Raw genomic sequence first — 57,671 nt, forward strand, 5'->3', positions numbered from 1 at the left:
GGCCGAACGCCTGCACATGACTCAGTCCGCCACCAGTGGTGTTCTAGGTCGCTTGCGGACATTCTTCGAGGACGAATTACTGGTGCAAGTCGGCCGCAAGATGCAGCCTACCCCCTATGCCTTGGAACTCGCCAAACCGGTGCGCGAAGTACTCTTGACCATTCGTTCGTCCATCACCACGAAACAGGTGTTCGATCCGGTCTCAAGTAAACGGCACTTCAAGCTGATGGCGTCCGACTATCTGATCACTGTGCTGTTCTCACAGGTGATTCAGAAGATTCACGAACAGGCACCTCACATCACATTCGACATGATCGCGCCCAACGATGGCGACTTACTGGTACGTGGTGAAATCGATCTAATGATCGTCCCGGAACGCTATGTAATCGAAGGACACCCCTCGCATCTGCTGTTCGAGGAAGAGCACGTCTGCGTAGTCTGGGCGGGCAACACATTGGTGGGTGAGCAGTTGTCGCTTGAACAATACATGGAGTTGGGGCACATCTCAGTAGGCTTCGGTCGCAACCGCAGCTCGAGTATCGAAGAATGGTTCATGAACCAGTACGGTTTCAATCGTCGCCTGGAAGTGATCACTCACGACTTCAATACCGTTGCACAATTGGTGGTCGGCACCCAGCGCATCGCCACCATGCACCGTAGGCTGGCATATCTCTATGCTAAATACCTGCCACTACGCATTTTGCCCACGCCCGTGAAAATTCCGGCCATGCGTGAATTCATGCTCTGGCACCGCAGCATGGACGGAGATCCCATGCATCGATGGCTACGTGAACGCATTCACGAATTCATCAAGACGGTCGATCACGCGGCTCCAGGCATCGCAGAACGCGATACCTCGCATCCGAAGTAACGATTAGCCTACTCGGCGCGTGGGTCCTTAAGGTGACTCGGCACTACGCCTACAAGTTGGGCGTGTCAGACGAACTTAAAGGACAATAAGAATGTTCCGTTACTTCCCTACCAATTACGTCTGGGACCTTTCCGTCAACCTGGCCATCGAGATGGGCGCACGCATCGGTGAAATCGAAGAGATGTGCAAGCCGCTGGCCGAAGCTGCCAAACATCCGGATGCCGCCGGTACTGCGGCTTTTCGCGAGACGTGGGCAAAAATGGCCAACAAGCTGTGCAGCATGGCCGAGGAAGATGAAGCCGCTGGGCGCATGTTCTCAGCTGGCGAGAAATACAACCGGGCCTCGACGTACTACCTCACCTGCGAGCGCCTTCAGGCTCATGGAGCTCCTGGTCGCGAAGCGCTTTATCAGCGCGTTTTACAAACCTTCGCGCGCAGCATCGAGTTGTCCAAGGAGAACTGCGAGCGGGTAGAAATACCCTACGAGGGAGTCCATCTATCCGGCCTGCTGGTACGCGCCGAAGGTGTCACGGGGCCGGCTCCGCTGTTGGTGCAAGTCAACGGACTGGATTCGACCAAGGAAATGAAATATCGCGTCGGCCTGCCCGCCTGGCTGGCCAAGCGTGGCGTGTCTTCGTTGATCATCGATCAGCCGGGTACCGGGGAGGCGCTGCGCCTGCACCACCTGACTGCGCGATACGACAGCGAACATTGGGCTAGCCGCGTGGTGGACTGGCTGGAGACCCGCGGCGACGTCGATGCCAAGCGAATCGGCATGGAAGGCGTATCCCTCGGCGGGTACTACTGTCCGCGCGCAGTGGCGTTCGAACCACGCTTCGCCTGCGGCGTCGTATGGGGTGCCAACCACGACTGGCGCGATGTGCAAAAGCGCCGTCTAGAGAAGGAAGGTAACTTCCCGGTACCGCACTACTGGGCTCACGTGCAGTGGGTATGGGGAGCCAAGGACATGGAGGACTTCATGCGCATCGCCGAGAACGTGCACTTGGACGGCGTCCTAGATCGCATCAAGGTTCCATTCCTGGTTACCCACGGCTCGAAAGATTCGCAAATTCCAGTGAAGTGGGCCGAACGCACCTATGAGCAACTGATCAACAGCCCGAAGCGCGAGCTGAAAATTTTCGACGAGCGTACCGGTGGAGTCCAGCACTCAAGCTTCGACAACAGCATCAACGCTGGTCATTTTATAGCCGACTGGGTTGCTGAAACCCTCGGAGGTCGTCTCGCCTGAGCGCAGGATTGCCTATGTTATTCGTAGGCACTTCCTAGCTTCATTATGACGTTTGGAGGTGCCTAGGAAATCAGGGGCGATTCAGTCAGTCACGACTGACTGCAATCGACCCATTGCAGACATTGCTAAACCACCAGAGCGCGTCTTGAAAAAGCAACAAGTGGTGCCAGACAGAAAATGAAGACATCTCTTCACCTCAGTGCTGCAGGGAATACTTCAGGCGTGGTGCGCTGTTCCCATCTTGCAACGGCTTCCGGGAGCATCAGCCTTCCAGGGATGAGGCTCCTGTCGATCAAGCCAATAACTTACAAGCCCCACCCAAACTGCCACCGCGTATAGCGCAAGTACCCTTGGCGAACACCCGTCTGGGCAGATAGGATGTCTGCTCACTCAGATGACTTTGCACTTCAATGCTGCTCAATGACCAAGCCTCGCGGGTGACCTCATGACGCTCAAGTCGTCGTTTGCAAATGTACTGCGGGCAATGCGCGGCATGCGAAATATCACTCAACGGGAATTTGCCGATACCACCAGCCGCACCTACCTGTCCAAATTGGAAGCTGGTCGGTCGAGTATCACCCTCGATAAGCTGGAGCAGCTCAGCGAACGGCTGAACTTGAGCCCACTGGCAATTCTCACGTTGACCTTGAGCGAACATACTGGACAGTCAGCCAATGAGCTCATTGCGACGCTCCGAGATGAAATCAGGGACCTGGAACAAGATGGGTGCATCCCAGGTCTTCGGGCTACGCTGGGCGATGAACCTGTAATCGGTAGAGCACCTCGTGCACTTCGGCGCTCCTCCGCCAAAGCCCCAAGGGCCACGCAGGTAGGCGCGATGCAACCGGAGCTGCCCTTTTCAGACTGAGGCAGCTCGCCCCAGCTAGCGGCCGCCCAGCCGGTGCGACAAAACCGAACCCTCTACATTCCGTTTAGCGCATGCCACCGCCAGCCTAACTGGTCATTGTGAAAACCAGTTACTCAGCTGGATTTCACCATGATGCTTTCCCCCTACCCCTTACTCATCATCTGCTTGGTTGCCGTCACGGCCGCCGCTCAGGACGTGCGCGAACGCTCCGATCTTGGCCTGATGCAGCGGCAGATCGATGCCATCGCGCTGCTGGCTGATAGAGCACGCAGCAGCGCCACCGGCACCACCGGCACTGACCGAGATCGTTATCGCTTCGACTACTCCAGATTAATCGAGGACTTGGAGCGCGTGCGGCACGGCATCAACAACTACCTATCGCCCTCACGCGCGCAGCCGGCCGACCTGGTCGAACTGGCTGGTAATTATCGTGCTTACGCGCCCCACTCGAGCCCGTCCAATGAGCATGACTGACGCCCAACTCAGCGCATTCTCCGCCGTGGCCGGGTTCACCCCGCAGCTCAGCTCGGTGCTGTGGCGCTCTTCGGTATTGGTGCTCGCGTTGCTCTGGTGCACCTGGGCCCTCTGGACCGGCTACCGCGGCTGGGCGGCCGGCAACCTCAATTTTGGCGCTCTCGGCGGCAGCACGCTGCGCCTGGCCCTCGCCCTGATCGTGCTGATGTTTTTCATGCTGTCGTAACCCGGAGACCTTGCCATGAAACTCTTCCACCATTGCCACCGCTCGCTTCAATTGCTGCGGAGCACCTGTTCAAAAGCCCTGTTCGGCGGTCTGGTTTTGCTGAGTTCGACGTTCGCCAGGGCCGACCTGCCGACCATGGAAGCGCCCTCCCGGGGTGAAGGTTCAGGACTGATCGATACCATCAAGAACTACGCCTACGATGGCGGCATCCTGCTCGGCCTGTTGATCGCCACCCTCGCCTTCCTCGGCGTGGCCTGGCATTCGCTCACCGTCTACGCCGACGTGCAGAACCAGCGCAAGACCTGGAAGGACCTCGGCGCCGTAGTCGGCGTCGGCGCGCTGCTGGTGGTGGTGATCCTGTGGTTCCTCACCAAAGCCGCGACGATTCTGTGAGGTCCTCATGTTCGACACCCCTGCCACGCTGCCTGACGGCACGCTGACCTTCCTGCCGGAGCGACTTAACCGTGACCCGGCCGTCCTGCGCGGCCTCACTAACGACGAGATGTGGGTCGCCCTGATCGCCGGTGCCGCGCTGGGCGTGATCCTCGGTGCGCCGCTGGCGGTGGCCACCGCCTCCATCGCGACTTTACCCACCTGCATGTTCTTATGCATGGCGTTGGTGTTGCTCGGCGGCGGCAAGCTGCTGCGCCGGGCCAAGCGTGCCCGCCCCGAAACCTGGTTGTACCGGCGCCTGCAGTGGCACCTGGCGGTGCACTGGGGCATCGGTATCCACCAACTGATCCTCCATTCGGGGCCGTGGACCGTGCGCCGTACGCGCCGGCATAGGAGAGCCAACCCATGAGCCGCTTCCGCAACAAGGTGGATGCGCAGCAGGCGCATATTTTCAGCCTGCGCCTTGCCGTGGCAATCCTGGCGCTGCTGTGCTGCGGGCTGTGGTACGGCTGGCAGGCCGCGCCCTCCGAACTCACCATTCACGTACCACCTGATCTGCGCTCCGGCAGCACGCGCAAATGGTGGGATGTGCCCCCCGAGAACATCTACGCCTTCGCCCTGTACATCTTCGGCCAACTCAACCGCTGGCCCACCGACGGTGAGGTCGACTACCACCGCGCGATCTTTGCCCTGCAGCCCTACCTGACACCAGCCTGCAAGACGTTCTTCGACGGTGATTTCGAATACCGCAAGGCTGCCGGCGAACTGCGTGGCCGGGTGCGAGGGGTGTATGAGGTGCTGGGCCGCGGCTACAGCGACGACCCTGATCTACGTGTGAAGCAGCTGGATAAGCACAGCTGGCTGGTCAAGCTCGACCTCAACGCCGACGAATACTACGCCGCGGAGCCGGTGAAACGCGTGGTGGTGCGCTATCCGCTGCGCGTGGTGCGCCTCGACGTCGACCCTGAACGCAATAAGTGGGGCCTGGCGCTGGACTGCTACGAAGGCACACCGCAGAAGCTGACACTGCCGGGAGGTGCGTGATGATGCGTGTCTTGATCCTAATTCTGGTGATGGCCAGCGGCTGGTGTTCAGCGGTCGGCGCCGTCGAGGTCAAATACTGGGAACGCTTGCCCTTGGCCGTTCCGCTCACGGTGGGCCAGGAGCGGGTCCTGATGCTCGATGAAGACGTTCGCGTTGGACTGCCCAGCGCGATCGCCAGCAAGCTCCGCGTACAGTCCGTCGCGGGTACGGTGTACCTGCGCGCCGCCGAAACGCTCCCTCCTACCCGGCTGCAGCTGCAGTCGGTAAAAACGGGCGACATCATCCTGATCGATATCGAGGCGTTTGAGGGCAGCGAGGCGCTGGAACCGGTCAAGATCGTGGCCCAGGCTCAGTCGCCAGACATGGAAGTCGCGAAGGATGCCGCACCTGCGGCGACGCCGATCCCGGTGGTGCTTACCCGGTATGCTGCGCAGAACCTCTATGCGCCTCTGCGTACCGTGGCGCCATTGCCCGGTGTACGGCGTGTACCGCTGAGCGACTCCATCGCGTTCAGCACCTTGCTGCCGACCGAACGGGTTTCGATCAAGGCGCTTGCAGCGTGGCGGCTGGGCGGCTACTGGGTAACGGCGGTAAAGATCGTGAATCGCGGGCCCGGCAAGGTCGCGCTAGACCCGCGTCACCTGCAGGCCACGCTGTACGCCGCGACGTTTCAGCACGCAGACCTTGGTCTCGCGGGCACGCCTGAAGACACCACCGTGGCCTACCTCGTCACCCGCGGCGGTGACCTGAAGCACGCGCTGCTGTTGCCCCCGCCAAAACCGGAGGCTGCCGATCATGAAAGCTAACAGCCTGCTGAAGTGGTTGGTACCCGGGGTCCTGCTGGGCATCGTGCTGATCATCTTCAAATCTTGGATGGCTGCTCCGGACGGCCAGCCCGCTCATGATCCAGACAAGACCACGCTCAGCGCGGAACAGGCCAAGGCCCTGGGCATCGCGGGCGACACCCCACGCGACACCGTAGCGACGCTGATCGGCCAGGTCAAAGCGATGCGCAGTGAGATGCAGACGCTGAAGAAAGGCAACGATGCGCTGCAGACCGAGAACAACCGGCTGCGCTCGCGCGAAGGCAATATCGACACGCGCATCCAGAGCACCTTGAGAAGCGTCACCCAGCAGGTCACCGAGCAGCGCCAGCAGGCCAATGATGCCCGGCAGAAGGCCGAACAGCAGCAACGCGAAACCCAGGGCCTGCTGTCCAGGCTCAAGGACCAACTCACCAACAAGCCGGCCGCGAAGTCGGATCTCCCCGCAGGCTTTGGCCTTGAGCCGGGCGACGAGCAACAGTTTTCGGCTGCGCAATCGGCGGCCGACGCAGTGCAATGGATCGAACCGTCGAATGCACGCGCCGGCCAAGAGGACACCGGCACAGCCGACGGGCCGCTGTCGTCGTTGACCTCGAGGTTCAAGGATCTGCATGGTCTGGATAACAACGCCATCGACCGCGGCCAGGACCGCTTGCGTGCCGTCGCGAAAGGCGAACGTGACCTGGGGAACGCCCAGGGCCGTACCGAAGGCGCCAGGCCCGTCTACACCATCCCCGAGAACTCGACGTTGATCGGTTCGATAGCGATGACCGCGCTGATTGGCCGAGTACCGGTGGACGGCACGGTGAACGATCCCTATCCGTTCAAGGTGCTGGTGGGGCCCGACAACCTCACCGCAAACGGCATCGACCTGCCGGACGTGGTCGGCGCGGTCATGAGCGGCACCGCTACCGGCGACTGGACGCTGTCCTGCGTGCGCGGCCAGGTCGAATCGATCACCTTTGTCTTCAACGACGGTACTGTCCGCACAGTGCCGCAGCCGCAGAAGGTCGTCAGCCGCAATCGCAGCAGCAACCAGACCTCGGGCACCGAGAAGATCCGTGGTGGCGTGGGCTACATCTCCGACCCTTACGGCATTCCCTGCATTTCCGGCGAGCGCCGCTCCAACGCCCAGCAATACCTGGGCAGCCAGAGCCTGATCACCGCGGCCGGCGCCGGCTTCGCCGCGGCCTTGGGCAGCGAGCAGACCAACACCTCGTTCATCAATTCGTCCAGCGGCAGCCTGGGTTTGACCCAGAACAGTGGCAACAGCGCGCTGAATTCGGTGATCAGCGGTGGCATCGGCGACATCCGTGAGTGGATCAACAAGCTCTACGGCGAAGCCTTCGCCGCGATCTACGTACCGCCCGGGGCCAAAGTGGCCCTGCACCTGGACCACGAAATCAACATCGACTACGAACCCAAAGGCCGGAGAGTGAACCATGAAAGCCCATCCGTCTCGGTATTGGATCTGGATTAGCCTGCTGCTCGGCCTGCACCTGGCCGGCTGCTCCACCGGCAAGGAGGAAATGCTGCCCCACGGAGATCAAACCATGCTGGACATCTGGAACGGCGGTGGCTCCGTCGGTTCCCAGGAGCAGTTGCAGGAAGCGCGTGGCGAACTGCGCCGTCCTGTGCTCGACCCTGAGCGCCTGATAGGCAACCAAAGCGCTTACACGCGAACGGCTGCCAACGAAATCCGCGCCCAGTTCCCGCGCCTGCCCAATCCGGACCTGGTCATGTACGTGTACCCGCACTTGGCCGGTACCCAGCAGGCACCGGTACCTGGCTACTCCACGGTGTTCTCGCTGTACGAGAAGGTCCAGTACGCGCTGCCCGGCGAACGCCTGGACGATCTGTGATGGCCGATGACGCAAGTCGCGACCCGCCACGCTGGAAGCCCTGGCGCGCGGCACAGGGCCGGCGCGCGACGCTTGCCGACGAGGCCGCACAGTATGCGCACAATCCCAGCTTTGCCGATCACTTGCCCTGGGTCGAGTACCTCGATGACGAGCAGTGTTTTCTGCTCGACGACAACCGCTCGGTGGGCGCGGTGTTCGAGCTGCAGCCGATCGGGACCGAGGGCCGTGAGCCCGAGTGGCTGATGGCGGCCCGCGACGCCCTGGAAGATGCGCTGCAGGACAGCTTCGACGAGCTGGACCAGACGCCCTGGGTGGTGCAGTTCTTCTGCCAGGACGACAGTGACTTTGCTCCGTACCTCGAACGCCTGGAGCGCTATATCGCGCCGAGGTCTCGCGGCACACCGTTTACCCAAGCCTTCCTCGCTTCGATGCAGCGTCACCTCGACGCCATCGCTAAACCTGGGGGGCTGTTCGACGACCATGTCGTGTCCCACCTGCCCTGGCGCGGCAGCAATCGGCGGATTCGCCTGGTGGTCTACCGCTGGCTCGGAGACCAGGGGGACGAAGACGGGCAGAGCCCGACTCAGCTGCTGAGCCGCACCTGCGACCGCCTGGTCGCCTCGCTGCAGGCCTGCGGGGTCAGCCCTAGACGATTGACCGGACGCGACTTCTACGCCTGGTTGCTGCCCTGGTTCAACCCGTCCCCTGCTCTCACCGGCGAATCCCCCGCGGCGTTCTATCGACGGGTGCCCTATCCGGAGACGGACGACGGCCAGGAGCTGCCGCTGCCGTTCGACCACGATTTCGCCGAGCGGCTGTTTTTCCAGGAACCGCGCTCCGATAGCGAACAGGGCCTCTGGTACTTCGATCAACAACCTCATACGGTGATGGTGGTCGACAAGCTGCGCAGGCCACCGCATATCGGCCAGCTGACCGGCGAAACGCGAAAGGGCGAAGCCTTGAACGCCTTGTTCGATCAATTACCCGAGCAGGCGGTGATGAGCCTGACCCTAGTGATCACTCCCCAGGATGTGCTCGAGGAGCAGCTCAACCGCCTAGCACGTAAAGCCATCGGCGAGAACCTCGCCTCAACCCAAACCCGCCAAGACGTGGAAGAAGCCCGCGCGTTGATTGGGCGCCAGCACAAGCTGTACCGCGGCACCTTGGCGTTGTACCTGCGCGGTGCGGATGAGCAGCAACTGCGCCAGCGCTCGGTCCAGGCTGCCAACGTGCTGCTCGGCGCCGGCCTGCATCCGGTGCGCGAGGGCGATGAAGTGGCGGCGTGCAACAGCTACCTGCGCTGGTTACCGATGATCTACAACCCGGTCCGAGACACGCGCAACTGGTACACCCGGCTGTTGTTCGCCCAGCATGTTGCCAACCTGTTGCCGCTCTGGGGTCGCAGCATCGGTACCGGCAATCCGGGCATCACCTTCTTCAACCGCGGCGGTGCACCGCTGTCGTTTGACCCATTGTCACGTTTCGACCGTTCGATGAATGGCCACCTGCTGTTGTTCGGGCCGACCGGCGCTGGCAAGTCAGCCACCCTGGTCTCTATCCTGATGCAGGTCATGGCCGTGTACCGGCCGCGGCTGTTCATTGTCGAAGCGGGCAACTCCTTTGGCCTGCAGGGCGACTACTTCGCCACACTCGGTTTGTCCGTCAACAAGGTGCAGCTCAAACCAGGCAGTGATGTCAGCCTGGCGCCGTTCGCCCATGCCCGGCGGCTGATCGAGCACCCGGATCAGGTGGCCAGCCTGTCGACCGAAGACCTGGATGAAACTGCGCCGGACAGTGATGAGCAGCGCGATGTGCTGGGCGAATTGGAGATCACCGCCCGGCTGATGATCACCGGTGGTGAAGCCAAGGAAGAGGCACGCCTGACCCGCGCGGATCGCAGCCTGATCCGCGAGTGCATCCTTGATGCCGCCCAGCACTGTGCAGCGACCGAACAACAGGTGCTGACCCGTCATGTCCGCGATGCCCTGCGCCAGGTCGCCAGCGACGCCCATTTGCCTGACAAACGCCGGGAACGCGCCCAGGAGATGGCCGAGTCCATCGACCTGTTCTGCCAGGGCTTCGAGGGCGCCCTGTTTGACCGGCCCGGCACCCCCTGGCCAGAGAGCGATGTGACGATAGTCGACCTCGCCACCTACGCCCGTGAGGGTTACGAGGCGCAGATGTCGATCAGCTACATCAGCCTGATGAACACGGTGAACAACCTGGCCGAGCGCGACCAGTACCTCGGGCGTCCGATCATCATGGTCACAGACGAAGGCCACATCATCACCAAGAATCCGCTACTCGCCCCCTTTGTAGTCAAGGGAACGAAGATGTGGCGCAAGCTGGGTGCCTGGTTCTGGCTGGCCACGCAGAACCTGGCCGACTTCCCCGACTCGGCGCAGACCATGCTCAACATGATCGAGTGGTGGATCTGCCTGAACATGCCGCCGGCGGAAATCGAGGAAATCGCCCGCTTCAAGAAACTGACGCCGGCGCAAAAGGCGCTGCTGCTCTCCGCGAGCAAAGCCTCAGGCAAATACACCGAGGGCGTGGTTCTGTCGAAGAACCTGGAGACGCTGTTCCGCGCGGTGCCGCCGAGCCTGTACCTCGCACTGGCCATGACCGAGCCCGAGGAAAAAGCCCAACGCTGGCGACTGATGGAGGAGCACCAGCAGTCCGAGCTGGAGGCCGCCCTGCAGGTCGCAGCGGAGATCGATTACCTGCGTGAGATGGTGTGACCGATACCGCCAGGACTGTTCGCAAGCCCTTAGTTCAGCAAAAAATCGGCAAGAGCACATTTGTACTCTTTCGGTAATCTGCCTGACTAGCTCTGCCAGATCAGCCGCCAGACGAAATCGATAAACCCGGGCTCAGTTTGTTTCCCGTCCTCCAGTGCCGGATCCGGGATGCTGAAACTTGGCGCATGGATGCACACCGCTGCCACCTGCCGAGCGTTGCCCATGAACCTGACCGCCTCTACCGCCTGCAGATCACCGAAGCCCAGCAAGACCGGCCGAAGTCGTGCGCTCACTGCGGCGGTTCTGCTCATCGCCGCCGAGCAGTGCCTGGCACTGACCACCCCGACCATCATCGCCTCCGTCACTTCGCTGCAGTGCCTGGAGTACCGGGTCGTCGGGATCTGCTACTGGCTGCTGTGCACGCCGTTCGGCTGCACGGTGCGCACCTCGCCGAAGGTCCGGCACTTCATTCCCGAGCTGGTGGTGTCGAGTTACGCCGATACCGGCGGCAATCCTTGGAGCGAGATGTCGGCACTGTCGACGCCGACGCCAGCATCACAAGGCGGTGGCAACCTGATCACGCCTTCGCCGCAACGCGATAACCTGCCACGGTTCAAGAATGTCGATGGCGTCGGGCACCCTGGCGGAGCTGCACTTACCGCCCTGGCGCACACGTTCGGCTATGCGTGCCCAAGCGGTGCCGTGCCGTTTGCACCCTACTACCTCAGTACCCTCGACCCGCTGGCGTGGCGCCAGGCCATTCCCGAATCCGTCTACCCGCAGGTACTGGTGCCGGGAATGCGCGAGATCGGCAACCAGGCACTCGGCGACATGTGGGGTAGCGTCTACCCACGCCACGGATTTCTGGTGCAGCCCGACGACTTCAAGGCGGCTGCCGTGATGGCTCAGCGTGCCAGTGACTTCATCACCCGCGCTGGCCAGCCGCATGTTTATCGGCCGCTGCAGCCGATGCCCGCTCCCGGCTACTGGCCGCCGCAGCCGGTGATTGAGAACAACGTCAACAACCACCGCTGGCAAATGCTCGCGCCGGTGATCCAAAGCACCTGCGCCATCTTCCCCAGCCCAACGATCCAGAGCGCCGACGGCGCCTATGCCTGGTCGCTGTGGCGACCCTACCGCTGCTGCCAGCGCATGGGCCAGACATTCCTGTTCAGCATCGATTTTGACGGAGGCCAATGATGAAGACCTTCTCGCTCGGTCTGCTGTGCTTCCTCGTCTATGCCGTGGGCCACGCCGCCGAGAACGGCTACCACCTGGGTGACCAGGCACCGGTCCTGGATGACCGGGTGATGTACACCATCGGCGGTGGTTCGGCGGCAGGAGCTCCCTCCTCACTTTACCGACCCAATGGCCTTGGCGTGGGCATGTCATGGCGCGCCAACATGATGTGCGGAAACATGAACCTCTCGAACACCCTGCAGAACCAGCTCAATGGCGCCACGCAGGGTTTCCAGCAGATCATGGGCAACGTCATCCAGAACGCCACACAGGCAGTGATGTCGCTGCCGGCGATGATCATCCAGCGCGCCAACCCCGGGCTGTATGAGCTGCTGAGCAATGGTGTTCTGCAGGGACGGATCGACTTCGACCGATCCAAGCTCACCTGCCAGGCAATGGCGGCGAAGATGGCCGACAAGGTCGACCAGGCCGGCTGGGGCGCGCTGGCGCAGAACCAGGAAATGCAGCACAACCTCGAGCAGTCCGGCGGTGATGCCGTAACGGCGGTGAGGGACACCGAATCCAATAACGGCAACAACGGCGTCAGTTGGGTCGGTGGGCAGAAAGCCGGAGGCAACGGCCAGCAACCCATCCGGGTGACGTCGGACGTCGTCAAAGCCGGCTACAACCTGCTGCACAACCGGGCGGTCGAGGATACCTCGGCCCTTGGTTCGGGTTGCCAGAATGGCGCCATCTGCCAAGCCTGGTCGAGTCCTGAGGAGGCATCCGAGTGGGCGACGCGTGTGCTCGGGGAAACCGAGGTGCAGACCTGCGACGACTGCGAGACGCTGCGAGTAACTGCCGGTACCGGCCTGTCGCCGCTGATCCAGGAGATCTACACGGAAAACCTTGAAGGCTTGCAACGCATGGTATCGGGTGCCAAGCAGCCGACACCAGAGAACCTGGGCAAAGTCTCTAGCCCGTTGCTGCAGGTCTCCCGCAGTGTCATCGAGGGGCTGCGCGACGACCCCGACCAGAACCTGCTGGCCCGGCGCCTGGCCAGCGAAACCGCACTATCGAGCGTGATCTACAAGGCGATGCTGCTGCAGCGCACGCTGTTTGCCGGCAGCCATGAGCCTAACGTGGCCTCAGCACAGCCCGCCACCAGCGCCCTCAATGGCAACGTCGAAACGCTGGAGCGCGAGATCCGCCTGCTGCAAACCGAGCTACAGGTACGCCAGTCGCTGGCCACCAACACCGCCAGCCTGGTCCTCGATCGCCACGCCGGCGGCGCCGATGCCTCGCGCAACATCGATCAGCGTGATCCGGAGCCGGACCGTTTGCGCCGAGCCGAACAGGAGAGGAGCACGCCATGATCTTGATTTCGGTGAAATCCACGCTCGCACGTGTGCTGATGATCCTCGGCGCCATGTTAGGGATGTTGTTGATGGCTTGGATGGCGCTGCACCTGTCCGTGGCCCAGTTGAATTGGCTCGAACCTGCGCGAGGGACAACGCCCTACTTCGTGTGTTGGCGTGCGCTCTTGTACACCCTGATTTTTACCGGGTGGGCCGCAGCGTTGCGCAGGCGGCCCACGCCTGCAGATCAACAACGGCTGAAGCGCCTGGGATTGATCGGCTTCAGCTCGATCATCTTGGTCGAACTGTCTCGCGTGTGAGGTGCAACCATGAACATGAGCACCAACAGCTACCTCGAGTATTACCTTTCGCTGCTGGCCTGGATCATCAATAACGGCATCTGGAACACGCTGGCGGACACCGGGCTGTTCGCCGCTCCGTTCGGCGCGATCATCCTGCAGGAATGGCTGTCGGCCCGCCAACAGGGTGCCGACGAGGGCAACAAGGGGTTGTTGTCGATCCCCCGTGTCGAGAACCGGCTGTGGATGAGCTACGTGGTCATATTGTTTGGCTGCATGCCGTTCTTTCCGCTCAACCTGTCCTCCGTAAGCTTTGACGATGCTGCGAGCCAGCGCTGTGGCGTCTCCATGGCCAAACCTGCGGAAACGGCTTGGGGCACGACCTTCAACACCATCGGCGAGAAGTCAGCGAACGTGCCGGTGTGGTGGTTCCTGGTGCATGCCATGAGCAAGGGCATCACCGCCGCCGCGACCGCATCGATCCCCTGCGCACCTGACATCCGTGCGATGCGCATGGAGATCGACAGCTCACGAATCAACGACCAGGTGCTGCTGCAGGAGGTCGCCGATTTCACCCGGGACTGCTACGGCTTTTCGCGCTCACGGCTGTTTACCAATCGACCCGAACTCGACGAAGCGCAGAGCTATGACGCGTCCTGGATCGGCTCGACCTACCTGCTCAACACACCGGGCTACTACGATACCGATCGCTCGCGAATGCCCAGGGTCGATTGGCCATACGACGAGACGAGAGATACCTCCCTGCCCCAGCTCGACAACGGTGCTGGTTATCCCACCTGCAAGCAGTGGTGGAGCGATGGCACGGTCGGCTTACGTGATCGCCTGGTGGCCAAGGTCGATCCGTCGTTGCTGTCGCAGCTGCGAGGCTGGCTGACCGGGCGCACTTCTACTGAGATTGAAGACGCCACCCTGCGCGAATTGGTAAGCCCACGGCAGCAATCGTTGAGCATGGCACCCGGGCAGGTATTCCAGGACTACGGCAGCAGTGCCCGGGGCGGTTCACTGACGCAAGGGCTTAACAACCTGGCCACCAACACCGGCCTGGCCCTGGGCTCGTTCAGCAATTTCCCGGCGATGAATGCCTTGCGTGCAGCCTTACCGATGGTTCAGGCATTCCTGATCATGGGCACGATCATCAGCTTGCCACTGGTGCTGCTGATCAGCACCTACCAACTCAAGGCGCTCATGACCATCACGTTTGCGCTGTTCACCCTGCACATGCTGACGTTCTGGTGGGAGCTCGCGCGCTGGATCGATTCGAGCATGCTCGAAACCCTGTACAACCAGGTCTCTGCCACAGACCAAGCGTTGTTGTCGTTACCAACAGCAGGACTCATGGATGGGACGGTTACCGCGCAGGTGATCGAATATGTGATGGGCGCGATGTTTGTGCTGTTGCCAATGCTTTTCATCGGAGCTATGAGTTGGGCAGGCTACAACGTAGGGAGCGGCATCCAAACCCTCCTCACCAGAGGGACAGAGGCTGCCCAGACACAAGCCGGAAAAGGTTCATCACACCTCATGACTGGAGTTCAGAAAATGAAGTAGGGGCTCATCTGAGCGAGCCAAATTCGTCATACAGCTCTGGGTACTTGTGCTGATGCTGCGGATGACTGACTTCATGCACCCCGGGTTCATCATCACAAGATTCAGAAATGGGCAGTGCGGCTAAGGCCCATATCGCAATCATCCCAATCGCCAGGAACAACGCAACGGATGCAACGGCAAGCACCAGCACCAATTTGATAATATGGATGCCTACCTTTCGATACTGGAACGGTACAAAAGCCAACAAAGAAGATCGCAGAATGCGGGTTTCGAGCTGATTTGCCACGCGCCCTGTGCGAGCAGCAGCGCGAATTAAATGCCTGCCAAGAGTAGTATGACCGGCAATCGAAGAGGCTTGATGAGTCATTCAACACCACCCTTCTCTACTCATTATGACGAGCTAGAGAGAATTTGGATCCAAGCTAAAGCTTACTCCTCTTCCGCCGATTTCAATGACCGCTGATCGCCTAGTTTAGTAGTGGTGATCATTGGTGGCACTCCCCGGACTCACATCGCTTTGACTCACATAAGACGCCCTTGACGCTCCGCTGAGCCGCTTGTTAAACGAACTTTGCAAACGCTGGTTTTCCAGCACCCAGGTAGCCATAACCTTCGAGGCTACGTCACACATGTGATGGTTGTCCCCAAATGCGATTCGCGTTCGGCAGCTCGCATGGTCACCGTTCCCGCGGTGATGAACGCCCTCTAAATCCCCAGGCTTCCAAAGCCTGCATCTTCGACGCGCCTACTCAAACCATTCCAGTGCTGGGAATTCTCCCGCACGGGAAGCATTCCTCCGCACCTCTTGGAGGATTTCATCATGCTGCGCTTCACAGGCTCTGAACTTCACGCGGTGTTGGCCGAGGCCGGTATCAATGGCTGCAAAGTGATGCTGGTCAAGGATCACGGCGTTTACCTGATGGCCGAGATCGGCGAGAGCAAACCCGATGGAAGCGGCCGCAAGCGAGTGGCGTATGCCATTGGCTGCAACCCCGAGGTCGACGACTTCGATACCTGGTGGAATCGCGCTAAAGACGAATTCGGCGGTGACGATTTCGCTGAGTACTTCGACATCGAAGATCCTGTCCTGGCCAGTCTTCGCGGGACAGCAGGATCTTTGGTGGTCGAAGCCACCTCCACCCACCTGTACTTGGCCGCCGAGGTCGAGCCGACTGGAAAATCATAACCACCGACCTAAGTCACAGGCGCTTTCAGAGGGCTCGCTGTCGGGACCTCTGGAAGCGCCTTTCCGGCTGCCTTCCGCCCCATCCGAGGTCGCCATTTATCAGAAAGCTAAAGCGCCCAGCCTTCCTTGGAACGCTCTGGATAGGCTTATTTGTGATGTTCCTGAGTGGCCATTGACCACCGCTCAACACAGGTTTTTTACTGCTTAGGCACTCCCTGCTCGCTGCAATATTTACAGCAACTAAGCCCCGCCACACTTCGACTGAGGTGCTCGCGCGATCTACTCCGGAGGTACTCATGTCAAGCCACTGCAGCCTCTCCACGGCCATCGTGCTCAGTCCTGGCGTATGGCAGCAACTCATGAAGCCTGGCCCAGGAAACGTCTCCGCAGATCAGGTAGCACAACGTCTGTCCATCCTGCTCACTAGTGCTCTGGCGGCTGCTATTCATTCGTCACCCTCCCCAACTGATCTGCACATTCAGTTGCCACAGGGCGTCGCGCCATCTGCGGCCGAACAACTTTCGCTGTTGCAGTTGGCCCACATCACGCCACGTAGCGCCCCTTCCTTCCTGCACATCCGCTTGCCAGCTGAGCATTCGGTGGATCTCACAGTCCTCTGACACACCAGCACTTCCTCTGCCCTTACCCCAACCGGGAACACCTTCCGGATGGGGTGGCGTTCCCCTTCACAATCGGAGAACGTCATGTCCGACATCTATCTGGACGTCACCAACAAAATCGTCAGCGCCCTGAGCCAAGGCGTGATCCCCTGGATCAAGCCCTGGACCACCACAGGTTCAAGCGCTGACGGGCCTTTTCCTATCAACGCCATCACTCGGCGTCCCTACGCCGGCATCAACATTCCGCTACTGTGGGCAGATGCGCGACTGCGAGGCTTCACCCAAGATCGCTGGCTGACCTACAACCAGGCGCGCAAAGCCGGAGGCCATGTGCGCAAAGGCGAGCAATCCACCCTCGCGGTACTGTACAAACCGATGAGCAAGGAGGCGCATGACGAGGACGGCCAGGTCGTTCGCGATGAACAGGGCAACATCAAATGGGTGCAGTTCGCACTCCTGCGCACGCACTGCCTGTTCAACGTCGAGCAGACCGAAGGCTTGCCTGACGAGGAGCCAGCCTCCACCAAGCACACTGAGCCCGCGACCTTCATCGATCATGAACCGGCGAAGCAACTGCTGGTCGCCAGCGGGGCGCGTATCGAGCATCGCTACAGCGATGACGCGTTCTATCAGCCGATTCGTGATGTGATCCAACTGCCAACGAAGGCGCAGTTCGAAGACGCCGGCAGTTACTACGCAACAGCTCTGCATGAGCTGACGCACTGGTCGGGCCACCGGTCGCGTCTGAACCGTGAAGGTATCACCGGCGGGCATGCATTCGGCTCTACGGCGTATGCCTTCGAGGAGCTGGTCGCAGAAATGGGCGCCGCGTTTCTCTGCGCACTCACCGGTACCACAGGTGAGTTGCGTCACGAGGAATACCTGGCGTCCTGGCTGAAGATACTCAAGGAAGACAAACGAGCCATTTTCCGCGCCAGTGGTCAGGCTCGGGAAGCTTCTGAGTACCTGTTGGCATTGCAGTCTGATCAAGCCACTGATATGCCAACTCGTCTCACCGTGTGATTCCACTCATCCAGCAAAAAGGCCCCTTTCCGGGGCCTTTGTTTTATCCGCTGCGCGGCAGCCGCCGCCGTCGGACGCCAGTGATTACTGCAGCCAGCTCTCGACGGTGTCCGAGCCATGCTCCTGCTTCCACTGCTTGAGGATCTTGTGGTTGCCGCCCTTGGTTTCCACAACCTCGCCGCTCTGTGGATGCTTGTAGCGTTTCACCACGCGAGGCTTGCGCTGGCTGCTGCTGGACGCACTCGCGGTCGTTACGCTCAAGCCCTTGGCCGGATCCAGAATGCTGATCACCTGGCGCAGGCCCATGCCGTACTGTTCCAGCAACGCTTTGAGTTTCTGTTCAAACTCGATTTCCTGCTTCAAACCGGAGTCGTTTTTCATGGCATCCAGCTGTTGCAGCTGCGCGGCCAGTTGCGCTTCCAGTGCTTTGAACTCGGCAAGTTTGGACATGAATAATCTTTCTAGGCGTGGGACAAGTGCTGGGATAATAACTGAGACTGCGGATTTAGCCGAGGGTTTACTTAAAGCGCACGCGCTCTTGCAAGGTGCCGGTTAAAACGACCTCGCTTGGTCGCTCAATCAGGCAAATGCTGACACAGGTGCGCCACAAGTTGCCTCGGATTAGCGCTGTTCCCGATCTTGAACACGATATCGCGCTGGCTGCGGGGTAGTTTTTTCGCACAGCGCTTGGCCGCAGATCGGATGGCCGCATCCGTGCCATCAAGCCGATCAGCCAATAACACGACCAATACCGCATCACTCAACGTCATCAGCGCCCCAGCTCTAGAAATCACGCCGTGCAGTCTACGCCCTGAACAAAGGGACCGCTATTCCGAGCGGCCGCCGATCCCGATGGACCTGGCTTCGAATTATCACACGCGTGAAAAGGGCCAGGGCGGTAAAGGGTAATGGCGGCAATGGAAGGGGGCGCAAGGGTAAGAGCTCTATCCGAAAAGGCAAAAGGACCTCCCGAACGAACAGCAGGTCATGCGATGAAACGCTGGTGGCTAACATTTCAAAAAGGTGAGGCGGCAGAGCCCACTCCCACGCCCATCGCCGAGGGCTTCCTGCTTCCCCAGTCGGCCGAATCTCTGCTCGCCGCCGATCACCGGAGAAAGCTGCTCGAACGCATCTGGCAGTACACGGCCCTCTCCGAAGCGCAGTTTGATCGGCTCTACCTCGAGCCCATCCGTCGCTACGCCCGCTACGTACAGCAACTCCCGGCGAGTGAAAGCCATCATCACGCTTATCCTGGGGGCATGCTCGATCACGGGTTGGAGCTGGTGGCCTGCAGCTTGAAGCTACGCCAGTCCTACCTACTCCCCAGCGGCGCGGCACCGGAAGACCAGGCGGCACAAGCCGATGCCTGGAGCGCCGCGATTGCCTACGGTGCCCTGCTCCATGACATCGGCAAAATCGCCGTCGATTTGCAAGTGGAGTACCAGAACGCAGTGCGCTGGCACCCCTGGCACGGTCCCATAAACCAGCCCTATCGTTTCCGCTACAACCCCGACCGCGATTACAAGCTGCACGGTGCCGCGGCCGGGCTGCTCTATACGCAACTCTTGCCGCCAGCCCTGCTCGACTGGCTCAGCAGCTTTTCCGAATTGTGGAGCCAATTGCTGTTTCTGCTCTCTGACCACTACGAGCACGCTGGGACCCTCGGGGAATTGGTGCTGCAGGCAGACCGTGTCTCCACCGCGCAAAACATCGGTGGCAATCCCGCAAAGGCCTTGCAGGCGCCCAAGCACTCGCTGCAGCATCATCTGCTGACGGGTCTGCGCCACTTGGTCAAGAACGAGCTCAAGCTCAACCAGCCCGGCGCGGCCGGCTGGCTCACCGAAGACCACCTGTGGCTGGTCAGCAAGACCACTACCGACAGGCTGCGGGCGCATCTGCTGGCTCAGGCTGTGGACGGCATCCCCTCCTCCAACATCGCTCTATTCGATGAACTGCAGTCCCATGGACTGGTGGAGGCGACACCGGAAGGCAAAGCGGTGTGGAGCGCCACTGTCACGGACAGTGACTGGCAGTATCGCTTTACCTTTCTCCGCCTGCAGCCAAGCCTGGTCTGGGCAGATGCGCCCCGACCCGAATATTTCCGTGGCACCGTTGAGCCGACCATGGACCCACCCCTGCCGTCTGATGAAGCCAGGCAGTCGGCCCTGGCTGGGCCGCAGATTGCAGTGGTAGAACAACAGCCCGCCGCTGTGCCGCTGAATCAGGAGTTCGACTACCTCGACGATCTGATGGGCATGCTCGAGGAGCCGGCCGAGCTTCAGGCGGGACCAACTGCAGCAGGCCTCCGGCCTACCACTTCGCCGGAGCAGGACGCCGAGGGATTAGCCTTTATCGAATGGCTGCGGGAGGGCATTCGCAGTCATCGGTTAGTGGTCAACGATAGTAAAGCTAAAGTGCATACCGTGGATGGCACATTCTTCCTAGTCACACCGGGCATTTTCCAACGCTACGTTGCTGACCATCCAGGGCACCCTGAAGGAAGCGATCAGGAAGAACCCTGGCGGCAAATTCAACGCCATTTTGAGAAGCTGGGCATGCATGTAAAGCGGCCAGGCGGGCAAAATATCTGGTCGTGCTCTGTAAAAGGACCACGCAAAAAGTCCCTCCTCAATGGCTACCTCCTGCATAGCGCCCAGGGGCTGCAGGATCCGGCACCTACGGACAACCCTTTCCTGAGCCTAAATCATTAGCAACAAGTTAGAGGTGCCTCCGGATACGTCCGCGTGAAGGTTCGAAAGAGCTAAGAAGACGTTTACTGATGGCGTTTTGCTACTTATGATGCTTGAGATCAGAACGGACAAGGCCTGGGTATCAGGGCCAATTGCAGCGGATGCGATCTTGCATGCCACCTTTTCTCTTATCCCCAACGCGCAGCTCACCAGCACACGCTGATACGTTAGCAGTACGCCTCTGCAAGGCTTGCCCCAATTCAGGCGCCTGTAAGCTGACTTTATCCTTTCCTAGCCAACCTGGGGGGGAGCTCATCGCTCAACCTCTTTCCAGTGCTAACCGTCTCAGTCCGGCTCCTGAAAAGCGCTGAGCTATTGAGTGCCTTCTATGAAACTTCATGACGTAAAAGCCCGCGAGCTCAACGGGCGAGATACAATTCATCGCTTTAAAGCACAATTCAGAGCAGCTAGCCTAGAATGCCTGGCGCTTTTGGAAAGCAGTTCTGTCGACCGGGTGTTCTGTGACTTCCATGAGGACTATGTAGTCAAGCTGGTTGACGAGACTGGCACTCGATACCGATTCGTTCAAGTAAAAACAAAGACCAAACAAAACCACCTATACAATATCCTGGAAATATTCGGGATTAAAAAAAGACCAAAAAATGCTGAGCACGACTTAGCGAATAGTTTTGCAGGAAAACTACTACTACACATTGAAAGCTTTGGGGATGCCTGCTTATCCGTGGTCATATGTACTAATGTAAATTTTGACGACGAGGTAGAAACCCTGATTGCAGATGCAAACTCCGGGATCTCATCCAGCAAAATTACCCCAACGCTGATCAGCGAAACAAAAAAACTGATCCCCAGCCTATCTGCAAAAACGGACAAAGAAATTCTACGTTTTTTGTCCCATCTTTCACTAGAGCCCAGAAAGCAGATACTCAACGAAGAAGACGATTCATTCTTATCGAACGCACACAGCAAAATCTACAAATATAGCGAAATCAATCTTCACCCCAAAGAAATTCAGAAAATCATCATTCAACTCCTCTCTCTTATTGAAGATAAGTCCTCATATCAGCTTGATGGCACGATCACCGAGGAGATCCTGAATGAAAAGGCCAGTATTGCAGTTGATGACCTTTTGGACATCCTCGCACTTTCACGATCTGCGTACCATCTACTAAAATCTGGGGGCGACCCTAACGCGGTAAAAAGCGTATCCATTCTTCAGCGAATGCTACAACGCAACAACTTCAAAGAAGAAACCATCAACAGCTTTGCAGAATTTAAGTCTCAATGGGAGGCTTGGTATAGAGTAAACCGTCACTCCATACAAGAGTTCACACTTTTAAAAATGCAGAGTAAGATCGGCGAGCTTGCGGAAAAGCTATCCAACGGTAGGATTGACATGGATACAATCACATGCGCCGTCGAAAATCTCAGATCAGAGCTATGCAGAATATCTGGGCGGATGGATCTAGAGGATGGGCTGGTATTCGGAGCGGTGTTATCTGACATGGTCAAGGAAGAGCTGCTATGAATTTTCAAGAAGTTATGAGGGTCGCGCGGGCGGAATCGCAGCACCTTAGAACATCCTACTCCACCAGGCCCTACCGAGATGTATTGGGTAACGAGACGCTTTTTCATATTCCGCTAATTGCCTTAACCATCGTGATGTTAGCTGGTAGCCGTGCAAAACCAAAACGAGATGACATAGGCATGCTCATAGGTACCTGTTTTGAGCAAAGCATTGCGAGCTTTAAAGGCTCAACTCAAGAGCTTGGCTGGTCTGCAAACCTTCGTGTGAGAACGGTTAAAGCCCTCACCTTCTTGGAAGATACCGGTCTGGTATCCGTAAACAAGAGCACCTCGCGGATCGAGACAAGTGATTCCGGCAAAAAATTCATTGACAAAGTACTCAACCAAGAGAGCCAGCTTTGCTTAGCGCTTTTGACTATAAAACGGTCGTACCGCAACATCTGTAAAGAACGTGACATTGAGGCCAAGCTTGATGAAATTTGAATCCCTCCAGTTTTCTCCAAGCCATGGCGGAGGCTGGGCTTCCGAAGAGCTAGTTTTTGGCCGAGCCGTGACCCAGCTTTACGCCCCTAACGGTAGCGGAAAAACCCCTCTCATTCAGTCGATTATGTTCTGCCTCGGGCTGGAGGTTCAATTCCGAGAGGACGTCGTCCGTAACACGTCGAAAGTCACTCTTAAAACACTCATCAAAGGCCAGATCTTATCATTCAGCAGAAGGCTTGATGGAAAGTTTGACCTTACCGTAAGCAACGCTGAGAGAACCATTAATCGGTTTTACAACGAAGAAGACTTTTCCAGGTTCATGCTTAAAGTCTTGGGCCTTCGTGATGACAGACTCACCACCAACGGCAACACCAGCACCATCCCTTATTTCTCAGCCATTCTGCCCCTTTTTTATCTTGACCAAGATACTGGCTACTCAGACTATTATGTACCTGCACGCCAAAGCTTCATCAAGGGCCAGTACGCTGAAATGATTCGCCTGGCAGTAGGACTGCCAGCCAGAAGCTCGTTCGATAGCGCGAAAAAATCAATTGCTCTAAAACAAGAACTTGAATACTTAGACAAGACAATCAATGACAGCCGAAAACTTATTGATCGCCTTCGACAAGATCTTTCTCCAACCAAAAAAAACGAGACGGATACAGATCGCGAAATTTCAGCGCTTAAATCAAGGCTCGATGAACTTAAATCTACCAAGGATATCAGGAGCGAGACCATAAACAGCTTCGATCATCTTATCACCGAGATGAGACGCCAACACCGCGATATGACGACCCAACAACTGGCGCTTGAGGCGAAAATAAAGAGCTCTGCACAAATCCGGCAGGAAATCGAAAGCGAGATCGAAACACTAGACTTGAATGAGGAAGCTCGCCGAGCATTCATGTCTTTCAGCGAAATTTGCACTACCCCATCGTGTGGGATGTTCTTGGTAAGCGCGGACTCATATGGAAAGAGCCTGCTCTACCTACGCGACCAAATTAAAGACCTCGACACTGTCAGCACTGCAAATATACAGCAGGCCGAGGCCATTGCCACCCAAAAATCCTGGGTTGAACGACAAATCTCTGAGCTCTCGGAAAAGCGTGGCTTAGCAGAACGCGAAGCTGGCATCGAAATGTTTATCGAAGCGATCAGCAAAATTGCGTCTGAGATTTTCGAGCTTGAACTGGAAAAAACCAAATTCAAAAAATATCAAGCGCAAGAACAGTCGCATTTTGAACTCCAAAATCGCCGCAACAAAACGTTGACGGAACAGGAATCACTAGGCCCACAACGAGAGCAATCGCTTGAGGTGGTAAGATTTAAGCGAAACCTGGCCGAAAAAATGGCCGACTGGCTTAACACGCTGAACTCAAAAAACATATCTAGAGACATCCGTATCGACTCAGACCTCAAGCCAGTTCTCGGAACAGAGAAAATTGGGATCATCAAAGGCAGCTCCAAAGCCCGTACGGTCCTGGCCTTCCATGCCGCTCTGTTTGAAATTTGCACTTCCGATCCAAACTCGCCATTTCGCACGCTAATCTTTGACACGCCACGCCAACAAGAAATCCACTCAGAAGATTTGGACGCTTACTTTAAACGCCTGAAATTAATCGCTACTCAAAACGATGCGCAGATTGTATTCTCAACAACCAGCTATCGATTTGAAATTGATCCAAATCTGGATGCAGAGTGGCTCCCACGATTCGGCGGTTTCGAGCAACCGATGTATCTGGGCGATTTTCAGAACCTGATGGATTAAAAGGGATTGGAGGCATCCATGCCGGAGGGATTTGGCCGGCCATGGTGCCTAGGCTGCCCTCTACGTACTCGCGAAACTGCGCGGCACTATTGCCTCTATGCGCATGGCAAAGATCCCTCGGTCAAAGCTCACTGAGGGAGTCTCTGGCGGCTTCGCTGGAGTTCTCTGTACTGGCACCAGTTTCAGTTGGGGTGGCGGTTCGTTGGCTGCTGGCTGCGGTCTTGCGGGGGCTGTTGCTGGAGCAGGGACTGCCGGTGTTGCCGCGGATGGAGCGTTGTAAACGAAGGCGAAGACTGCGATTCCCAGCGCCGCAGCGCCGAGCATCGTTAGACCTTTGCAACTGACCCTGTAAAAGAAGCTCTCGGCCTGCTCAATAGGATCGCCCACTATTTTCTTGAATTCCGCTTCCGAGAGGAACCGATATCGGAGAACGTAGGACTGGCTGGAAGTGCCAGCCAGAACCTACTCGACCTAGCTTCGACTACGGAGCTCGCAATCGTAAGGCATTCATGGTCTCCAGCAACTGCACGACGTCCTCAACCACACCCGCATCAAAATCCTCTCGGTCAGCTTCTTCATGTGTGCCTTTGTTCAGGTATCTCCAGACCAGTGTCTGCTCGCCGATACCGAGGATCCGACCCAGCGCATCAATTAACGGCTGCTTGTCTGCGTGCTCAAACGTGTTGGCTCCTCGCAGCTTTGAACAGATCGAAGCGCAGAGGTTACTCAAGCCAGGTTGATCTCCATCCCGAGCAAGCTGAACGGTTAAGACCCCCTGACTGCATCTTCCCAACCACTTCCAGATTTTCAGCATGAGCATTTCCAATGCCTGCCGGGAGAACTGGAGTGCGGCTCGATGATCGCCACGATTCACTGCAGCCCTGGCCAACAAAAGGTAGGCCTGTGGTGGGACGTTGCGGATCACTCTCGGGTGATAATTCCCCTGGTGGTGCATGAAGGCATAGGCCAACCATTGATTCTGATCGACGTGATTCTGAATGTCCTTGATGAATTCGTTGCTGTGGCACGTGACGATGATCTGGGTATTCGCGAAGCGCTCGCTCTCGAATAGAGCTTCCCGGATCCCTTGCCGATGCTCGTGGTCGATCGCATTGATGGCATCGTCAAAGATCACAGTAGGTGCCTGGATGCTCGATGCCTTGGCCAGCAGGATTGCAAGCCCCAGGCATCGGACATGGCCCTCACTGAGCACTTGGAGGGCATCGACGCGACGTCCTGGTGCACCACGGAAGCACAGTTCGATTCGGCCTTCACCGGTTAATGGCAAGTGCAGCTCGACGAGCTTGTCTTCCTCTGCATCTCGCACATTGAACTCGTTGTAGAGCGCCAACGCCTGCGCATTCAAACCAGCCATCAGCGTGCCGGGTAACTCGGATCGATGCCTTCGCAACAGGGCCAAAAACTCAGCATAAGCCACTTGGATTCGCGTCTCGGCGGCAATCAGGTCGCGCTCAGCAGCAGCCGCTGCTATCAGATCGGCGTTCTGCACCTCGAACTCACCGATGCGTTGTCTTGCAGCATCGACAAGCACCTGGGCTTGCTGTCTTCTAGCAGCATGTTCGGCAAGTGCAATTCGAACGCCGTTCAGTCGATCTCGCTCAGCAACCTGATTCTGCCTGTGTACAAGATTCTGCTGAGTGACGGCATCTTCCTGCTCCAATGCTCCAGCCCAATCCACCGCTTGCTGTGCAACTGATGGAGCGCCCTCGATTTGGCTGTAGCCCAGCTTCCACCATGCGGTGTCTGCGACCACACCTGGGGCAGCCAGGTAGCGTGATACTGTGTTTTCGCGCTCCGTCCTTGGGGTTGCACGCTGAGCGAAGTGTGCCATGTAAGCGCTTAGCGCATCCGAGGCGGCTCTACGTTGCCCTACAGCTGTGTGATATCTCTGCTGCAGCACCGTCAGCTCACGCATCCGCTCCAGGCCTTGCGCAGCCTTCTGGTAAGGGTCGGTATGTACATGAGGAACCCCTTGCAATGGCGTGTCGCACGCTGGGCAGCGATCGGGTGAGATAGCCTGTACACCCTGGACAGCATTGAACAACGCTTGGTACGCGACATCGCTATGCTGCTGTGCAAGTTGTTGCGACAGCGATTCAACTTCAGCGTGAGCCGCATCAGCCCTCTGGTAGGCTGCCAATAGGTTTTGTGGACTAATTCCATACAGCAAAGGCGGTGGCTGATTGAGCGCAAGCTCCAGCTCTTGGAGTCTTCCTGGAACGCCGAAAAAGCCAACGGTTTCCTGAAGCTGCCGATAAGACATACCAGCCGCAAATTGTTGAGCATACGACTCTTCGGCCCTCTGGAATTCAGCCCCGGCAGTGGCCTCGCCGGCCACAACTCCCATGTCATTGGCAATTGAGTTCTGTCGAAGATTAAGCTCCTGCCCTCTCAGCGGAGCCAGGTTGAGCTGATCGGTCAGCGCCTCGTTAAAGTGCGACACGAACTCGTTGTAGTGATCCATACCGAACAGAGCAGCTATGAGCTCGGTCTTCTGCCCGGCAGGCTTGGCTGCAATCCGTGAAAATGAGTCGATCCGATTTTTCTCGATGAAGCAGAATCTGTAAGCGTCCGCGTCAGCAGCGATCACTGTTGGCTGGCCGGCCAAATCCAAGCCCCGGAGCTGAGGAGCAACAAAGCGATCCTCATGAATGTTTCGCAGGTACTGACCGGCATCGATACGCTTCTGAGCACCTTCATCCACGGCACCTAGCAATGCGTACTCCAGCGCTTCACACAGGCTGGTTTTTCCGCTGCCGTTAGGGCCATAGAACAGGATCAAGCGCCTGGTCAGATCAAACGTTTCAGGGCTTCGAAACCCTCGGAACGGGCCAATCGTCAGCTCAGAAAGGCTACGCCAGCTCCAGCCGTCCCCTGCAGCAATGGCATTCAACAAAGGTAACGATGGGTTCGTTTGAGCAAATTGACCACGAGCAAGCTCCACGATGCGAATTGCCCGCTGACTGCGGTTGCGGGACGTTGCACTGATTGGATCGAAATGCTGCAGTACCAAATTGCCCATACGACGGGCATCGTCCGATGCCGCCGTCGCAGGCTCGTGAAGCCAACGTAAGAAATGCTGATAGTCGTGTGCCGCTGATGCCATCCGTGCCTCCCCAGGCTCATGCTCAGTCTTTGCTTACTACCAAGAGGCGTGACGTAGAAGCCCTCTCAGCCACAAAGTTTTCGCTGCACATCTCATGATAGCAACACGCCAGGATTGAGCCCGGGAACCTCCTGACCTCCTCCATAGGCTTCTGATCAAGGGCCAAAAAACCGCTAGAGCAGTGTCGATCATGATCGGTCGTTTACACGAGGATCCGGGACACCACCCGAAGGTATGATGAGGCAAACTTCTAAGCGCCAGAAACAGCGCCCCCTAGCTCTTCCGAAAGCCGTCGATAAGGGCCAAAGCCCTCCCTCCTGCGCCGTTTTCGACAGACTGCCCAATTCTAACGTGAGTCAGTTGGCTCCCACGGCGACTCCGTGCGAAGGCAAGCCTGCCCTTTAAATGAGCCCCTCGGATGCACTCGAATCAGTAGTACCGCTTGTCGGTTCGGATTCTACGGAATGGAAAGCGTACGCCCTGACAACAAGCGCTTAAGGCCGCTCTAAATTCGGTGGGGTAAAAAGTGGGGTAAAAATGCGATCGGGAAAAAATCGCCGACCATAAAAAAATCCAGTCACCGCTAAGTGACTGGATTCTTTGGAGTTATTTGGTCGGGACGGAGTGATTCGAACACTCGACCCCTTGCACCCCATGCAAAAGCCACGACCCTGGTGCTGCTGGCACATTTGCCTCCGAAAAAACACTCGCGCGCTTAGAGGTTCGAGATCATTGGGCAGAAAATTCCAGGGGAGCTCACCGAAAGCCAGCGCTCAAAGTATGGGCCAGAACCGACAAGACACAAAATATCCCTGAAAAAATCATGGCCTTAATGAAAATTAGTGGCCAAAGCGTAGGATTTCGAACCCAGAAGTCATCACGCGACCAGTGGCAGCTCGCCTCCCCCCGCGATGACAACGTTGCCAGGGAGAATTGTCTGCATCAAGCTGACTGAAACTACTCCCAGCCAACGATCCAAAACCTGGATACATCTCAGTTCCGGCTTCCTCACCAGGGAGGTACACTGAGTGCCATCTAATTCCACCTCGACTGCCGTCAGAGATCGCCGTTCTAGATCGCGGATCCATGTGGGGGCATCGAGGGTATTTTTGCGGGTACATTTCTGCTTTTCCAATCAAAAAATACCGCCCTAGAGCGCTGTCCAAATGTTCTTCGGCAGCGACGAAAAGATGTAAGAACTACAACGTGGGCGCATTCGAGCGGAGCCAGTTGACGCAAGCTCATGGCAAATCACTAGGTATTTAACTGCTCGAATTCTGGTTCCTGGCCCGCAGCCCTGACTCTGAACGTGCTTTGACAACTATTTCTCGTCGTCTGCAAATGGGGTATTCCAGATCACCAGCTCGAGTGCGGCAGCGATCTGGATGCGATGGTCGCCAAACGGAATAGGCAGCAAGTCCTGGGCGCGCTCCAGCCGGCGCAGCAAGGTATTGCGATGGGTACCCAGCACCTCGGCGGTCTGGGTGATGTTGCAGCCATTAGCCAGGAAGGCGTGCAACGAATGCTGAAGAACCGTGGGCTCGGTCGCCAAGCGCCCCAGCGTGCTCAAGACGAACTGCCTGGCCGCGCGGGCATCCTGGGTCATCAGCGACACCATTCTCACCTGGTCAATCGTGGCAACGGCGGGTGAACCCGCCAAACGGCCCATCAACCGCTGGGTGGTCAAGGCTTCCAGGTGCGAGCGCCGGAAGCCATTCATCCCCGCGCCCGCCGAACCGATTGCCGCGCGTATCTTCGGAAATTGCCGGGCGACGTCCTGCAGCAGGTTCAGGTCCAGCGGCTTTACCGCATTGCTCCAGGCCCACAGGGTCGCAGGGCCCGCGAACACAATCAGCGGCGCTACCGTGCCCGTGAGCTGCGCCAGGGCACGCGCCATGTCTTCCAGGGGGCGAATCTCGGCGTCCGGGGTTTCGCTCCAGACGAGGCAGGCATGGTGTCTCTGCGCCAGGCTGTAGCCCAGTCGCCTGCCGAACTGCTCGGCGTCCACATCCCTGCCATCGAGCAGCCGGCTGACCAGGCTGCGTTTATCGACAGGATCGTCATGGGCCTGGGCGCTCTTTTCTTCAAGGATGATCTGCGTCACCACACGCATGTTGCTGTCGATGAATTCCGAGATCGACCGCGACGAGACCTCCAGGAATTCCTCGAGCACCACGGGATCCTGCGTCAGGCTGAAGGCCATCTTCATCCACAGGTCCCAGGCTGCGTTCTGTGTCGACCGTGCAACATTCATCAGCAGTTCGGACAACCCCCTGCGGGCGAGCTCCCTGGCCGTGTCCACCATGTCAGCGGAGACGTAGGGCTCCACCGGCTCTCCAGGACGCTGCAGGTTGGCATTGGCCCAGTGCAGCAACTCTGCCCGGTTGGCGCGCCGGCACGCTGCGAGGATAACCGGGTCCTCCAGCAACTTGGCATCCTCGGGTGAAGAGAACAGTGACTGATTCAGGCGCTCGATCCACTCGGGTGGCAGCGCCTGAGCAAGTTCGGCGCCTTTGCGCATGAGCTCGCGAACGGCTTCCGAGGGGCGTGGCCAGGGCAATGGCGTGCTGGTCATGGGCAGTGCAAATCACTCAAAAATCGTCTGGAAAGTGGTGCAGTTCGTACCTTGGCGCAAGGTCAGTGGAAACCTAGCATGAACGCACTGCCTGAACAAAAAATACAAGGAGGCACCGTGACGCTCCATGTCCTTTTTTTGGGTTTAGCGCAGTGGCAAGCGGGCCTGTTTCCTGATGCCCCTCGATTGAGCGTCGACCCGCTTCCGCCAACCGTTCCTTTCAATCTGGAGTGTTCTCAATGTCAGCCGCTCGCGACTCCATGCCAAGCCTGCCCGTGGTAACCCGCTCGACTTCCGCGCAAGAGATTGCGCTGCTGAACGACCAGGCAGGTGCGGTCATCATCCGCAACTTCATGACCCCAGAACAAGTCGTACGGATCAACAACGAACTCGACGCCCCCCTGGCCGCGCTCGATGCCGGCTCCAGGCACGAGCACGAGCTGATCGCCGAGTTCCATGGCCATCAGACCAAACGGCTTACCAACCTCGTCACCCACAGCAAGACCTTTCGCGAGGAAATCCTAGATGACGACCTCTTTCACGAACTGGGGAACGTGCTCTACGCCCCGGAGTGCGGTGACTGGTGGCTGACCACGGCCCAGTTGATCGAGATCGGCCCAGGCAACAAAGCGCAAATGCTGCACCGTGACATGATGCAGTACCATCCGTTCGTGGCCATGAACAAACATGCGCCACGCGCCATCACCAACCTGATGCTGGCGCTGACCGATTTCACCGAGGAAAACGGCGCCACGCGTTTGATTCCGGGGAGCCAGGACTGGGATGACTTCGACGATGTCGGAACCCCAGAGATGACGATTCCAGCCCTGCTAAAAGCCGGGGATGCCGTGCTGTTCGGCGGCAAGGTCGTTCACGGTGGCGGGGCCAACGTGACCGCCGACCATTACCGTCGCGGTCTGACCATCCCGATGCAGGCTTCGATCATCACGCCTGAAGAAGCCTACCCGTTGATCGTGCCGCTCGAGCTGGTGCGCACGCTTTCTCCACGGGTTCAGAAGATCCTCGGTTTCCGCTCCCAATACCCCAATGGCAGCCCTGGCCTCTGGCAGCATAACTACGCAGACCTGGCGGATTACCTTCAGCTCTAGCGTCCAGCGTTGACTTGGCTGGGCCTGAAGGTGCCACGACCACCCAAACGCCCAGGCAAGGAAACAGGCAAGGCATCGGTTTGCGATGCCTGGCCTCTGAGCGAGTGGCCGGCCCTTCACTCCTGGTAGGGCATTACCCCACGGCGTGAAAACAAGACAGGTACACCCTCGGCGTTGAACAACGCCGCCGTCAGTGAAAGGCCATCAGCGGTCTGCGTTTCCTGAAAACTGTGCCCGCCATCGCTGCTCTGCACGCTCAGCCCATCCAGCCCGACCGCCAACACACGAGAGCCCGCTACCGCTACGCTAGTGAAAGAGCCCTTGCTTTGCGTTGGCACTCGGCGAAAGCCCTTGCCGTCCGCTGAACCCTGCAACAGGGTGCCGCGCTGGCCACCCAGTAGCAGACGCCCATCGGCCAGTACCGCGCCAGACCACAGGGTGCCTTCGTAGCCGGTATCCAGGTAATGCCAGTTCTTCCCCTGGTCTTCGGAATGCAGCACCCGCCCATGCTCGGCGGTGGCGTACAGCGTGCCGCGGCTGTCGGTAAACAACCCCATCAGGTTGAGGTCGGCCCGTTTGGCCTCGGGCGGCGCTTGCACCGCCTGCTCAGCCCACGTCAGCCCCCCATCCTCGGTCGTCAGCACCAACGACCAGAGGCCTACCGCAACACCCTGCCGGGTATTGAAGAAGTGCACCGCGAACAGTGGCCGGTCTTCTTCGGTGACCAGTCGCTGGACCTGCCAGGACTCCCCGCCATCGGTGGTGGCCAGGATCGCGCCCCAGTGGCCAACCGCCCAGCCGCGTTTGGCATCCACGAAAGACACGCCCGTCAATGGCGTGGACAACGGTACCGACCTCGCCTGGCGCCACTGCATGCCTTGATCGTCGGATAACAGCACGACACCGTGGTCGCCCACGGCCACCATGCGCGCCCCCGCCCAACCGGCGGCCAGCATGGTGGCCTGCGTGGCATGGCTCGCCTGTACGGCCGGTACGGCCTGCAACGGCGCGGCCTGAATAGACATCAGCGGCACTGCTGCTGCGAGCAAGGCTGCGGTGAATGAAACCCTGAACTTCATGCTTCTCTCCTCAGTGCACCAGCGCGCCGATCATGCGCAAGGGGCGCTTACGTGGGAATACCCGCTCCAGCCACACGGCGAAGGCCGGCAGCACGGTCATGGCCATGACCATGTTGACGATGAACATGAAGGCCAGCAGCTTGCCCATGTCGGCCTGGAACTTGAGTTCCGAGAAGGCCCAGGTGGCCACGCCCACGGCCAGGGTGATGGCGGTGAAAATAGTGGCGACACCCACTTCGAGCAGCGCGTATTCCACGGCCTTGGTAATCGACTGCCCATGAGCCAGGTGCAGTTGCAGACGGTTGTAGATGTAGAAGGCGTAATCGACGCCAATGCCCACCGCCAGCACCATCACCGGCAAGGTGGCGATGGTCAGTCCGATCTGCAGCTCCTTCATGAACCAGTAGCCAATGAAGGTGCCGATGGTCAGCGGCAGGCAACACACCAGGACTGCCCGCAAGTCGCGATACACCACGAACACCAGCAATGCGATGGCGGCATAGACGTAAAGCAGCATGGGTGTTTCGCTTTTTTCCACTTCTTCGTTGATGGCTGCCAGCACCCCGGCGTTGCCCGAAGCGAGGCGCACCGAGATGCCTGGCAGGGGGTACTCGCTGCGGAATGCCTTGGCGGCATCCACTACCCGGTTGATCGTGGTGGCTTTGTGATCGGCCAGGTACAGGTGCACTGCGGACATGCTGCAGTCGGTGCGCATCAGCCCGGGCGTGCGCGCAACCTCGGTAGCCAGGGCGGCGTAGTTCATCGGGTCAATGGGCACCGCTGCCATCTTCGGGTTGCCTTCGTTGTAGCCCTCATTGAACTGGCGCATGTTGCTGGAGAACGACGCTACCGACAGGACACCGGGCACCCCCTGCATAGCCCACACGAAGCGATCCTGGTACTGGCCTAGGGCAACATCCTCGCAGGCCACCTGGCTGTCTTCGCCAGAGGGCTCCTTGTTGATTTCGAACACCACGCTGAGCCAGTCCAGGCCAATGTCGTAGTTGCCGGCGATGGAGACCGCATCGCGATTGAAGCGGGCGTCCTCGCGCAATTCCGGCGCGCCCGCCTGCAGCGTGCCAACGACACGGTCATGGCTTTGCCAGATCGCCACCAGGAATACCACCAAGGCAACGCCAAGCACCCATTGTGCCCTGCGCGGCTCGGCGAGCCGGGCCATGCCACGCAGCCAGCGGGTCCGGCGCTGCCGGGAGGCTTCCTGGGCAGCGGCGTACTTGTCATCGACACGCAGTAACGACGCCATCAACGGCAACATCACCAGGTTGGTGATGATCTTGTAGGCCACGCCAAGCGAGGCCGTGATCGCCAGCTCCCGCACCATCGGGATCGGGATCAACAGCAGCGTCACGAAGGAAACCAGCGCGGTCAACAGCGCCAGCGTCCCGGGGATCAGCAACCCCGTGAAGCTCGAACGCGCCGCCGCTTCGGCGCTCTTGCCGATGGCGATCTCGCGGACGATGAAGTTGATTTGTTGCACGCCATGGGACACCCCGATGGCGAATACCAGGAAGGGCACCAGCACCGCCAACGGGTCGAGCCCGTACCCCAACAGGCGCAGGCTACCGAACTGCCACACCAGAGAGGCCAATGAACAGACCAGCGCCAGCAGCGTGAAGCGCAGCGAGTGGCAATACCAGTACACCGCCCCCGCCGTCAGCAGCAACGCCAGCAGACAGAACTCCAGCACGGCTGAAGCCCCGTCAGCAATATCACCGATCTGCTTGGCGAAACCGATGATCTGGATTTCGAAATCGCCATCCTCGAATTGCTGGCGGATCTCTTTCTCCAGCCTGTGGTTGAACGCCACATAGTCAAGGTGCGCGCCATTGGTGTCGTATTCGTTGAGTTCCACCGTGATCATCGCACTGCTCTGATCCCGGGAAACCAGCGTGCCGATGAAACCACCCTGGGCGGTGGAGCTGGCGATCGTCGCGATGACCTGGTCATCCAGGTGCTCGGGCGAAACCGTTCCTGGTACCAGTGGGTCAGCGCGAAAACCTTCTTCGGTGATTTCGTTGACGAAGGCATTGGGCGTCCACAACGAACGCACGCTGCTGCGGGAAACCCCCGGGAGGAAGGTCACCGCCTGGGTGACGTCATACAGCCGTTTCAGGCCCGGGGCGCTCCAGATATCGCCCTGTCGGGCCTTGACCACGATGGTCAGCCGGTTCGCTCCCAGCAGGTCGTTGCGGTAGGCCTCGAATGTCTTGATGTATTCGTGGCCTACCGGCAATTGCTTTTCGAAGCCTGCATCCATACGCAGTTGCACGGCGAACCAGCCCATGATCAGCGTGAACACCGCCAGGGTCGCCAGCACCAGACGACGATGCCCGAACAACACACCCTCGACACGTGACAGCAGGCCAGGTGCCGGAGCTTCGGATAACTTTACAGAACCGTTCACGGCGGGCCTCACAAGGTGCGGGAAATCGCAACGCCGACATAGTCGCGGTCACGATAAAGCTGGTCGTAGGGCGTGTCGCCGCCCATGAACTTTGCGTAGTTGAGGGAGATCTGCCAACTGGCCGGGTTTCGCACGAAGTTCAGATACAGGTTCATGCTGCTCGCGTCCTCGGTGAAGGTCGCACTCAGGTTCGGCGTCCTGCCCCCTAGCGAGCGCGAATAGAATACACCTGGCGTGACCTGCCAGCCCGGCAGCAAGGTGCCGTCATAGGTCAGGCTGAAGTCCAGGTTGATGCCAGAGGACGTCTTGTCGCCACGGGGCTTGGGCGCTGTCGCAGGGTCCAACTGCCAGGTATTGAGCCCCGCAGCGAGTGGCTCGCCATTGACCTCGTCATGCAGCCCTGGGTATTTGATGACCACAAGCTCGGACAACAAGGTGCCCGTGCTGGCTCCGGTGAAGTCGAGCAGCGTCGGGGAGTTGGAAGGCGTGAAGCTGTACAGGCCGGTGAGGTGCCACTGGAACTTCTTTTCGTCCTTCCAGCATTTGCCGCCATTGCTGGAGCACAGGTCGATGACCGGGTTGAGCATGACCGAGTCCTTCGGCCGGTACGAAAGCTCCGTACCGACGGCCCAGTCACCGATCGGCATGTTGGCACTGATGCCATACATCATTCGGTCTTCCTGGTATTCCCAGGTGGGGGCAGCGGCGAAGGTGTCCGGGTCAAGAATGGCGACGCGCAATGACGGCAACTTGTCGTGATAACGCATCACGTAGAAGCCGTAGTTTATGTCGCTGTCCTCCGGTTGCCAGCGCAGCGAAAGGCCCCACTGGCCGCTGTCGCGGGCGTCCTTCTCGGAGAACCCGTAGTCCCCCCTGCCCTCGCCCAGCGCGTTGTTGGTGGACCAGTAGCTGCCCACCGGCGGCAACTCGCTCTTGTTCCAGCGGAACTGATAGTAGGCCTCGACGTTAACACCCGAGCCAAGGCCCGAAGCGACACTGAGCATCGGCGCGGGCAGCACGGCCTCCTTGAGCTGCACGCCGGGGCGCGCCAAGGCCTGGTAGTCGTAGGCGTTGGTGTTGTTGATGCCACCGGCCACGAACAGGCTTTCGCCCCAGTTGATCACCTGGTTGCCCAGGCGCGCACGGACCCGCTGCCCGCCCATGTCGAAGCCTTTGCTCACCCACAGGTCCAGCAGGCGAGCCTTGAAGGCGAGGTCGTCGCGGGCGTCGTCACTCAGCCCGTTGCTGCCGACGCTCTCTGGGGTGTTGAACGACAGCGTGCCGGTGGTATCGGTGGCAGCGAAGTCGCGGATCCAGGTCCCGCGCGCCATGAAGGTGAATTCCTCGGGCATCTTCAGCAACAGCTCATGGGTACCCTTGAGGTAGTTGGTGAACATGTCGCCGCGGTCGTAGTTCAGGTCGCCCTGGTCCGCCACGCCGGAACTCTGCGCCAGGCAGCCGGAGGGCACGTTGTGCCCGGTCGGCCCCTGGTTGATCAGGTTGCAGGCCCGTGACTCGGTACGCAGGCCCATGCCTGCGGTGATCGTGGAGTCGAAGGAGCCATTGAGGGTTTCGGTTTCAAATGTGAACCCCATTGCCAGTGGGGTTGCGCACACGATGACAAGGCCTGATGCTTTCGTAATTATTTTTTTCATGTGGGCTCTCGATCTGGCGTCGGTTTAGCGCTCGCTGATGGCTCGCAGGTTGTCGGAGGTGAAGAAGTCGCGTTTCAGGCGAGGGTTGCCACTGTCTTCGGTGAGCCAGCGAATATCGTTCTTGCCCGCGCCGATCGAGGTCATGTCGAACAGGTAACGATGATCGGCGAGGTTGTACTGGACCTGGGCCTGCACGTCGCACGCGCCGATCTCGTAGACGGGGATCGAGAACCCTTCACGCACCTTCCAAATCTGCCCTTGCTTGTCATAGTCAACGGCCAGCAACGGGTTCCAGCTGTCCTCGTCGATGTAGAACAGGCGCTTGGGTGCCTGGTGGCGCATGCCCTGGCGAACATTGGCCTCGACGACCCAGACACGATGCAGTTCGTAGCGGCGCGACTGTGGCGCGATGGAATCGTCGCCAGCGAAGCTTTCCACCTTGGCTGCGGTGTCATAGGCGCCAAAGGCGTTGTACGGCACCAGCAGCTCCTGCTTGCCGATCAGTTTCCAATCGAAGCGGTCCATGGCTCCGAAGAACACGTTCGCCTCATCGACGGTGTACTGGTTGTCCAGCCCGATCTGCGGAGCGTCGTAGGAATACGATGGCATGCGCCTCACCCGACGCTGGCCGGGGAAATAGTAGAAGGTGCTGGCCTGCTCGCCTGCTACAGTCGTCTGCACACCAGCCTGGCCGGCCAGCGCCGCTGGCTCCCGGTAACTGGAGAACGTGGCGTTTTCCAAGCGGCCAATGGACGAAAAAAGTGCACTGCCTTTCTTTCCCCAGGGCGTAAAGAAAAAGGTGTCTGACGACTGGCGTAACCACTCCCCGCCCTTGCGCGGTGAAATGCCTGAAATGCTTTTGGGAATTTCGACACCAAGGCCGCGATAGCGCATCTTCATGTTCCACATCACCTCTGCGCCGGTACTGGGCAGAGGGAACGGGATGCCTGGCACATGGGCGTCCTCGAGGGCAACCCCTGTGGAGTCGAGCTTGGCGAAGCCAATGTTCTGCCGCGTGTTATCCGCCACGAAGTCCGGTACGCCACAGGTGCGGCGGGTCGGGTAGACGTCCATGCGATAGCCCGGAATCTTCTTGAACAGTTCGAGCTGGCCGGGGGACAGCTTGCTCGTATACTGCGTCACGCTGTTCGAGTCGATGCTGTAGAGGGGTTTGTCATCCTTGAACTTCCAGTGGTCCCCCCGCACCTGGCCATAGCTCCAGCCCCCCCCTTGCGGCCCCGGAGCAGTCCAGGCCGGAATATCCCCGCTTGAACTAGCGGCCACCTCACCGCCCAGTGGCGTCAGCTTCGAACCCAGCTCCCCCGCCCCCTGGGGTGCGGCCTGTACCGAGCACATCGCGGTCGATACCGCGAGGGTAACCAGCAGATGCCTGAAAATACAGCGGGCGGACATGTCGTCTTTCTGCCCTGTAGATACTTCTTTCATTGGAGGCTCCTCGAACAAAGGGCCTGGACCGGCTACCCGACCATCCACACGGAAATGGGCACCTATCGCAGGCTGATCATTTGACATGATCAATTGACCATGTCAAATGATCAGAAAGCAATCCATATGCCAGAAGTCTCGTGGAATGATTAAGTTAGATAAATCAGGTGTTTAGTCGACAGTGGCGATCTATGTTCATCAGATGCCTGCACCTTAATGGGAAGTAAAGAAACATGTGTTACCAGCGCATGCCCAACCATGATGCATTGCTAGTTATACTTACCCATCGCAAGCTGCCGTTTACTTTGAGCAAGCCTTAAATATTTCCATTGAAAACCCAATCATGGAAATGAATCAATTACCCATAAAAAAACCGCCCCTGGAGGCGGTAAAGAAGCGGGCCTATGGCCCGACATGGAGTTACTTCGAATCAAGAAATTGGCGGCATAACGGCGCACCTGCGCCGCTCAATTCAACGAGCATTGAGTAACGCCTCACCTGGGGCACTTCTAGAACGCTGAAGTGCACCATAGGCATAGAACGATTGCACAATCGAGTACGACCAAGTCAAGAAAGCAAAGGTCATGAATACCATCTTTGAGTCGTCACCCGGAATCGGAAAGAAGTCATACCGGAATGCTATCGTTAGCCCCGCCACACCGCCCAAGGTGGTAGCCAGCGCATGCAGAAGCTCTCTGGCACAAACCAGTCGCCAAATGAAATAGGCCAGGTACGCTGTGTACGCCAGCCACATCACCATATAAAAATAAGGCAGGAACTGCTTGAATGAACTCGACATGAAGTAAATGGCTGCAACCGTAAAGCCAGCCAGGAACAACACAATGTCATTCACCGGGGACGGTTTGTAATCGTGCGTTACCGCCATCAAGCCAAGCGTTGCAATAACAGGAATTCCAACGCCCCGGGAAAAAGCATCGAGGAATATGGCAACGTTATAATTTTCCAGCCAGCCCGTAACGAGGAAGATCGCGAAATTCGTCGCGGATATCCCGACAATCAAAAACTCTCCGCCGAGCAGATAATTTCTTCGCCCGAGGAATGCCGCCCCATAATACAGACCACAGATGATTAGCAATATACATGAGCCCAGGATACTCACTTCTATCAGTTCCACGAGAACAGCCTCTCTCAATCTGAGGATCGACATCACACTGCACGTCGAAATCGGCAGCCAATCGGACGACTATTGCAAACCCGATCAGCGGGGAAATACGGGCTGAATTATTTGACCTGCACCGGCAACTAAAGTTATACGAGCAGGTCAGCATGGCCGTGATTAGTCGACCAGAGACCTCAGGTCGCTGTCGATTTTATTCAGCGTTTCCTGAGAAATAAACCCGCCAGAATATTTCGCCGCCGTCACTAAGGCAAAGCCACGGGCCATGCCAATTTGTGGGTGTTTACCGATACCGGGCAGGTGCTTTTCAAGGATCTGGCTCGTAGTGCTGTTATCCAGCAGCTCGCCAACTTTCGAGTCGATTGAGAACGCCATGGTGTCATCTCCTTGGTTGCGCCCAAAAGGGCAGAAATTCAATACGCAGCAGGCTGTGCAAACTCAGGGGCTCAGAAGCCTTTTCCCGCCTCGGAAAACGCAGGCATGCCCAAGAGCTCTTGTGGGTCTCGCATCTGGCCATCAATTTCCACCCAGCCCAGCAGCGTGGAGCTCACACTCCAGCCCAGCAGGCGTTGCATTTCTGCGGGGAGCTGGCGAACCCGTTCAATGGGAATGGAAAGGAAGTGATTTTCTTCGAGGCGCAGGATGGCCAAGTCGTAGGCCATGGTCAGACCAGTACGAGGAGACGCTGTGGTATTGGCGCCACCGCCGTGATAGACCGACCCCAGCCACAACAGCGCAGAGCCTGCTTTCATCTCGGCGGCGATGGTTTCTTCCTGGGTCGGCCCGCGCTCGTCATCCCATTGATGACTGCCTGGAATAACGCGCGTGGCACCGTTCTCTTCGGTGAAGTCCGAGATGGCCAGCATGATCTGCAGGCGGGCCTCGCGCCCGAACTGGGGATGTCGCCACAGCGAGGTGGCATCGTCGCGGTGCAGGGGCTGGAGGCCTTGGCCCGGGCCGATCTGAATGGCCTGGGTAATGCTGAGTTGAATGTCAGGTGCCATCTCGATGCGGTCGCTGCCCACCCAGACATGGGTCGGTGTCTGCAAGATCTGCCTGGCCGCGCCGATGAACAACGGGTTTAGTGCCACCTCCACCGCTGTATCGCTTCGCCCGATGATACGACCGATACGACGGGTCTGCATGCCTGCGAAATAGGGGTCTTCTCCGCAGGGCGTGACATTCAAGTAGGTGTCCAGCTCTTCGGTGAGGCACTTGAGCGTCTCTGGCGAGACGAAATTAGCAATGATGACCCCGCCGTCACGCCGAATGATTTCCACCACTTGTTCCACCGACGCATCACTGCTGACCGTCGAGAGTTTTTGTGTATCCATCTGCCTTCTACCTGTCCGGTTTTTCATTGTTCTATCCAGCGAGCCCAGGCAACCGCCTCGTCCCACCGGCGCAACCACCACAGCAACCTTTTATGCCGCTGCCGAAGCCCGTAATGATCTGCTCGGCATTGCCATGATTATTGAATATAGTCATTTGATCAAGTCATTTGATCTGGTTTTTTTACAACCTCGCCACTGCCCCGGCCTCGGTGAGGTACGGCAGTCAGCATCTGCCTCTGGGCAATGGCCACATACCGACGGCAAGACCGCAGACGGAAAGGGTTGCATCGACTCATCTCATGGATTGGGCCATGACTTTGCGATAGCATTCGTCACCGCCGACGCCGGACCCGGCGGTTGGCGCAAGGCCAAAAGGGGAGAACGCTGAATGGCTCGGATAGGCGCGGAAGAACGCAGACAGGATTTCATTGAAGCGACCATCAAGGTGATCGCAGAACACGGCATAGCCAACGCCACGACGCGGCGCATTGCTGCAGCGGCAGATTCGCCGCTGGCCTCGCTGCATTACGTTTTTCACACCAAGGAAGACTTGTTCTATGCGGTCTACGAGTCCTTGATCAACATGCCGCAGCAATCGCTGCAGGCTCCGGCAAACGCTCTCCCCGCCGAATCGGTAGGGGAAATGCTGCGCCAGTTGGTCAAGTGGTTCATCGCACACCCCGAACGGGCCATAACCCAGTTCGAGCTGTTCTTCTGGAACCTGCGCAATGACCCGGAAATGGCAGCGAAGATCTATACCGTTTCCATCGAAGCCACCCGACAGGCCATCCAGAAGGCGACCGGCGATGCGCTGGATCAGGCCGCACTCACCACAGTCAGTCGGCTGCTCATCAACCTTTTCGATGGTTTGCTTCTCTCCTGGACTGCCCACGGCAACCTCGAACGCCTGGAGGCTGAGACAGAAACGGCTTGCCAGGCGGTTAAGCTGCTGGTGGCCAGCTACTGAGACGTCATTCAGATTGCCGTGGTCCGGTGTGACACGGCAATCCGGTATCCATAGGGTCTGACAGACAAACGGACTGTCGCCTCTTCCCACCCAAACCCACATACCGCCCTGTCATAACGACGCCAAAACCTGGAGTCGTCCGACGCGTAATAACCCCTACCCCAATCCCACCAGGTTCAAATCGTCCCAAAAAAATAGCTTCTCGGTGCATTTTGCACCTTGCCCCAGGTAATCTGTCGCCTCATCATGGTCAAATGATCAAGTCAAAAGATCAGTCCTAAAAAACAGTAATGGGAAGCCCTATGTCCTCGCACACTGCTCTTCCGGTTGAGCCACTCGATATATTGATCATGGGAGCCGGTGTGTCTGGCATCGGCGCGGCGGCCTATTTGCGACGCCATCAGCCTCACAAGACCTTCACGATTCTCGAGTCTCGTGAGCGAATGGGCGGCACCTGGGACCTGTTCCGCTATCCCGGCATCCGCTCGGACTCCGACCTGTACACCTTCGGCTTCGACTTCAAGCCCTGGACCAAGGCGAAATCCCTGGCGGACGCCGCAGACATTCTCGAGTACCTGCGTGAAGCGATCGACGAGCATGAGCTGGAGTCCTTGATCCAGTACAAGCAGAAAGTCATCTCGGCGAACTGGCAAACGGACAAGGGCTTGTGGGCGGTGCGGGTGGAGGACGGTCACCTGGGGCAGGCCCGCACAATCGAATGTCGCTGGCTGTTCAGCGCGGGCGGCTATTACAGGTACGACCAAGGATTCAGCCCCCGCTTCGAGGGAGCCGAACAGTTCAAGGGGCAGATCGTTCATCCGCAACACTGGCCAGAGAACCTGGATTACACGGGCAAACGTGTCGTAGTGATCGGCAGCGGCGCGACGGCAGTGACCCTGATTCCGGCGATGGCGGACAAAGTTGCCAGCATCACCATGCTGCAGCGTACGCCCTCCTACATCATCAACCAACCAGCCAATGATGCGATTGCGGCGTTTCTGCGCAAGGTCCTGCCCGAGCAAACCGCTTACTCTCTGACACGCTACAAGAACGCCAGGATCACCCTGGCCTTCTGGGCCTTCTGCCAGCGCTTCCCCAAGCTTTCCCGCAAACTGCTGCTGTGGCTGACGCGCAAGGAGCTGCCGAAAGGCTACCCGGTCGACGTCCATTTCAATCCGCCCTACAACCCTTGGGACCAGCGCTTGTGCACGGTACCTGAAGGCGATCTGTTCAAGGCGATCAGCGCGGGTAAGGCCGACATCGTCACCGACCATATCGAGCGGTTCACCGAATCCGGCCTGTTGCTGAAATCCGGCAAGGCGTTGGAAGCTGACATCGTAATTACCGCCACGGGGCTGAATGTGCAGATGTTCGGGGGGATCAGTCTGTACAAGGACGATAAGCCAGTGGTGCTGAGCGACACTCTCGCCTACAAAGGAACTATGCTATCCGGTGTACCCAACTTCGCGTTCGCGGTGGGCTACACCAACTCCTCCTGGACCCTGAAAGTGTGCCTGCTGTGCGATCACTTCTGTCGCCTGCTGGGTTTCATGGACAACCACGGCTACAACGTTTGCGAACCCCGGGCGCCAGACGGGATCCAGACCCGCCCTCTGCTGGATTTCGGTGCCGGTTATGTGCAACGCGCCTTGGACAGCATTCCGCGCCAAGGGCCAAGCGAGCCCTGGGTGATGTCGATGGACTACTTCCGCGATACCAAACTCCTGCGCCGCGGCGCTGTGGCTGACAAGTGCCTGGCGTTCTCCTCCGTACCCAGCACGCCCCTGCGCGCGAACGTCGAGCTGCAACAACAGGGTAGCCGCGGATGAGCCCCGATCGCTTCTGCGAACTGCCTGGCGAGCGCCCCCTTTGCTATCGCAGCCACGGGTCCGAAACAGCGCCAGCGGTGATGCTCATCGTCGGCCTGGGGCTGCAATTGACCTACTGGCCGCAACCGATCATCGCCGGCCTGGTCGAGCGGGGGTTTCGGGTCATCACGCTGGACAACCGCGACTCGGGCCGGTCGTTCTTCACCGACGTAGTGCCTCCCACGGCCATGCAGCAGTTCTTGCGCAAGCGCACCCCCGGCTATGACCTGGGTGACATGGCCAACGACGTGATCGGGCTCATGAACGGCCTGAACCTGGCAACGGCGCACGTGGTGGGCATGTCGATGGGCGGCATGATCGCCCAGACCCTCGCTGCCCGTTACCCCGAGCGTATCAGGACGCTCACCTCGATCTTCTCGACCACCGGATCGCTGCGCGTCGGCCAGCCGGCGTTGAAATCCATTCGGCAGCTGCTGCGCCGCCCGCCGCGCAGCGAGCAGGAAAGCGTTCGCGACTACCTGGACATCATGCGCCTGATCGGCTCGACCCTGGAGTGGAATGAGCCCGCCTTCCGTGACTATGCCCTGTTGGCCTGGGAGCGAGGCGGTGGCGAGGCCAGCAACATCTGCACGGCCAGGCAGATCGGCGCGATCATCAATTCCGGCGACCGCACCCAGGAACTGCAACGGATTCGTTGCCGCACCCTGGTCATCCATGGCGATGAAGATCTCATGGTCGCGCCCAGCGGCGGGTACGCCACAGCCGCAGCTATCCGTGGTTCCAGCCTGGTGCTGCTGCCCGGGATGGGGCACGACTTCCCGCCTTGCCTGTCCGGCACGCTGCTGTCCCTGCTGGCAGGACACATGCTGTAGCGCGATCACCCTTTCAGGGGCGTGCAGCTTGGCCGCCCCTCTTTTTCCCCCCGAAGGAGGCCTTTGACCACAGCTTCAAGCAAAACCCACAACAACAAAATGCTGGCTTGTGCGAATTGCCAGGCCACACATCACCCGCTCGAGCTGTTATCCACGGCCTGGCGCAAGTGCTCCTCTACTGCCCTTTCAACAATGACAACAATTGAGCAAGAGGTACGTATGGACTTCAAGTTTTTACTCCCCAGCAAAGTCGTGATGGAACCTGGTCTGCGCGAGCGCACCGGTGAACACCTGCACTCACTTGGCCTGGCCCGCGTGCTCATCGTGACCGATCCTGGGGTCAAGGCGGCGGGCCTGCTGGACAGCGTCTACGCCAGCCTGGAGAAGGCAGGCATCGCCTTCGAGGAAGTGTCGGACATCAAGGCCAATCCGCGCAGCGAGGACGTCAATCAGATCGCGCAGCGATACCGCGGCAAAGGTATCGATGGCTTGCTAGCCATCGGCGGTGGCAGTGCCATGGATGCAGCCAAGGCCATCAGCGTGCTGCTCAGCCATGAGGGTCGGATCGAGGACTACGAAGGGTCGTTCACGCTCACCCATGCCATCCCGCCTATCGTTGCCATTCCGACCACGGCTGGCACCGGCAGCGAAGTAACCTGCTTCTCGGTGATCACCGACACCGCCCGTCATTACAAGATGAGCGTGCATGATTACCGACTCGGGCCAGTCCTGGCCTTGCTTGACTCTCATATCCTCGACACGCTGCCCGCGTCGATTGCCGCCGCAACCGGCATGGATGCCCTGACCCACGCCATCGAAGCCTACACCTGCCGCGTGTCGAACCCCATCAGCGACGGCCTGGCGCTGCATGCCATCCGCCTGATCAGCCAACACCTCAAGCCCGCCGTGCTGGAACCCGGCAACCTGCACGCCCGCGAGCAGATGCTGGTGGCCAGCCTGATCGCCGGCATGGCCTTCGGCAACGCGGACGTCGCCAGCGTGCACTGCATTTCCGAAGCCATCGGTGGCATGTACGACACGCCACACGGCATGGGCAACGCGATCTTCCTGCCCTTCGTGTTCGGCCATAACCGTGACGCCGACATCATCCGCCACGCGCAAGTCGCCTACGCGCTGGGTATCGACCCCAACCTTTCGCCGGCCGAGGCCGCCGAGGCCGCCGTCGGCTACCTGTTCCAGATGAGCAGGGACCTGGGCATCCCCCGCTTCGCCGAGGTGAAAGGCGTGCGCGAGGAAGACTTCCTGGCCATCGCTGAAAAGTCGAAGAAGAATTTCTCCGACGGCAGCAATGCCAAGGAAATGACCGTGGAAACCTACCGTGAAATCGTCGCCACCGCTTACCACTTCGTAGCGTGAGGGATGTCAGTCATGAGCGAATCACCCCCCAGCGCTTCGCTGAAGCGCACCCTGGGCCCGTTTTCGGTCCTGCTGTTCGGCCTGGCGTTCCTTGCCCCGTTGATCGTCTTCGGCACCTATGGCGTGATCTCGCAGGCCAGTGGCAACACCACGGCGATGGCCTACCTGATCGCAGCGACCGGCGTGGTGTTCACGGCGTTGAGCTATGGCCGGCTGGTCAGGGTGTTCCCGGTAGCCGGTTCGGCCTACACCTATACCCGCAAGATGCTGAGCGCGAACCTTGGCTTCATGGTGGGCTGGGCCGCCCTGCTGGATTACTTCTTCATTCCGATGCTGATCTGGCTGCTTGGCGCCAGCTACCTCAACATGGCCTTTCCAGAGGTGCCGCAGTGGGTGTGGATCACCGGGTTCATCGTGTCCACCTCGCTGCTGAATGTTTTGGGCATCCAGGTCGCCAACCGCTTCAACGTGCTGTTGATGGTCGCGCAACTGGCGATCATCGTCGTGTTCATCAGCCTGTGCGTGCATTACATCGTGGCAGTAAACGGCCCAGGCGGGCTGCTGTCGGCCAAGCCGTTCTTCAACCAGGACGTGCCCTTCGCCACCAGCATGGCCGGCGCCGCCATTGCCGCGTACTCGTTCCTTGGCTTTGACGCGCTGTCCACGCTCAGCGAGGAAACCCGCGACCCGGGTCGCACGCTGCCGCGTGCCATCCTGCTGGTCGCCTTGATCGGCGGCTCGGTCTATGTCGGCTCCTCGTACTTCATGTACCTGGCGCACCCCTCCCCCACCTTCGAGTTCGTGGATGGGGCCGCCTTCGAGATCGCCCGCATGATCGGCGGCGACCTGTTCTTCGCCGTGGTCCTGGCGGGGATCATCATCGCCCACTTCGCCGCGGGCATGTCGTTCCAGGCCAGCGTGGGCCGGCTGCTGTACGCCCTGGGCCGGGACAACCAACTGCCGCGCAAGCTGTTCGGGGCCTTGCACCCTCGCTACAAGACCCCGGTCTTCAACATCCTGCTCTGCGGCATTTTCGGCACCGCGGGCTTTGGCCTGACGATCGCCACCGCGACGTCGCTGGTCAACTTCGGCGCGTTTCTCGCCTTCACTGCCGTCAACCTCTGCGCGTTGCGGCTCACCTTCGACGCACAGGTCAAGGACGGCGCTGGCCTGCTGCGCGGCGTGCTCTTCCCTCTCATCGGCCTGGTCACGGCCGGCTGGATGCTGGCCAGCCTGGATAAAGACGCACTGATCATGGGCTGTATCTGGCTCGCCCTAGGCGCGGTTTACCTCGCCTGCCGGACCAGTTTCTTCCGCAACCCGGTGCCCGACGCGCTGGCGTAGCGGCCACCTTCCAATCGAATGCCCTGACGACAACCACAAGGCAAGGCCCTCGCCTTGCCGTTCAATGGCGAGAATCGACATGCAAACCAAACTCCTGATCAACGGTGCCCTGGTGGCCGGCGAAGGCGAAAACCTCGACGTGTACAACCCATCCCTGGGCAGCGTCCTGGTACAGACCACCGAAGCCAGCCGCGCCCAGGTCCATGCCGCGGTGCAAAGCGCCGATGCGGCCTTCGACGCCTGGTCGCAAACGCCGCCCAAGGACCGCGCGGCACTGCTGCTCAAGCTCGCGGACAGCATCGATGCCCAGGCGCCGGTGTTCGCCCGTCTGGAGGCGGACAACTGCGGCAAGCCGTTCACCGCCGTGCTGCAGGACGAACTGCCTGCCGTATCCGACGTGTTCCGCTTCTTTGCCGGCGCCGTGCGCTGCCTGCAGGGCTCGGCGGCGGGCGAGTACATCCCGGGGCACACCTCGATGATCCGCCGCGACCCGGTGGGCGTGGTCGCCTCCATCGCGCCGTGGAACTACCCCCTGCTGATGGCGGCCTGGAAACTGGGCCCGGCCTTGGCCGGCGGCAACACCGTCGTGCTCAAGCCGTCGGAACACACGCCGATGAGCACCTTGAAACTGGGCGAGTTGCTCGCCGACATCTTCCCCGCCGGCGTGGTCAATATCGTCCACGGCCGCGGCGCCTCGGTGGGTGAGCCGCTCACCAGCCACGCCCAGGTGCGCATGGTGTCGCTGACCGGCTCCGTGCGCACCGGCAGCCGCATCATCGAAGGCACCGCCGACAGCGTCAAACGCATGCACATGGAACTCGGTGGCAAGGCGCCGGTGTTGATCTTCGACGATGCCGACATCGACGCCGCCGTCGAAGGCATCCGCGCCTTCGGCTTCTACAACGCCGGCCAGGACTGCACCGCCGCCTGCCGCCTCTATGTGCAGAAGGCGGTGTACCCGGAGTTCGTGCGCAAGCTCGGCGAAGCCGTGTCCAGCATCAAGTGCGGGCTTCAGGATGACCCGGCGACCGAGATGGGCCCGCTGATCACCCAAGAGCACCTGGAACGTGTCGAGGGCTTCGTCAACCGTGCCAAGGAGCTGCCTCACATCGAGGTGGTCACCGGCGGCAAGCGCGCTGCGGGTGGCGGCTTCTTCTTCGAGCCGACGGTCCTGGCCGGCGCCACGCAGCAGGACGAGGTGGTGTGCCGTGAAATCTTCGGCCCGGTGGTGACGGTTTCGTCATTCGAAGACGAAGCCCAGGCACTGGCATGGGCCAATGAGTCGGACTACGGCCTGGCCTCGTCGGTGTGGACCGCCGATGTGGGTCGCGCCCATCGCCTGGCCGCTCGCCTGCAATACGGCTGCACCTGGGTCAACACCCATTTCATGCTGGTGAGCGAAATGCCCCATGGCGGCGTGAAGCTGTCCGGCTACGGCAAGGACCTGTCGATGTACGGGCTGGAAGACTACACGGTGGTTCGCCACGTGATGTTCAAGCACTGACCGCCCACCACCCCGATAGCCCAGATCATTTTTTCAAGAGGTTTGCATGAACAACATCGAGACGTTCGAAAGGCTCGAGTCCAACGTGCGGATGTACTGCCGTGACCTGCCACTGGTGTTCGATACCGCCCAAGGCAGCAAGATCCGAGGTGAAGATGGCCGCGAATACCTGGACTTCTTCGCTGGCGCCGGCGCCCTGAACTATGGCCACAACGACCCGCGCATGCGCGATGCCTTGATCGCGTACCTGTCGTCCAACGGCGTGACCCACGCCCTCGACCTGCACACCACCACCAAGCGCCAGTTCCTCGAGGCGATCGAGCGCGACCTGTTCAAGCCACGCGGCTGGGACTACAAGGTGCAGTTCACCGGCCCGACCGGTGCCGACGCCGTCGAGGCGGCGTTGAAGCTGGCGCGCAAGGCGACAGGGCGCACCAAGGTCGTCTCGTTCTACGGGGCTTACCACGGCATGACCGCCGGCGCCCTGGCCGTCACCGGCAACCGCACTCGCCGTGGCCCTGGGCTTTCCACCGACGTGGTGTTCGTGCCATACGAAGACAGCCCCTACGGCGAATTCGACAGCATTGGCTTCCTCGAGCGCCTGGCCAACGACCAGGGCAGCGGCTCGGAGCTGCCGGCCGCGGTGATCGTCGAGTCCGTGCAGATCCAGGCCGGCGTCTACCCGGCCTCCAACGCATGGCTGCAACGCTTGCGCAAGTGGACCAGCGATCATGGCGTGTTGCTCATCTGCGACGAGATCCAGGCCGGCTGTGGGCGCACCGGCGACTTCTTCGGCTTCGAGCGCTCCGGGGTGGTGCCAGACCTGATCACCTGCGCCAAATCGATCGGCGGCTTCGGCCTGCCGATGGCGATCGTATTGATTCGCGCCGGGCTGGATGTATGGCAACCGGGCGATCACATCGGCACCTTCCGCGGCAACCAGCTGGCGTTCCTGACGGCCCAGATCGCGTTCGGCTATTGGCGCGACGAGTCGTTCCTGAAGTTGCTGGCCACCAACTGCGCAGCCATGGAGCGCGCGGTGGCCGGTTTCGCGGAAATTCCAGGCGTCGCCTCCGCGCGCTGTCGCGGCATGATCGCCGGCATCGACTTCGGCCGCGGCAACGTCGCCTTCGCCAAGGATGCCCAGCAGCGTGTGCTGCAGGCGGGTGTGCTGGTCGACCGCTGCGGCCCGAACGGCGAAATCATCAAGCTGATGCCACCGGTGAACACCCCGACCGACCAGCTCGAAGAAGGCCTGAAAGCCTTCGGTGAATCGGTCGCGGCAGCGCTGAGCCAGTAACTGCAGGGCCTGTCGTGCGGCCCGTATCGATACAGGTGCCGTACGCAGGCTCATCGCATGCAGTGGACAACCACCGTGGCAGGAAATCACGTCAATGAGCAACGTCACTTCAACCGCCCAGAATGACCTGGCTTCATTCATCCACCCCAACACCAACCTGGCGCAGCACCAGGAAGTCGGGCCCTTCGTGATCGCCGGCGGCGATGGCGTGCGGGTCTTCGATGAGCAAGGCAACGCCTACATCGAGGCGATGTCGGGGCTGTGGAGCGTTGCCTTGGGCTTCAGTGAACAGCGCCTGGTCGACGCCGCCGTCGAACAGTTCAGGCAACTGCCCTACTACCACAGCTTCAGCCACAAGACCAATGCCCCGGCGGCAGCGCTCGCCGCCAAGCTGGCCGAGCTGGCGCCGGGCGACCTGAACCACGTGTTCTTCACCAACTCAGGCTCCGAAGCCAACGACTCGATGGTGAAGATGGTCTGGTACGTGAACAACGCGCTGGGCAAACCGCACAAGAAGACGTTCATCTCTCGCCAGCAGGCCTACCACGGCGCCACCGTCGCCGCCGGGAGCCTGACCGGCATCCCCTCGATTCATCGCGACTTCGACCTGCCGGCCATCCCGGTTCATCACCTGACGTGCCCGAACTTCTACCGGTTTGCCCGGCCTGGAGAAACGCAGGAAGCCTTTTCGGCCCGCCTGGCGAACGAACTGGAGCGCTACATCCTCGCGCAAGGGCCGGAAACCATTGCCGCCTTCATCGGCGAACCGGTGATCGCAGCGGGCGGCGTGATCCCTCCTCCCACCGGCTACTGGGCGGCGATCCAGGCCGTGTGCAAGCGCTACGACATCCTCGTGGTGATCGATGAGATCGTCACCGGTTTCGGCAGGCTGGGCACGATGTTCGGGGCTCAGCTGTACGACATCCAGCCCGACATCATGGTGCTCTCCAAGCAACTCACCTCGTCCTACCAGCCGCTGGCGGCCGTGGTGGTGTCCGATGCCATCAACGATGTGCTGGTGAGCCAGAGCCAGCGCCTGGGCGCATTCGCCCACGGCCTGACCTGCACGGGCCACCCTGTCGCCACCGCGGTTGCGCTGGAAAAAATCCGCATCATCGAAGAGCGCGACCTGGTTGGCCATGTGCAGCACCTGGCCCCTGTGTTCCAGCGCCACCTGCGCGCGTTCGAAGACCACCCGCTGGTGGGCAACGTCCGAGGCGTCGGGCTGATGGGCGGGATCGAACTGGTCGCGGACAAGGCCACCGGCCAACCGTTCGCCCAACCAGGTGCACTGGGTGGCTACGTGTTCAAACAGGCCCACAAGCACGGCCTGATCATTCGCGCCATCTACGACACGATCGCGTTCTGCCCGCCGTTGATCACCACGCAGGACGATACCGAAGCGATCTTCAGCGCCTTCGAGCGCACGTTGGCTGACGCGACGGGCTGGGCGCGATCGCAGAACCTGCTGTGAGCAAAAGGCTCCCCCGTGGGGCATCACGTCAAACAACAATCAGGAGGCTTTGGCCGTGCGCGAACAAAATAATGATGAAAGCTTCGAGTTCGATGTGTCCGTGGTCGGGCTCGGTGCCATGGGAACGATCATGGCGCACGCGTTGCTCAAGCAAGGCAAACGCGTGGCGGTCTGGAACCGCTCACCCGCCAAGGCCGCGGCGCTCGTCGCCGCCGGCGCTCACCTGTGCGACAGCGCCGAAGCCGCGCTGGTCGCAAGCCCTGCCACGATCTTCGTGCTCCTGGACGACCACGCGACCCACGAGGTGCTCGGGATGCCAGGTGTGATGCATGCACTGGCCAATCGCACGATTGTCGACTACACCACCAACGCCCAGGACGAGGGCCTGGCGCTTCAGGGCCTCGTCAACCGGGCAGGCGGCGATTACGTCAAAGGGATGATCGTGGCCTACCCGCGCAACGTCGGCCATCGCGAGAGCCACAGCATTCATACCGGTGATCGTGAAGCCTTCGAGCAGAACAGGGCGCTGCTTGAAGGGCTCGCCGGGCATACGGTGTTCCTTCCCTGGGACGAAGCACTGGCCTTTGCGACCGTGCTTCACGCCCATGCGTTTGCCGCGATGGTTGCGTTCTTCGAGGCCGTGGGCGCGGGCGAGCGGTTTGGCCTGCCGGTTTCGAAGACGGCCAGGCTCCTGCTCGACACCTCACGCTTTTTCGTCGCCGACGCCCTGGAGGAAGCGACACGCCGACTCGAAACACAGGACTTCGCAGGCGATCAGGCGAGGCTCGATGTGCATGCGCACGCCTTCGCGCACATTGCCCAGTCCCTGCAGGTACAAGGGGCCTGGACGCCGGTCTTCGACGCGGTTTGCCAGGTCGTGCAGCGCGCGGAATCGATGGGTTATGGCGACCAGGACATCGTGGCCGCCACCCAGGTGTTCGCCTGCGAGAAAGACGCAAGGGAATAGCTGTGCTCTACAGGCTTCTCGGATCGACCCCGAAGACAACAACTACAAAAATGTCGCTGGAGGTTCCTATGCGCCGATTTGGTTTTCTGCTGGCCGTCTTGACGCTGGCCATTTTCCTGAGTGCCCTGCTTGCCCCCAGGCCGTCCCTCGTCAACCGAGCGGCGGCGCAGCACATGGGGCATCCGATCACCAGCATCGGCGAGGTCTTCAGGGGGTACTAAGGAGGGAGCGCGGCCGCAGGCTCTCATCCGCCAGCGGCCGCTTGTGACTCAATGATCGACCGCACCGCTGGCACCGAGGCCGGTCTGGCCGCGTACGAACTGGTCGGCGAAGGCCGCCCTCTCCGCCTTGGCCCGCGTGGTCCGGTCAAGCCTGGAAACGCCATACGCCACCGCAAACGCCAACGGCATGGAGAACAGCGCAGGCTGGGTATAGGGGAACAGCGGCTCGGCGAAGTGCAACACATCCACCCACACCAATTTGGAAAACACCACGAAGCCCATGGCGCTGACCAACCCGACGTAGCCACCGGCCAACGCGCCACGGGTGGTCAGCCCCGACCAGAACATCGACAGGAACAGCACCGGGAAGTTGGCCGAAGCGGCGATGCCAAAAGCCAGCGCGACCATGAAGGCCACGTTGATGTTTTCGAACACGATGCCCAGGGCTATCGCCACCAGGCCAAGGCCCAGGGTCGCCAGCTTGGTCACCCGCAGCTCCTGGGCCTCGCTGGCCGCGCCTTTCATGATCACCCGCGCATACAGGTCATGGGCGATGGCGGACGCCCCGGCCAGGGCCAGGCCTGATACCACGGCCAGGATGGTGGCGAAGGTCACGGCAGACAAAAAGCCCAGCAGCAGGTTGCCGCCTACGGCCTGGGCCAGGTGCATGACCACCATGTTGCCCCCGCCCAGCAGCTTGCCACCCACCTGTCCGCCTTCGAAGAACTGCGGCTGCTGGCTGACGATCACGATCGACGCCAGGCCCAGCAGGAAAATGACATTGAAGAAGTAGCCGATGAACCCGGTGGCATAGAGCACCGACTTGCGCGCCTCCCGGGCATCGCTGACGGTGAAGAAGCGCATCAGGATATGCGGCAGCCCGGCGGTGCCGAACACCAGCCCCAGGCTCAGCGACAGCGCGGTCAACGGGTCGGCCAGCAGGCTGCCGGGCGCCAGCAGACGCTCGCCCAGGGCATGGGTGTGCATGGCCTTGCTGACCAGCGTGTCATAGCTGAAGTCGAATTCGCGCATTGCCAGGAACAGCACCACGGAGCCGCCCACCAGCAGCAGGAATGCCTTGATGATCTGCACCCAGGTGGTCGCCACCATGCCGCCGAAGGTCACATACAGCATCATCAGCGCACCGACGATCACCAAGGCGATGTGGTAGTCCAGGCCGAACAGCAGCCTGATCAACTGCCCGGCCCCGACCATCTGCGCCACCAGGTAGAAACACACCACGGTCAGCGAACCGATGGCGGCCATGGTGCGCACCTTGCCCTGGTCGAGGCGGTACGAGGTGATGTCGGCGAAGGTGAAGCGGCCCAGGTTGCGTAGCCGCTCGGTCATCAACAGCAGCAACACCGGCCAGCCCGCGAAGAAGGCGATGAGGTAGATGTAGCCGTCCATGCCGGAGGTGTAGATGAGCGCGGTGATCCCCAACAGCGTCGAGGCGGACATGTAGTCACCGGCCAGCGCCAGGCCATTCTGCCAGCCCAGGATGCCGCCACCGGCGCTGTAGAAGTCCGCCGTCGAGCGGGTGCGCCGCGCTGCCCACCAGGTGATGCACAGGGTGAACAGCACGAACACCATGAACATGCCTATCGCATGCAGGTTGAGCGGCTGACGCTGGCCTGCGTCGAGCGCAGGCGATGCCAACAGCAGGCCGGAGTGCAGCAACAAAGCCAGAAGCAGTAGTTTCTTCATGCGCCCTGCTCCTCTTCCAGCCCGGCAACCAGCGCCTGCGTCAGGCGGTCGAACTCGCCATTGGCCCGGTACACATAGAACGCCGACAGCGCACAGAAGAACACGAACAGGAAAGCGCCGGCCGCGACGCCGAAGGTCATGTTCGACCCCTCGGCCAGGCGCGTGGCGATCAGCTCGGGCCAGAACGATACCAATGCGATGTAGCCATAGAATGTGGCCAGTATCATTACGAACAGGATCAGGGTAAAACGGTTTCTGCGCGTCACCAGTTGCTGGAACCGGGCGCTGGCGCGAACATGCGCGTATAACAGGCTGGACATGGGACACCTCGATCAATGTACTTGTTGTTATGGGGTGTGCAGGTGTTGCAGCTCGATCAGTGCTCGGCGTCGGCGGTCTGAGCCTCCTGTTGCCGGGCCCACTCGCGCAGGACGAACTTCTGGATCTTGCCGGTGGCTGTCTTGGGCAACTCCGTGAGGGATACATGTCGCGGCGCCTTGAAATGCGCCAGGCGTTCACGGCACCAGCGGATCAGGTCGCCTTCCGTGACCGCGGTCCGTGCATCGGCGCGCAGGGAGACGAACGCATGGGGTGTCTCCCCCCAGCGCGAATCCGGGCGCGCCACCACCGCTGCCTCGACCACCTCGGGGTGCTGGTAGAGCACTTCTTCGATCTCCAGCGAGCTGATGTTCTCGCCGCCGGAAATGATGATGTCCTTGGCCCGGTCCTTGATTTCCACGTAGCCGTCCGGGTGCAGCACGGCCAGGTCGCCCGTGTGCAGCCAGCCATTGGCCAATGTGGCCCGGGTGGCCTCAGGGTTGTGCAGGTAGCCTTTCATCACGGTGTTGCCGCGAACCACCAGTTCGCCAAGGGTAAGGCCGTCGGCCGGGACCGGGCGGCCGGTGCCGGTATCGAGCACCGTGGCCTCCTCGAGCATCGGGTGGGCGACACCCTGGCGGCTCATGAACTGCGCACGGGCTTCAAGCGGCAGTTCGTCGACCCCCGGCTGCCACAGGCACAAGGTGCTGGGGCCGTAGCTTTCGGTCATGCCGTAGGCGTGGGTGATGCTGAAGCCGCGTGCCTCCATGGCGGCGATCACCGCGCTGGGTGGCGCAGCGCCGCCGGTGATCACCGCTACCGGCCCGCTTGGCGCGCCGGCGTGCTCGGCATGGATCAGCATCGACATCACCACCGGCGCGGCGCTCAAGTGGGTCACGCCATGCACGGCAATCGCCGCATGGATCGCTTCGGGCTGAACCTTGCGCAGGCACACATGGGTGCCACCGGACAGGGTCACCGCCCATGTGTGGCTCCAGCCGTTGCAGTGGAACATCGGCAAGGTCCACAGGTAGACGCTGCGCGGCCCCAGCTGGAAGATCAGCGCCCCGGCGCAGGCATTGAGGTAGGCGCCGCGATGATGCAGCACCACCCCCTTGGGGTCGCCGGTGGTGCCGGAGGTGTAGTTGATGGCGATCGACTGCCATTCGTTCTGCGGCGCGCTCAGCGGCCTGGCCGGGTCGCCCTGGGCCAGGAACGTCTCGTAGTCCAGGTCATCGGCCAGCTCGCACGGCTCGGCCGCGTCATCGTCGATGCCCACCAGCAATGGCGGTGTGTCGAGCATGGCCAGTGCCTGCTGTACCACCGCACCGAACTCACGGTCGCAGATCAGCACCTTGGCCGCGCAATGGCGCAGGATGAAGGCGATGCTGCGCGCCTCCAGGCGGATATTGATGCACACCAGCACGGCGCCCGCGCCCGGCACGCCATAGTGCGCCTCGAGCATCTCGGGGATATTCGGCGCCAGGATCGCCACCCGCTCGCCCGGCTGCACACCGACCCGTTCCAGCGCACTGGCCAGGGCCCGGCTGCGCTGGTGCAGCTGCTGGTAGCTGTAGCGCCGCTCGCCATAGACCACGGCATCGCGCTGCGGGTACACCTGGGCGGCGCGCTTGAGGAACGACAAGGGTGAAAGGGGCACATGGTTGGCGTTGTTGGGGGCAAGCTCATGCTCGAAGGTTGGGTGAATCATCACTGCCACCCCATCGACAGGTTATCCAGGCATTGAAGGTACATACACATCTCCTGCTTATTGTTGTTCTCGCCTCAGGCTTGGGTCCGGGTCAGCTCACAGGCTGCTGCACAGATGCCCGCCATCGACCACGATCTCGGCGCCGCTCATGGCCCGCCCGGCATCGCTGGCCAGCAAAAGCAAGGCGCCGTCCAGGTCCTGTGGCTGGCTGAAGCGCCGGCTTGGGATACGCGCGCGCAGCTTCTCCCCCGCCTCGCCGGCCAGGAACGCATCGTTGAGCTCGGTCATCACGTAGCCCGGCGCCAGGGCGTTGACCCGGATGCCATGGCGCGCCAGTTCCAGGGCCATGGCGCGGGTCAGGTGGGCAAGCCCGGCCTTGGCCGCGAGATAAGGGCCGACGGCGCCGGCCACGCGGCTGGCGAGGATCGAGGTGACATTGATCAGGCTGCCGCCCTGCCCCTCGGCGACCATCCGCCGGGCGCACTCCTGGGCCACGGTCCAGGCGCCCTTGAGGTTGGTGTCGAGCACCCGGTCCCAGCTCTGGTCGTCACAGGCCAGCAGCGGCTGGCTGTCGCTCACCCCGGCGTTGTTGACCAGCACATCCAGCGGGCCGGCGGCGTCGAGCACCCGGCACACATCGTCGCGGCAGGTGACATCCAGGGCCAGGGCCCGGGCGCGACCACCGGCCAGCTCGATGGACTCGACCAGGCTCTGCAGCGGCGCCAGGCGCCTGGCCGTCACCACCACCTCGGCTCCGGCCGCCGCCAGGGTGCTGGCGAAATGTCGGCCAAGGCCGCTGGAGGCGCCGGTCACCAGGGCGCGGCGCCCATCGAGGGCGAACAATCGGGCAAGGGTCGGCTGCATCAGTGGGCTCCCGGGCGCTGGTCGAGGAGTTTCTTCGCCAGGCTCATGCGGTGCACTTCGCTCGGGCCGTCATAAATGCGGAACGGGCGAATGTCGCGGAAGATCCGCTCCACCACGGTTTCCCCGGTCACCCCGCGCCCGCCCAGCACCTGCACGCAACGGTCGACCACCCGCCACAGCGCCTCGGCGCTGATCACCTTGGCCATGCTCGAATCGACATTGGCGCGCTGGCCCTGGTCGAGCACCCAGGCGCAGTGCCACACCGCCAGGCGCACCACATGCAGGTCCATCATGTTGTCGGCCAGCATGAAACCCACGCCCTGGTGCTCGCCCAGCGGCTTGCCGAAGGCGTCGCGGGTGCGCGCGTAGTCGCAGGCAATGTCATGGGCCCGTCGTGCGGCACCGAGCCAGCGCATGCAGTGGGTCAGGCGCGCCGGGGCCAGGCGCACCTGGGCATAGCGGAAGCCCTTGCCGATCTCGCCCAGCACATCGCTGGCCGGCACCCGCAGGTTGTCGAAGCGCAATTGCCCGTGGCCACCCGTGAAGCAGCTGTCCAGGGTATCCAGCTGACGTTCGTGGACGATCCCTTCACGCTGCATGTCGGACAGGAACATGGTCGCCGAGCCATCTTCCATGCGCGCCATGATGATGGCGAACCCGGCGCCGTCGGCCCCGGTGATCAACCATTTGCGGCCGTTGATCAGGTAGTCGTCGCCATCGCGGGTGGCGGTGGTGCGCAGCATCGACGGATCGGACCCCGAGCCCGGCGCCGGTTCGGTCATGGCGAAGCACGAACGCACATGCCCCTGGACCAAAGGCCGCAGCCAGCGGTCCTTCTGCGCTTCGGTGGCCACCACGTCCATCAGGTGGATGTTGCCTTCGTCCGGGGCATGGATGTTCAGCGCCACCGGGCCCAGGGGCGAGTAGCCGGCCTCTTCGAAGACGATGGCCTTGGCCGCATGGCTCAGGCCCAGCCCACCCATTTCGCGGCTGGCGTGGGGCGTCAGCAGGCCTGCGGCCTGGGCGCGGGCCTGCAGGTCTCGACGCAGGGCGTCG

At 60.3% G+C, this 57,671-nt stretch carries 50 protein-coding genes (2 of these 50 cut by a window edge); 33 read left to right on the top strand and 17 right to left on the bottom strand.

Going from position 1 to position 57,671, the window contains the following annotated elements; genetic code table 11:
* From CAG44_RS07940 to CAG44_RS08015, 16 genes are all read left to right on the top strand, one after another.
* A protein-coding gene (locus tag CAG44_RS07940) for a LysR family transcriptional regulator (protein WP_085663827.1) crosses the window boundary here: on the top strand, positions 1-871 show its 3' portion. 77 nt of this gene lie to the left of the window's left edge; the window shows 871 of its 948 coding nt (coding positions 78-948); its start codon lies beyond the left edge, outside the window; its stop codon occupies positions 869-871.
* A 91-nt stretch (positions 872-962) separates the two neighbouring features.
* Positions 963-2,120, top strand: coding sequence for a S9 family peptidase (locus CAG44_RS07945; RefSeq protein WP_085663828.1), 1,158 nt, complete (start codon positions 963-965; stop codon positions 2,118-2,120).
* A 445-nt stretch (positions 2,121-2,565) separates the two neighbouring features.
* The gene (locus tag CAG44_RS07950; RefSeq protein ID WP_085663829.1) at positions 2,566-2,988 is read left to right on the top strand and encodes a helix-turn-helix domain-containing protein; all 423 of its coding nucleotides are present in this window, start codon (positions 2,566-2,568) and stop codon (positions 2,986-2,988) included.
* A gap of 129 nt (positions 2,989-3,117) precedes the next feature.
* A complete protein-coding gene (locus CAG44_RS07955) occupies positions 3,118-3,462 on the top strand; it encodes an RAQPRD family integrative conjugative element protein (protein ID WP_085663830.1) in 345 nt (114 codons plus the stop codon).
* Positions 3,449-3,688, top strand: coding sequence for a TIGR03758 family integrating conjugative element protein (locus CAG44_RS07960; protein WP_041167230.1), 240 nt, complete (start codon positions 3,449-3,451; stop codon positions 3,686-3,688). The genes CAG44_RS07955 and CAG44_RS07960 overlap by 14 nt, the downstream gene beginning before the upstream one ends.
* A 15-nt stretch (positions 3,689-3,703) precedes the next feature.
* Positions 3,704-4,081, top strand: coding sequence for a TIGR03745 family integrating conjugative element membrane protein (locus CAG44_RS07965; RefSeq protein ID WP_085663831.1), 378 nt, complete (start codon positions 3,704-3,706; stop codon positions 4,079-4,081).
* A gap of 7 nt (positions 4,082-4,088) precedes the next feature.
* Positions 4,089-4,490, top strand: coding sequence for a TIGR03750 family conjugal transfer protein (locus tag CAG44_RS07970; protein ID WP_085663832.1), 402 nt, complete (start codon positions 4,089-4,091; stop codon positions 4,488-4,490).
* Complete coding sequence (locus CAG44_RS07975) at positions 4,487-5,125, top strand: PFL_4703 family integrating conjugative element protein (protein ID WP_085663833.1); 639 nt, start codon at positions 4,487-4,489, stop codon at positions 5,123-5,125. The genes CAG44_RS07970 and CAG44_RS07975 overlap by 4 nt, the downstream gene beginning before the upstream one ends.
* Positions 5,125-5,931: a TIGR03749 family integrating conjugative element protein gene (locus tag CAG44_RS07980; RefSeq protein ID WP_085663834.1), complete on the top strand. Its 807-nt coding sequence runs from the start codon at positions 5,125-5,127 to the stop codon at positions 5,929-5,931. The genes CAG44_RS07975 and CAG44_RS07980 overlap by 1 nt, the downstream gene beginning before the upstream one ends.
* Positions 5,921-7,429, top strand: a complete 1,509-nt coding sequence (locus CAG44_RS07985; RefSeq protein ID WP_085663835.1) for a TIGR03752 family integrating conjugative element protein — start codon at positions 5,921-5,923, stop codon at positions 7,427-7,429. The genes CAG44_RS07980 and CAG44_RS07985 overlap by 11 nt, the downstream gene beginning before the upstream one ends.
* Positions 7,392-7,811, top strand: a complete 420-nt coding sequence (locus tag CAG44_RS07990) for a TIGR03751 family conjugal transfer lipoprotein (RefSeq protein ID WP_085663836.1) — start codon at positions 7,392-7,394, stop codon at positions 7,809-7,811. Before CAG44_RS07985 ends, CAG44_RS07990 begins: the two co-directional genes overlap by 38 nt.
* Positions 7,811-10,552: a conjugative transfer ATPase gene (locus CAG44_RS07995; protein ID WP_085663837.1), complete on the top strand. Its 2,742-nt coding sequence runs from the start codon at positions 7,811-7,813 to the stop codon at positions 10,550-10,552. The genes CAG44_RS07990 and CAG44_RS07995 overlap by 1 nt, the downstream gene beginning before the upstream one ends.
* 222 nt (positions 10,553-10,774) lie before the next feature.
* The gene (locus CAG44_RS08000; RefSeq protein WP_085663838.1) at positions 10,775-11,752 is read left to right on the top strand and encodes a TIGR03756 family integrating conjugative element protein; all 978 of its coding nucleotides are present in this window, start codon (positions 10,775-10,777) and stop codon (positions 11,750-11,752) included.
* Entirely contained in the window at positions 11,752-13,107 is a 1,356-nt protein-coding gene (locus tag CAG44_RS08005; RefSeq protein WP_085663839.1) for an integrating conjugative element protein, read from the top strand. Before CAG44_RS08000 ends, CAG44_RS08005 begins: the two co-directional genes overlap by 1 nt.
* The gene (locus tag CAG44_RS08010) at positions 13,104-13,409 is read left to right on the top strand and encodes a hypothetical protein (protein WP_085663840.1); all 306 of its coding nucleotides are present in this window, start codon (positions 13,104-13,106) and stop codon (positions 13,407-13,409) included. Before CAG44_RS08005 ends, CAG44_RS08010 begins: the two co-directional genes overlap by 4 nt.
* Before the next feature lie 9 nt (positions 13,410-13,418).
* Positions 13,419-14,957 (top strand): conjugal transfer protein TraG N-terminal domain-containing protein, encoded by a 1,539-nt coding sequence (locus tag CAG44_RS08015; RefSeq protein WP_085663841.1) that lies wholly within the window; start codon positions 13,419-13,421, stop codon positions 14,955-14,957.
* A 4-nt stretch (positions 14,958-14,961) separates the two neighbouring features.
* On the opposite strand, the gene CAG44_RS08020 is transcribed toward CAG44_RS08015, so the two are convergent.
* The gene (locus CAG44_RS08020) at positions 14,962-15,324 is read right to left on the bottom strand and encodes a hypothetical protein (protein ID WP_085663842.1); all 363 of its coding nucleotides are present in this window, start codon (positions 15,322-15,324) and stop codon (positions 14,962-14,964) included.
* 453 nt (positions 15,325-15,777) lie between these two features.
* Between CAG44_RS08020 and CAG44_RS08025 the strand changes: the two genes are divergently transcribed.
* The gene (locus tag CAG44_RS08025; protein WP_085663843.1) at positions 15,778-16,143 is read left to right on the top strand and encodes a DUF3085 domain-containing protein; all 366 of its coding nucleotides are present in this window, start codon (positions 15,778-15,780) and stop codon (positions 16,141-16,143) included.
* Between the two features lie 704 nt (positions 16,144-16,847).
* Positions 16,848-17,786, top strand: coding sequence for an ArdC family protein (locus CAG44_RS08030; protein ID WP_085691873.1), 939 nt, complete (start codon positions 16,848-16,850; stop codon positions 17,784-17,786).
* Between the two features lie 84 nt (positions 17,787-17,870).
* Here CAG44_RS08030 and CAG44_RS08035 read toward each other — a convergent pair whose 3' ends face one another.
* Both CAG44_RS08035 and CAG44_RS08040 read right to left on the bottom strand, forming a co-directional pair.
* Positions 17,871-18,236 carry a histone-like nucleoid-structuring protein, MvaT/MvaU family gene (locus CAG44_RS08035; protein WP_085663845.1) on the bottom strand — a complete coding sequence of 122 codons (366 nt, stop codon included), beginning with the start codon at positions 18,234-18,236 and terminating at the stop codon, positions 17,871-17,873.
* A 125-nt stretch (positions 18,237-18,361) separates the two neighbouring features.
* Complete coding sequence (locus CAG44_RS08040; RefSeq protein WP_085663846.1) at positions 18,362-18,556, bottom strand: hypothetical protein; 195 nt, start codon at positions 18,554-18,556, stop codon at positions 18,362-18,364.
* A gap of 222 nt (positions 18,557-18,778) precedes the next feature.
* Between CAG44_RS08040 and mobH the strand changes: the two genes are divergently transcribed.
* From mobH to CAG44_RS29085, 4 genes are all read left to right on the top strand, one after another.
* Positions 18,779-20,497: a MobH family relaxase gene (gene mobH / locus CAG44_RS08045; protein WP_085663847.1), complete on the top strand. Its 1,719-nt coding sequence runs from the start codon at positions 18,779-18,781 to the stop codon at positions 20,495-20,497.
* A gap of 367 nt (positions 20,498-20,864) precedes the next feature.
* Positions 20,865-22,022: a dsDNA nuclease domain-containing protein gene (locus CAG44_RS08050; RefSeq protein ID WP_085663848.1), complete on the top strand. Its 1,158-nt coding sequence runs from the start codon at positions 20,865-20,867 to the stop codon at positions 22,020-22,022.
* A complete protein-coding gene (locus CAG44_RS08055; protein WP_085663849.1) occupies positions 22,019-22,504 on the top strand; it encodes a hypothetical protein in 486 nt (161 codons plus the stop codon). Before CAG44_RS08050 ends, CAG44_RS08055 begins: the two co-directional genes overlap by 4 nt.
* A complete protein-coding gene (locus tag CAG44_RS29085) occupies positions 22,494-24,272 on the top strand; it encodes a hypothetical protein (protein WP_256575232.1) in 1,779 nt (592 codons plus the stop codon). Before CAG44_RS08055 ends, CAG44_RS29085 begins: the two co-directional genes overlap by 11 nt.
* A gap of 481 nt (positions 24,273-24,753) precedes the next feature.
* Here CAG44_RS29085 and CAG44_RS08070 read toward each other — a convergent pair whose 3' ends face one another.
* Positions 24,754-27,399, bottom strand: a complete 2,646-nt coding sequence (locus CAG44_RS08070) for an AAA family ATPase (protein ID WP_085663850.1) — start codon at positions 27,397-27,399, stop codon at positions 24,754-24,756.
* A 1,321-nt stretch (positions 27,400-28,720) separates the two neighbouring features.
* The gene (locus tag CAG44_RS08075; protein ID WP_218191634.1) at positions 28,721-29,974 is read right to left on the bottom strand and encodes a CdaR family transcriptional regulator; all 1,254 of its coding nucleotides are present in this window, start codon (positions 29,972-29,974) and stop codon (positions 28,721-28,723) included.
* A gap of 239 nt (positions 29,975-30,213) precedes the next feature.
* Between CAG44_RS08075 and CAG44_RS08080 the strand changes: the two genes are divergently transcribed.
* Positions 30,214-31,083 (top strand): phytanoyl-CoA dioxygenase family protein, encoded by an 870-nt coding sequence (locus CAG44_RS08080; protein WP_085663852.1) that lies wholly within the window; start codon positions 30,214-30,216, stop codon positions 31,081-31,083.
* A 116-nt stretch (positions 31,084-31,199) separates the two neighbouring features.
* Here the strand turns inward: CAG44_RS08080 and CAG44_RS08085 are convergent, their stop codons facing one another.
* The 7 genes from CAG44_RS08085 to CAG44_RS08115 form a co-directional block, all read right to left on the bottom strand.
* A complete protein-coding gene (locus tag CAG44_RS08085; protein ID WP_085663853.1) occupies positions 31,200-32,162 on the bottom strand; it encodes a YCF48-related protein in 963 nt (320 codons plus the stop codon).
* 10 nt (positions 32,163-32,172) lie between these two features.
* A complete protein-coding gene (locus CAG44_RS08090) occupies positions 32,173-34,587 on the bottom strand; it encodes an RND family transporter (RefSeq protein WP_085663854.1) in 2,415 nt (804 codons plus the stop codon).
* An 8-nt stretch (positions 34,588-34,595) separates the two neighbouring features.
* Positions 34,596-36,242 (bottom strand): DUF1302 domain-containing protein, encoded by a 1,647-nt coding sequence (locus CAG44_RS08095; protein WP_371858536.1) that lies wholly within the window; start codon positions 36,240-36,242, stop codon positions 34,596-34,598.
* Between the two features lie 24 nt (positions 36,243-36,266).
* Positions 36,267-37,655, bottom strand: a complete 1,389-nt coding sequence (locus tag CAG44_RS08100; RefSeq protein WP_371858537.1) for a DUF1329 domain-containing protein — start codon at positions 37,653-37,655, stop codon at positions 36,267-36,269.
* Positions 37,656-38,160: 505 nt separating this feature from the next.
* Positions 38,161-38,808, bottom strand: a complete 648-nt coding sequence (locus tag CAG44_RS08105; RefSeq protein ID WP_139832738.1) for a hypothetical protein — start codon at positions 38,806-38,808, stop codon at positions 38,161-38,163.
* 177 nt (positions 38,809-38,985) lie between these two features.
* A complete protein-coding gene (locus tag CAG44_RS08110; protein WP_054905267.1) occupies positions 38,986-39,201 on the bottom strand; it encodes a hypothetical protein in 216 nt (71 codons plus the stop codon).
* Positions 39,202-39,272: 71 nt separating this feature from the next.
* Positions 39,273-40,160 (bottom strand): phytanoyl-CoA dioxygenase family protein, encoded by an 888-nt coding sequence (locus CAG44_RS08115; RefSeq protein ID WP_085663920.1) that lies wholly within the window; start codon positions 40,158-40,160, stop codon positions 39,273-39,275.
* A gap of 388 nt (positions 40,161-40,548) precedes the next feature.
* On the opposite strand from CAG44_RS08115, the gene CAG44_RS08120 reads away from it, so the two are divergent.
* The 10 genes from CAG44_RS08120 to CAG44_RS08165 all read left to right on the top strand — a co-directional run bounded on the left by CAG44_RS08120 (position 40,549) and on the right by CAG44_RS08165 (position 52,015).
* A complete protein-coding gene (locus CAG44_RS08120; RefSeq protein WP_085663858.1) occupies positions 40,549-41,127 on the top strand; it encodes a TetR/AcrR family transcriptional regulator in 579 nt (192 codons plus the stop codon).
* 302 nt (positions 41,128-41,429) lie between these two features.
* Positions 41,430-42,956, top strand: a complete 1,527-nt coding sequence (locus tag CAG44_RS08125) for an NAD(P)/FAD-dependent oxidoreductase (RefSeq protein WP_085663859.1) — start codon at positions 41,430-41,432, stop codon at positions 42,954-42,956.
* Entirely contained in the window at positions 42,953-43,828 is an 876-nt protein-coding gene (locus CAG44_RS08130; protein ID WP_085663860.1) for an alpha/beta fold hydrolase, read from the top strand. The genes CAG44_RS08125 and CAG44_RS08130 overlap by 4 nt, the downstream gene beginning before the upstream one ends.
* Positions 43,829-44,047: 219 nt before the next feature.
* Positions 44,048-45,205, top strand: coding sequence for an iron-containing alcohol dehydrogenase (locus CAG44_RS08135; protein ID WP_085663861.1), 1,158 nt, complete (start codon positions 44,048-44,050; stop codon positions 45,203-45,205).
* Between the two features lie 12 nt (positions 45,206-45,217).
* On the top strand, positions 45,218-46,549 hold the full coding sequence (locus CAG44_RS08140) for an APC family permease (protein WP_085663862.1): 1,332 nt from the start codon (positions 45,218-45,220) through the stop codon (positions 46,547-46,549).
* A gap of 79 nt (positions 46,550-46,628) precedes the next feature.
* A complete protein-coding gene (locus tag CAG44_RS08145; RefSeq protein WP_085663863.1) occupies positions 46,629-48,053 on the top strand; it encodes a gamma-aminobutyraldehyde dehydrogenase in 1,425 nt (474 codons plus the stop codon).
* A gap of 46 nt (positions 48,054-48,099) precedes the next feature.
* Positions 48,100-49,353, top strand: a complete 1,254-nt coding sequence (locus tag CAG44_RS08150) for a diaminobutyrate--2-oxoglutarate transaminase (RefSeq protein WP_085663864.1) — start codon at positions 48,100-48,102, stop codon at positions 49,351-49,353.
* Between the two features lie 94 nt (positions 49,354-49,447).
* Complete coding sequence (locus CAG44_RS08155; RefSeq protein ID WP_085691874.1) at positions 49,448-50,827, top strand: aspartate aminotransferase family protein; 1,380 nt, start codon at positions 49,448-49,450, stop codon at positions 50,825-50,827.
* Between the two features lie 118 nt (positions 50,828-50,945).
* On the top strand, positions 50,946-51,794 hold the full coding sequence (locus tag CAG44_RS08160) for an NAD(P)-binding domain-containing protein (RefSeq protein ID WP_371858538.1): 849 nt from the start codon (positions 50,946-50,948) through the stop codon (positions 51,792-51,794).
* 68 nt (positions 51,795-51,862) lie between these two features.
* A complete protein-coding gene (locus CAG44_RS08165; RefSeq protein ID WP_085663867.1) occupies positions 51,863-52,015 on the top strand; it encodes an amino acid permease in 153 nt (50 codons plus the stop codon).
* A gap of 48 nt (positions 52,016-52,063) precedes the next feature.
* On the opposite strand, the gene CAG44_RS08170 is transcribed toward CAG44_RS08165, so the two are convergent.
* From CAG44_RS08170 to CAG44_RS08190, 5 genes are all read right to left on the bottom strand, one after another.
* Positions 52,064-53,722: a cation acetate symporter gene (locus CAG44_RS08170; protein WP_085663868.1), complete on the bottom strand. Its 1,659-nt coding sequence runs from the start codon at positions 53,720-53,722 to the stop codon at positions 52,064-52,066.
* Positions 53,719-54,042, bottom strand: coding sequence for a DUF485 domain-containing protein (locus CAG44_RS08175; protein ID WP_085663869.1), 324 nt, complete (start codon positions 54,040-54,042; stop codon positions 53,719-53,721). The genes CAG44_RS08170 and CAG44_RS08175 overlap by 4 nt, the downstream gene beginning before the upstream one ends.
* 56 nt (positions 54,043-54,098) lie before the next feature.
* The gene (locus tag CAG44_RS08180) at positions 54,099-55,751 is read right to left on the bottom strand and encodes an acyl-CoA synthetase (RefSeq protein ID WP_256575234.1); all 1,653 of its coding nucleotides are present in this window, start codon (positions 55,749-55,751) and stop codon (positions 54,099-54,101) included.
* A gap of 96 nt (positions 55,752-55,847) precedes the next feature.
* Positions 55,848-56,615: an SDR family NAD(P)-dependent oxidoreductase gene (locus CAG44_RS08185; protein ID WP_085663870.1), complete on the bottom strand. Its 768-nt coding sequence runs from the start codon at positions 56,613-56,615 to the stop codon at positions 55,848-55,850.
* Positions 56,615-57,671, bottom strand: the 3' portion of a protein-coding gene (locus CAG44_RS08190) for an acyl-CoA dehydrogenase family protein (protein WP_085663871.1). It continues 116 nt past the right edge of the window; only the last 1,057 of its 1,173 coding nucleotides appear in the window; the start codon falls outside the window, past its right edge — the gene reads right to left on this strand; its stop codon occupies positions 56,615-56,617. Before CAG44_RS08190 ends, CAG44_RS08185 begins: the two co-directional genes overlap by 1 nt.

The organism is Pseudomonas sp. B13(2017) (assembly GCF_002113245.1).
In the GTDB taxonomy this organism is placed as follows: Bacteria; Pseudomonadota; Gammaproteobacteria; order Pseudomonadales; family Pseudomonadaceae; genus Aquipseudomonas; species Aquipseudomonas putida_Z.

Excerpts from the sequence above, each read along its gene's own strand:
- CAG44_RS07945 (WP_085663828.1), top strand. The coding sequence starts at position 963 with ATGTTCCGTTACTTCCCTACCAATTACGTCTGGGACCTTTCCGTCAAC.
- CAG44_RS07950 (WP_085663829.1), top strand. The coding sequence starts at position 2,566 with ATGACGCTCAAGTCGTCGTTTGCAAATGTACTGCGGGCAATGCGCGGC.
- CAG44_RS07955 (WP_085663830.1), top strand. The coding sequence starts at position 3,118 with ATGATGCTTTCCCCCTACCCCTTACTCATCATCTGCTTGGTTGCCGTC.
- CAG44_RS07960 (WP_041167230.1), top strand. The coding sequence starts at position 3,449 with ATGAGCATGACTGACGCCCAACTCAGCGCATTCTCCGCCGTGGCCGGG.
- CAG44_RS07965 (WP_085663831.1), top strand. The coding sequence starts at position 3,704 with ATGAAACTCTTCCACCATTGCCACCGCTCGCTTCAATTGCTGCGGAGC.
- CAG44_RS07970 (WP_085663832.1), top strand. The coding sequence starts at position 4,089 with ATGTTCGACACCCCTGCCACGCTGCCTGACGGCACGCTGACCTTCCTG.
- CAG44_RS07975 (WP_085663833.1), top strand. The coding sequence starts at position 4,487 with ATGAGCCGCTTCCGCAACAAGGTGGATGCGCAGCAGGCGCATATTTTC.
- CAG44_RS07980 (WP_085663834.1), top strand. The coding sequence starts at position 5,125 with ATGATGCGTGTCTTGATCCTAATTCTGGTGATGGCCAGCGGCTGGTGT.
- CAG44_RS07985 (WP_085663835.1), top strand. The coding sequence starts at position 5,921 with ATGAAAGCTAACAGCCTGCTGAAGTGGTTGGTACCCGGGGTCCTGCTG.
- CAG44_RS07990 (WP_085663836.1), top strand. The coding sequence starts at position 7,392 with ATGAAAGCCCATCCGTCTCGGTATTGGATCTGGATTAGCCTGCTGCTC.
- CAG44_RS07995 (WP_085663837.1), top strand. The coding sequence starts at position 7,811 with ATGGCCGATGACGCAAGTCGCGACCCGCCACGCTGGAAGCCCTGGCGC.
- CAG44_RS08000 (WP_085663838.1), top strand. The coding sequence starts at position 10,775 with ATGAACCTGACCGCCTCTACCGCCTGCAGATCACCGAAGCCCAGCAAG.
- CAG44_RS08005 (WP_085663839.1), top strand. The coding sequence starts at position 11,752 with ATGAAGACCTTCTCGCTCGGTCTGCTGTGCTTCCTCGTCTATGCCGTG.
- CAG44_RS08010 (WP_085663840.1), top strand. The coding sequence starts at position 13,104 with ATGATCTTGATTTCGGTGAAATCCACGCTCGCACGTGTGCTGATGATC.
- CAG44_RS08015 (WP_085663841.1), top strand. The coding sequence starts at position 13,419 with ATGAACATGAGCACCAACAGCTACCTCGAGTATTACCTTTCGCTGCTG.
- CAG44_RS08020 (WP_085663842.1), bottom strand. The coding sequence starts at position 15,324 with ATGACTCATCAAGCCTCTTCGATTGCCGGTCATACTACTCTTGGCAGG.
- CAG44_RS08025 (WP_085663843.1), top strand. The coding sequence starts at position 15,778 with ATGCTGCGCTTCACAGGCTCTGAACTTCACGCGGTGTTGGCCGAGGCC.
- CAG44_RS08030 (WP_085691873.1), top strand. The coding sequence starts at position 16,848 with ATGTCCGACATCTATCTGGACGTCACCAACAAAATCGTCAGCGCCCTG.
- CAG44_RS08035 (WP_085663845.1), bottom strand. The coding sequence starts at position 18,236 with ATGTCCAAACTTGCCGAGTTCAAAGCACTGGAAGCGCAACTGGCCGCG.
- CAG44_RS08040 (WP_085663846.1), bottom strand. The coding sequence starts at position 18,556 with ATGACGTTGAGTGATGCGGTATTGGTCGTGTTATTGGCTGATCGGCTT.
- mobH (WP_085663847.1), top strand. The coding sequence starts at position 18,779 with ATGAAACGCTGGTGGCTAACATTTCAAAAAGGTGAGGCGGCAGAGCCC.
- CAG44_RS08050 (WP_085663848.1), top strand. The coding sequence starts at position 20,865 with ATGAAACTTCATGACGTAAAAGCCCGCGAGCTCAACGGGCGAGATACA.
- CAG44_RS08055 (WP_085663849.1), top strand. The coding sequence starts at position 22,019 with ATGAATTTTCAAGAAGTTATGAGGGTCGCGCGGGCGGAATCGCAGCAC.
- CAG44_RS29085 (WP_256575232.1), top strand. The coding sequence starts at position 22,494 with ATGAAATTTGAATCCCTCCAGTTTTCTCCAAGCCATGGCGGAGGCTGG.
- CAG44_RS08070 (WP_085663850.1), bottom strand. The coding sequence starts at position 27,399 with ATGGCATCAGCGGCACACGACTATCAGCATTTCTTACGTTGGCTTCAC.
- CAG44_RS08075 (WP_218191634.1), bottom strand. The coding sequence starts at position 29,974 with ATGACCAGCACGCCATTGCCCTGGCCACGCCCCTCGGAAGCCGTTCGC.
- CAG44_RS08080 (WP_085663852.1), top strand. The coding sequence starts at position 30,214 with ATGTCAGCCGCTCGCGACTCCATGCCAAGCCTGCCCGTGGTAACCCGC.
- CAG44_RS08085 (WP_085663853.1), bottom strand. The coding sequence starts at position 32,162 with ATGAAGTTCAGGGTTTCATTCACCGCAGCCTTGCTCGCAGCAGCAGTG.
- CAG44_RS08095 (WP_371858536.1), bottom strand. The coding sequence starts at position 36,242 with ATGAAAAAAATAATTACGAAAGCATCAGGCCTTGTCATCGTGTGCGCA.
- CAG44_RS08100 (WP_371858537.1), bottom strand. The coding sequence starts at position 37,655 with ATGTCCGCCCGCTGTATTTTCAGGCATCTGCTGGTTACCCTCGCGGTA.
- CAG44_RS08110 (WP_054905267.1), bottom strand. The coding sequence starts at position 39,201 with ATGGCGTTCTCAATCGACTCGAAAGTTGGCGAGCTGCTGGATAACAGC.
- CAG44_RS08115 (WP_085663920.1), bottom strand. The coding sequence starts at position 40,160 with ATGGATACACAAAAACTCTCGACGGTCAGCAGTGATGCGTCGGTGGAA.
- CAG44_RS08120 (WP_085663858.1), top strand. The coding sequence starts at position 40,549 with ATGGCTCGGATAGGCGCGGAAGAACGCAGACAGGATTTCATTGAAGCG.
- CAG44_RS08125 (WP_085663859.1), top strand. The coding sequence starts at position 41,430 with ATGTCCTCGCACACTGCTCTTCCGGTTGAGCCACTCGATATATTGATC.
- CAG44_RS08130 (WP_085663860.1), top strand. The coding sequence starts at position 42,953 with ATGAGCCCCGATCGCTTCTGCGAACTGCCTGGCGAGCGCCCCCTTTGC.
- CAG44_RS08135 (WP_085663861.1), top strand. The coding sequence starts at position 44,048 with ATGGACTTCAAGTTTTTACTCCCCAGCAAAGTCGTGATGGAACCTGGT.
- CAG44_RS08140 (WP_085663862.1), top strand. The coding sequence starts at position 45,218 with ATGAGCGAATCACCCCCCAGCGCTTCGCTGAAGCGCACCCTGGGCCCG.
- CAG44_RS08145 (WP_085663863.1), top strand. The coding sequence starts at position 46,629 with ATGCAAACCAAACTCCTGATCAACGGTGCCCTGGTGGCCGGCGAAGGC.
- CAG44_RS08150 (WP_085663864.1), top strand. The coding sequence starts at position 48,100 with ATGAACAACATCGAGACGTTCGAAAGGCTCGAGTCCAACGTGCGGATG.
- CAG44_RS08155 (WP_085691874.1), top strand. The coding sequence starts at position 49,448 with ATGAGCAACGTCACTTCAACCGCCCAGAATGACCTGGCTTCATTCATC.
- CAG44_RS08160 (WP_371858538.1), top strand. The coding sequence starts at position 50,946 with ATGGGAACGATCATGGCGCACGCGTTGCTCAAGCAAGGCAAACGCGTG.
- CAG44_RS08165 (WP_085663867.1), top strand. The coding sequence starts at position 51,863 with ATGCGCCGATTTGGTTTTCTGCTGGCCGTCTTGACGCTGGCCATTTTC.
- CAG44_RS08170 (WP_085663868.1), bottom strand. The coding sequence starts at position 53,722 with ATGAAGAAACTACTGCTTCTGGCTTTGTTGCTGCACTCCGGCCTGCTG.
- CAG44_RS08175 (WP_085663869.1), bottom strand. The coding sequence starts at position 54,042 with ATGTCCAGCCTGTTATACGCGCATGTTCGCGCCAGCGCCCGGTTCCAG.
- CAG44_RS08180 (WP_256575234.1), bottom strand. The coding sequence starts at position 55,751 with ATGATTCACCCAACCTTCGAGCATGAGCTTGCCCCCAACAACGCCAAC.
- CAG44_RS08185 (WP_085663870.1), bottom strand. The coding sequence starts at position 56,615 with ATGCAGCCGACCCTTGCCCGATTGTTCGCCCTCGATGGGCGCCGCGCC.